Origin of the sequence: Paraburkholderia sp. JHI2823 (assembly GCF_038900695.1) — a bacterium.
Taxonomy (GTDB): Bacteria; Pseudomonadota; Gammaproteobacteria; order Burkholderiales; family Burkholderiaceae; genus Paraburkholderia; species Paraburkholderia mimosarum.
Map to the genome: position 1 here is coordinate 1 of NZ_JAYMRY010000027.1, position 57,671 is coordinate 57,671.

45 protein-coding genes and 2 pseudogenes (1 of these 47 running past the window's edge) are annotated in these 57,671 nt (G+C 65.6%); 20 read left to right on the forward strand and 27 right to left on the reverse strand.

The window, feature by feature from the left end; genetic code table 11:
* Both VSR34_RS25090 and VSR34_RS25095 read left to right on the forward strand, forming a co-directional pair.
* The coding region (locus tag VSR34_RS25090) for an ATP-binding protein (protein WP_342963858.1) at window positions 1–631 on the forward strand (631 nt) is incomplete at its 5' end.
* A 1-nt stretch (window position 632) separates the two neighbouring features.
* Window positions 633–848 carry a hypothetical protein gene (locus VSR34_RS25095; RefSeq protein WP_342963859.1) on the forward strand — a complete coding sequence of 72 codons (216 nt, stop codon included), beginning with the start codon at window positions 633–635 and terminating at the stop codon, window positions 846–848.
* 169 nt (window positions 849–1,017) lie between these two features.
* Here the strand turns inward: VSR34_RS25095 and zapE are convergent, their stop codons facing one another.
* From zapE to typA, 5 genes are all read right to left on the reverse strand, one after another.
* The gene (gene zapE, locus VSR34_RS25100; protein ID WP_028212174.1) at window positions 1,018–2,115 is read right to left on the reverse strand and encodes a cell division protein ZapE; all 1,098 of its coding nucleotides are present in this window, start codon (window positions 2,113–2,115) and stop codon (window positions 1,018–1,020) included.
* Between the two features lie 124 nt (window positions 2,116–2,239).
* Window positions 2,240–3,670 (reverse strand): dihydrolipoyl dehydrogenase, encoded by a 1,431-nt coding sequence (lpdA, locus tag VSR34_RS25105; RefSeq protein ID WP_028212173.1) that lies wholly within the window; start codon window positions 3,668–3,670, stop codon window positions 2,240–2,242.
* Between the two features lie 122 nt (window positions 3,671–3,792).
* A complete protein-coding gene (gene odhB, locus VSR34_RS25110) occupies window positions 3,793–5,061 on the reverse strand; it encodes a 2-oxoglutarate dehydrogenase complex dihydrolipoyllysine-residue succinyltransferase (RefSeq protein ID WP_028212172.1) in 1,269 nt (422 codons plus the stop codon).
* Between the two features lie 119 nt (window positions 5,062–5,180).
* On the reverse strand, window positions 5,181–8,045 hold the full coding sequence (locus VSR34_RS25115) for a 2-oxoglutarate dehydrogenase E1 component (RefSeq protein WP_028212171.1): 2,865 nt from the start codon (window positions 8,043–8,045) through the stop codon (window positions 5,181–5,183).
* A gap of 338 nt (window positions 8,046–8,383) precedes the next feature.
* Entirely contained in the window at window positions 8,384–10,210 is a 1,827-nt protein-coding gene (typA, locus tag VSR34_RS25120) for a translational GTPase TypA (RefSeq protein WP_028212170.1), read from the reverse strand.
* A 479-nt stretch (window positions 10,211–10,689) separates the two neighbouring features.
* On the opposite strand from typA, the gene VSR34_RS25125 reads away from it, so the two are divergent.
* The 4 genes from VSR34_RS25125 (at window position 10,690) to VSR34_RS25140 (ending at window position 15,913) form a co-directional block, all read left to right on the forward strand.
* On the forward strand, window positions 10,690–11,193 hold the full coding sequence (locus tag VSR34_RS25125) for a MarR family winged helix-turn-helix transcriptional regulator (protein ID WP_028230748.1): 504 nt from the start codon (window positions 10,690–10,692) through the stop codon (window positions 11,191–11,193).
* Between the two features lie 88 nt (window positions 11,194–11,281).
* Window positions 11,282–12,895, forward strand: a complete 1,614-nt coding sequence (locus tag VSR34_RS25130; RefSeq protein WP_342963860.1) for an efflux transporter outer membrane subunit — start codon at window positions 11,282–11,284, stop codon at window positions 12,893–12,895.
* Window positions 12,896–12,966: 71 nt separating this feature from the next.
* Entirely contained in the window at window positions 12,967–14,229 is a 1,263-nt protein-coding gene (locus tag VSR34_RS25135; protein ID WP_028212168.1) for an EmrA/EmrK family multidrug efflux transporter periplasmic adaptor subunit, read from the forward strand.
* A gap of 118 nt (window positions 14,230–14,347) precedes the next feature.
* Window positions 14,348–15,913 carry a DHA2 family efflux MFS transporter permease subunit gene (locus tag VSR34_RS25140; protein ID WP_028212167.1) on the forward strand — a complete coding sequence of 522 codons (1,566 nt, stop codon included), beginning with the start codon at window positions 14,348–14,350 and terminating at the stop codon, window positions 15,911–15,913.
* Between the two features lie 136 nt (window positions 15,914–16,049).
* On the opposite strand, the gene truB is transcribed toward VSR34_RS25140, so the two are convergent.
* The 5 genes from truB to rimP all read right to left on the reverse strand — a co-directional run bounded on the left by truB (window position 16,050) and on the right by rimP (window position 22,627).
* Window positions 16,050–16,973 carry a tRNA pseudouridine(55) synthase TruB gene (gene truB, locus VSR34_RS25145; protein ID WP_028212166.1) on the reverse strand — a complete coding sequence of 308 codons (924 nt, stop codon included), beginning with the start codon at window positions 16,971–16,973 and terminating at the stop codon, window positions 16,050–16,052.
* An 85-nt stretch (window positions 16,974–17,058) separates the two neighbouring features.
* The gene (gene rbfA, locus VSR34_RS25150) at window positions 17,059–17,424 is read right to left on the reverse strand and encodes a 30S ribosome-binding factor RbfA (RefSeq protein ID WP_028212165.1); all 366 of its coding nucleotides are present in this window, start codon (window positions 17,422–17,424) and stop codon (window positions 17,059–17,061) included.
* A 159-nt stretch (window positions 17,425–17,583) separates the two neighbouring features.
* Window positions 17,584–20,541 (reverse strand): translation initiation factor IF-2, encoded by a 2,958-nt coding sequence (gene infB, locus VSR34_RS25155; RefSeq protein ID WP_028212164.1) that lies wholly within the window; start codon window positions 20,539–20,541, stop codon window positions 17,584–17,586.
* Between the two features lie 155 nt (window positions 20,542–20,696).
* Window positions 20,697–22,172 (reverse strand): transcription termination factor NusA, encoded by a 1,476-nt coding sequence (gene nusA / locus VSR34_RS25160; RefSeq protein WP_028212163.1) that lies wholly within the window; start codon window positions 22,170–22,172, stop codon window positions 20,697–20,699.
* Complete coding sequence (rimP, locus tag VSR34_RS25165; RefSeq protein WP_028212162.1) at window positions 22,169–22,627, reverse strand: ribosome maturation factor RimP; 459 nt, start codon at window positions 22,625–22,627, stop codon at window positions 22,169–22,171. The genes nusA and rimP overlap by 4 nt, the downstream gene beginning before the upstream one ends.
* A 248-nt stretch (window positions 22,628–22,875) precedes the next feature.
* Between rimP and VSR34_RS25170 the strand changes: the two genes are divergently transcribed.
* On the forward strand, window positions 22,876–23,124 hold the full coding sequence (locus VSR34_RS25170; RefSeq protein WP_154671221.1) for a hypothetical protein: 249 nt from the start codon (window positions 22,876–22,878) through the stop codon (window positions 23,122–23,124).
* 65 nt (window positions 23,125–23,189) lie between these two features.
* Here the strand turns inward: VSR34_RS25170 and rluB are convergent, their stop codons facing one another.
* The 4 genes from rluB to VSR34_RS25190 all read right to left on the reverse strand — a co-directional run bounded on the left by rluB (window position 23,190) and on the right by VSR34_RS25190 (window position 28,565).
* On the reverse strand, window positions 23,190–24,968 hold the full coding sequence (rluB, locus tag VSR34_RS25175) for a 23S rRNA pseudouridine(2605) synthase RluB (protein ID WP_342963861.1): 1,779 nt from the start codon (window positions 24,966–24,968) through the stop codon (window positions 23,190–23,192).
* Between the two features lie 62 nt (window positions 24,969–25,030).
* Window positions 25,031–25,999 carry an SMC-Scp complex subunit ScpB gene (scpB, locus tag VSR34_RS25180; RefSeq protein WP_342963862.1) on the reverse strand — a complete coding sequence of 323 codons (969 nt, stop codon included), beginning with the start codon at window positions 25,997–25,999 and terminating at the stop codon, window positions 25,031–25,033.
* A gap of 366 nt (window positions 26,000–26,365) precedes the next feature.
* A complete protein-coding gene (locus tag VSR34_RS25185; RefSeq protein ID WP_342963863.1) occupies window positions 26,366–27,565 on the reverse strand; it encodes a pyridoxal phosphate-dependent aminotransferase in 1,200 nt (399 codons plus the stop codon).
* 97 nt (window positions 27,566–27,662) lie between these two features.
* Window positions 27,663–28,565: a LysR substrate-binding domain-containing protein gene (locus VSR34_RS25190; RefSeq protein ID WP_342963864.1), complete on the reverse strand. Its 903-nt coding sequence runs from the start codon at window positions 28,563–28,565 to the stop codon at window positions 27,663–27,665.
* 425 nt (window positions 28,566–28,990) lie between these two features.
* On the opposite strand from VSR34_RS25190, the pseudogene VSR34_RS25195 reads away from it, so the two are divergent.
* Window positions 28,991–29,377 (forward strand): annotated as a pseudogene (locus tag VSR34_RS25195) (transposase); the annotation flags it as partial.
* 358 nt (window positions 29,378–29,735) lie between these two features.
* Entirely contained in the window at window positions 29,736–30,023 is a 288-nt protein-coding gene (locus VSR34_RS25200) for a hypothetical protein (protein WP_155836858.1), read from the forward strand.
* A 277-nt stretch (window positions 30,024–30,300) separates the two neighbouring features.
* On the opposite strand, the gene VSR34_RS25205 is transcribed toward VSR34_RS25200, so the two are convergent.
* Window positions 30,301–30,615, reverse strand: a complete 315-nt coding sequence (locus VSR34_RS25205) for a hypothetical protein (protein ID WP_028212156.1) — start codon at window positions 30,613–30,615, stop codon at window positions 30,301–30,303.
* Between the two features lie 307 nt (window positions 30,616–30,922).
* On the opposite strand from VSR34_RS25205, the gene VSR34_RS25210 reads away from it, so the two are divergent.
* The 3 genes from VSR34_RS25210 (at window position 30,923) to VSR34_RS25220 (ending at window position 32,558) form a co-directional block, all read left to right on the forward strand.
* Complete coding sequence (locus tag VSR34_RS25210; RefSeq protein WP_042290807.1) at window positions 30,923–31,618, forward strand: YdcF family protein; 696 nt, start codon at window positions 30,923–30,925, stop codon at window positions 31,616–31,618.
* A 158-nt stretch (window positions 31,619–31,776) separates the two neighbouring features.
* The gene (locus VSR34_RS25215) at window positions 31,777–32,013 is read left to right on the forward strand and encodes a hypothetical protein (protein WP_342963865.1); all 237 of its coding nucleotides are present in this window, start codon (window positions 31,777–31,779) and stop codon (window positions 32,011–32,013) included.
* 284 nt (window positions 32,014–32,297) lie between these two features.
* Window positions 32,298–32,558 (forward strand): hypothetical protein, encoded by a 261-nt coding sequence (locus VSR34_RS25220; RefSeq protein ID WP_028212153.1) that lies wholly within the window; start codon window positions 32,298–32,300, stop codon window positions 32,556–32,558.
* A 401-nt stretch (window positions 32,559–32,959) separates the two neighbouring features.
* On the opposite strand, the gene arfB is transcribed toward VSR34_RS25220, so the two are convergent.
* Window positions 32,960–33,364: an alternative ribosome rescue aminoacyl-tRNA hydrolase ArfB gene (gene arfB / locus VSR34_RS25225; RefSeq protein WP_028230756.1), complete on the reverse strand. Its 405-nt coding sequence runs from the start codon at window positions 33,362–33,364 to the stop codon at window positions 32,960–32,962.
* A 199-nt stretch (window positions 33,365–33,563) separates the two neighbouring features.
* Here arfB and VSR34_RS25230 point away from each other — a divergent pair, with 199 nt between their 5' ends.
* Window positions 33,564–34,241 carry a VC0807 family protein gene (locus VSR34_RS25230; protein ID WP_042290803.1) on the forward strand — a complete coding sequence of 226 codons (678 nt, stop codon included), beginning with the start codon at window positions 33,564–33,566 and terminating at the stop codon, window positions 34,239–34,241.
* 176 nt (window positions 34,242–34,417) lie between these two features.
* Entirely contained in the window at window positions 34,418–36,979 is a 2,562-nt protein-coding gene (locus VSR34_RS25235; RefSeq protein WP_028212151.1) for an FUSC family membrane protein, read from the forward strand.
* A 37-nt stretch (window positions 36,980–37,016) separates the two neighbouring features.
* Here VSR34_RS25235 and VSR34_RS25240 read toward each other — a convergent pair whose 3' ends face one another.
* The 7 genes from VSR34_RS25240 to VSR34_RS25270 all read right to left on the reverse strand — a co-directional run bounded on the left by VSR34_RS25240 (window position 37,017) and on the right by VSR34_RS25270 (window position 42,875).
* On the reverse strand, window positions 37,017–37,214 hold the full coding sequence (locus tag VSR34_RS25240) for a hypothetical protein (protein ID WP_342963866.1): 198 nt from the start codon (window positions 37,212–37,214) through the stop codon (window positions 37,017–37,019).
* 87 nt (window positions 37,215–37,301) lie between these two features.
* Complete coding sequence (locus VSR34_RS25245; RefSeq protein ID WP_028212149.1) at window positions 37,302–37,763, reverse strand: Lrp/AsnC family transcriptional regulator; 462 nt, start codon at window positions 37,761–37,763, stop codon at window positions 37,302–37,304.
* Window positions 37,764–37,832: 69 nt separating this feature from the next.
* On the reverse strand, window positions 37,833–40,247 hold the full coding sequence (locus tag VSR34_RS25250; protein ID WP_342963867.1) for a mechanosensitive ion channel domain-containing protein: 2,415 nt from the start codon (window positions 40,245–40,247) through the stop codon (window positions 37,833–37,835).
* Window positions 40,248–40,473: 226 nt separating this feature from the next.
* Window positions 40,474–41,118, reverse strand: a complete 645-nt coding sequence (locus VSR34_RS25255) for an NAD(P)H-binding protein (protein WP_342963868.1) — start codon at window positions 41,116–41,118, stop codon at window positions 40,474–40,476.
* 143 nt (window positions 41,119–41,261) lie between these two features.
* The gene (locus VSR34_RS25260; RefSeq protein ID WP_342963869.1) at window positions 41,262–41,717 is read right to left on the reverse strand and encodes an Rrf2 family transcriptional regulator; all 456 of its coding nucleotides are present in this window, start codon (window positions 41,715–41,717) and stop codon (window positions 41,262–41,264) included.
* Window positions 41,718–41,865: 148 nt separating this feature from the next.
* A complete protein-coding gene (locus tag VSR34_RS25265; protein ID WP_051381393.1) occupies window positions 41,866–42,336 on the reverse strand; it encodes a hypothetical protein in 471 nt (156 codons plus the stop codon).
* Between the two features lie 2 nt (window positions 42,337–42,338).
* A complete protein-coding gene (locus VSR34_RS25270) occupies window positions 42,339–42,875 on the reverse strand; it encodes a GNAT family N-acetyltransferase (RefSeq protein ID WP_342963870.1) in 537 nt (178 codons plus the stop codon).
* A 59-nt stretch (window positions 42,876–42,934) separates the two neighbouring features.
* On the opposite strand from VSR34_RS25270, the gene VSR34_RS25275 reads away from it, so the two are divergent.
* Entirely contained in the window at window positions 42,935–43,516 is a 582-nt protein-coding gene (locus VSR34_RS25275; protein WP_028230760.1) for a DJ-1/PfpI family protein, read from the forward strand.
* 121 nt (window positions 43,517–43,637) lie between these two features.
* A complete protein-coding gene (locus VSR34_RS25280) occupies window positions 43,638–43,967 on the forward strand; it encodes a hypothetical protein (protein ID WP_028212144.1) in 330 nt (109 codons plus the stop codon).
* A gap of 97 nt (window positions 43,968–44,064) precedes the next feature.
* Here the strand turns inward: VSR34_RS25280 and VSR34_RS25285 are convergent, their stop codons facing one another.
* Complete coding sequence (locus tag VSR34_RS25285) at window positions 44,065–45,840, reverse strand: sensor histidine kinase (RefSeq protein WP_081716008.1); 1,776 nt, start codon at window positions 45,838–45,840, stop codon at window positions 44,065–44,067.
* Between the two features lie 477 nt (window positions 45,841–46,317).
* On the opposite strand from VSR34_RS25285, the gene VSR34_RS25290 reads away from it, so the two are divergent.
* Complete coding sequence (locus tag VSR34_RS25290) at window positions 46,318–47,520, forward strand: ammonium transporter (protein WP_028212143.1); 1,203 nt, start codon at window positions 46,318–46,320, stop codon at window positions 47,518–47,520.
* Window positions 47,521–47,577: 57 nt separating this feature from the next.
* On the opposite strand, the gene VSR34_RS25295 is transcribed toward VSR34_RS25290, so the two are convergent.
* The gene (locus VSR34_RS25295; protein WP_028212142.1) at window positions 47,578–48,327 is read right to left on the reverse strand and encodes an SDR family oxidoreductase; all 750 of its coding nucleotides are present in this window, start codon (window positions 48,325–48,327) and stop codon (window positions 47,578–47,580) included.
* 1,126 nt (window positions 48,328–49,453) lie between these two features.
* Here VSR34_RS25295 and VSR34_RS25300 point away from each other — a divergent pair.
* From VSR34_RS25300 to VSR34_RS25310, 3 genes and pseudogenes are all read left to right on the forward strand, one after another.
* Window positions 49,454–50,856 (forward strand): annotated as a pseudogene (locus tag VSR34_RS25300) (MdtA/MuxA family multidrug efflux RND transporter periplasmic adaptor subunit).
* A 6-nt stretch (window positions 50,857–50,862) separates the two neighbouring features.
* Entirely contained in the window at window positions 50,863–53,985 is a 3,123-nt protein-coding gene (locus VSR34_RS25305; protein ID WP_342963871.1) for an MdtB/MuxB family multidrug efflux RND transporter permease subunit, read from the forward strand.
* Between the two features lie 4 nt (window positions 53,986–53,989).
* Window positions 53,990–57,289 carry an efflux RND transporter permease subunit gene (locus tag VSR34_RS25310; RefSeq protein WP_342963872.1) on the forward strand — a complete coding sequence of 1,100 codons (3,300 nt, stop codon included), beginning with the start codon at window positions 53,990–53,992 and terminating at the stop codon, window positions 57,287–57,289.
* Between the two features lie 89 nt (window positions 57,290–57,378).
* Here VSR34_RS25310 and VSR34_RS25315 read toward each other — a convergent pair whose 3' ends face one another.
* The gene (locus tag VSR34_RS25315; protein WP_028212137.1) at window positions 57,379–57,636 is read right to left on the reverse strand and encodes a hypothetical protein; all 258 of its coding nucleotides are present in this window, start codon (window positions 57,634–57,636) and stop codon (window positions 57,379–57,381) included.
* 28 nt (window positions 57,637–57,664) lie between these two features.
* On the reverse strand, window positions 57,665–57,671 hold the 3' portion of the coding sequence (locus VSR34_RS25320; RefSeq protein ID WP_342963873.1) for a hypothetical protein. It continues 536 nt past the right edge of the window; the window shows 7 of its 543 coding nt (coding positions 537–543); its start codon lies off the right edge, out of view; the stop codon is at window positions 57,665–57,667.

A 57,671-nucleotide genomic window follows, 5' to 3' on the forward strand; every position in this document is an offset into this window, starting at 1 on the left:
GATGGTCGTTTCGATCAATCACCCGCAAAGCAGCCTCGCCGACTTCTATCGCGAGATGGGCGACATCTTCAATCTGGAGCTCAAGGCACACAACCGCTGGGGCGGCTTCCGGTCGCTGCGCGAGCGGTGGCTCTCGCACCTGCAGAGCACGCGCCGGCGGCCGATCCTCCTGATTGACGAGGCCCAGGAGATGAGCGCCGGCGTGCTCAACGAACTGCGGCTCATGGCCAGCGCCCGCTTCGATTCGCAGCCGCTGCTGTGCGTGGTGCTTGCCGGCGACACGCGCCTGACCGACAAGCTGCGGCGCGACGAACTGCTGCCGCTGGGCAGCCGCATCCGCTCGCGCCTGGCGACCGAGAAGGCCACGGTTGATGACCTGCTGGCCTGCCTCGATCATCTGCTCGCGAGCGCTGGCGCCCCGCAGCTGATGACGCCCCCGCTGCGCCACACGCTGTGCGAACACGCGCTGGGCAACTACCGCGTGCTCACCACGCTTGCCAACGATTTGCTCGCCACCGCCGCGCAGCGGGAATTGACCGAACTCGACGAGAAGCTGTACTTCGAGGTCTTTGCCCCGTCAACGCCGTCCTCGCGCCGAACGACCGTACGTCAACCCAATGGAGCCCGATGACATGTCCCGCAAAACATCACCTCACAACCCCGATGCAGCCCGACGCCTGCCGTTACCCGAGCTCTCCGACGAAGCCGCGTACATGATGCAGTTCTTCATCGAAGACTTCTATCTCTGGTTCAGCCGTGCCTACGGCACCCAGATCCGGCGCTACCGCGAGCCGTGGTATCGCGGTCCGACGCAACCGCCGGATCAGGTCGTCGACGAGCCGTTCTGAAACAACAACGGGGGCTTCATCACCCCCGTTTTACTTCGTGCCTTGAACATCATTTAGCTTGCTCATTGCCCCATCGATTTACGTGCTCACGCTCACCGCGACGCGATTTGGCGAGAGACGCTCCGTGCTGGATGCGCCCTGTCCTCACAAGGCGTTCAGCGCCGCATCGTCAGGTCAGTGCCGTATCGACAACGCGGCGCGGCGTTTCGAGATATTCCTTCGACTGCATTTCGACGATGCGCGAAACCGTGCGCGTGAACTCGTTGGCCATCGGGCCTTCCACGTAGAGCTCCTCCGGCGGCACGGCAGCCGACATCAAAAGCTTCACCTTGTGGTCATAGAACACGTCGATGAGCCAGGTGAAACGGCGCGCCTCGGACTGCATGCGCGGCGTCATCTGCGGCACGCTGGAGAGGATGACTGCGTGGAAGCGGCTCGCGAGTTCCAGATAGTCGTTCTGCGAGCGCGGGCCGCCGCACAGCGTCGCGAAGTCGAACCACACGACGCCGTCCGCCTTGCGCAAGGCCTTCAGCTCACGCTTTTCGATGTGCAGGATCGGGCTCTCGTCGGGTACTGCGGCGAGCTGCGCGAACGAGTGGCGCAATGCCTTGTCGGCGGCGGCGCCCAGCGGCGTGTGATAGACCTCGACCTGCGCAAGCGTGCGCTGCCGGTAGTCGATGCCCGCATCCACGTTCAGCACGTCGAGCTTGCTCTTGATGAGCTCGATGGCGGGCAGCATGCGGTCGCGATGCAGGCCGTCCGGATAGAGCAGGTCGGGATCGTAGTTGGACGTCATCACGAACTGCACGCCGTTTTTGAAGAGCCCGTCGAGCAGGCGATAGAGGATCATCGCGTCGGCAATGTCCGAGACGTGGAATTCGTCGAAGCAGATCAGGCGATAGCGCTTCGCAATGCGGCGCGCGAGTTCGTCGAGCGGATCGGCCGTGCCCTTGAGTTCTTCGAGCTCGCGATGCACTTCGCGCATGAATTCGTGAAAGTGCAGGCGCGTCTTGCGCTGCAGCGGCACGACCGCATAGAAGCTGTCCATCAGGAAGCTCTTGCCGCGCCCCACCCCGCCCCACATGTAGACGCCGCGCGGCAGGTCCGGGTGGATCAAAAACTTCTTGAACGCGTTGGAGCGTCGCGACTTGTATTCGGCCCACTCGTCGTAGCACCGCTGCAGCCGGTCGATCGCGGCGCGCTGCGCCGTATCGGGCTTGTATCCCCGTTTCTGCAGTTCGTTTTCGTAGTATTCGGTGACGTTCATTTTGTGGACCACAAACGAGGAAAGGCGGGAGGGCAAATGCCCACCCGCCTCTGTACGTGATGCGAGGTACTGCGAAGCGGGGCGCCATCTCTTCGAAGAAGGCTGGCCGCCCCGCCCTTGCGCATTACATGTTGAGCGCGCGCTTGTCGGTGGCGAGCGCCGCTTCGCGCATGACTTCGGACAGCGACGGGTGCGGATGGCAGATGCGGCCGATGTCTTCGGCGGCCGCCTTGAACTCCATCGCCACCACGGCTTCCGCGATCAGGTCCGATGCGTTCGCCGAGATGATGTGCACGCCGAGCAGCTCGTCGGTCTTCGCGTCGGCGATCATCTTCACGAAGCCGTCGGCCTTGTTGATGCCGAGCGCGCGGCCGTTCGCCATGAACGGGAACTGGCCCGTCTTGATGTCGCGGCCTTCGGCCTTGAGCTGCTGCTCCGTCTTGCCGACCCATGCGATTTCCGGCTCGGTGTAGATCACCCACGGAATGCAGTTGTAGTCGATGTGCGGCTTCTGGCCGTCGATGATCTCGGCCACCAGCACGCCTTCGTCCTCGGCCTTGTGCGCGAGCATCGGGCCGCGCACCACGTCGCCGATCGCGTAGACGTTCGGCACGCTCGTCGCGCAGTGGTCGTCGACGTCGATGAAGCCGCGCTCGTTGGCCTTCAGGCCGATCGCTTCGAGACCGAGGTTGTCGGTGTTCGGCACGCGGCCGACCGACACGATCAGGCGGTCGGCTTCGAGCACTTGCGCGTTGCCGTCCTTGTCGGTGTAGTTGATCGTGACGTTCTTCTCCGTCGCCTTCACTTCACCGACCTTCACGCCGACGTGAATGTCGAGACCCTGCTTCTTGAAGAGCTTGGCTGCTTCCTTCGCGAGCGCCTGGTCAGTCGCGCCGAGGAATTCCGGCAGCGCTTCGAGGATCGTGACGTCGGCGCCGAGGCGGCGCCATACCGAGCCGAGCTCCAGACCGATCACGCCTGCGCCGATCACGGCCAGCTTCTTCGGCACCGAGTCGAACGTGAGCGCGCCTTCGTTGTCGGAGATGATCTTGTTGTCGACCGGAATGCCAGGCAGGTGACGCGCCTTCGAGCCCGTCGCGATGATGACGTTCTTCGCCGTGACGACTTCAGTTTCACCTTCGCCGCTCACTTCGATCTGCACGCCGGCGTCGGTCTTGCCCGTGAACTTGCCATGGCCCTTGAGCCAGGTGATCTTGTTCTTGCGGAACAGGAACTCGATGCCCTTCGTCATCTTCTCGACGATGCCTTCCTTGCGGGCGATCATCTTCGCGACGTCGATCTTGACGTCACCCACGCTGATGCCGTGGTCGGCGAGGTGGTGCTGGGCGTTCTCGAACTCTTCCGACGAGGCGAGCAGCGCCTTCGACGGAATGCAGCCGACGTTCAGGCAGGTGCCGCCGAGCTTCAGCGCGCCGGCCGGGTTCTTCCATTTTTCGATACAGGCAACCGACTTGCCGAGCTGCGCGGCGCGGATCGCCGCGATATAGCCGCCGGGGCCGGCGCCGATCACGACGACGTCAAATTCTTTGGACATGGTCATCCTTTCGATACGTGAGCGCGGCGCGCGGACCCCGGTTTCCGGAATCCGCGCGCGCAGCGCTCAGTGTGGGACTGGTACTGGACTAACTGCGAGACTAACTGCGAGACGAACAGCGCTTACAGGTCGAGCAGCAGGCGAGCCGGATCTTCCAGCGCGTCCTTCATCGCGACGAGCGACAGCACGGCTTCGCGGCCGTCGATGATGCGGTGGTCGTACGACATCGCGAGGTAGTTCATCGGACGGATCACGATCTGGCCGTTCTCCACAACCGCACGCTCCTTCGTGGCGTGCACGCCGAGGATCGCCGACTGCGGCGGGTTGATGATCGGGGTCGAGAGCATCGAGCCGAACACGCCGCCGTTCGAGATCGAGAACGTACCGCCCGTCATTTCCTCGATCGAGAGCTTGCCGTCCTTGGCCTTCTGGCCGAATTCGGCGATCTTCTTCTCGATGTCGGCGAGGCTCATCTGGTCTGCATTGCGCAGGATGGGCACCACCAGACCGCGCGGCGAGCCGACCGCGATACCGATGTCGAAGTAGCCGTGGTAGACGATGTCGTTGCCGTCGATCGACGCGTTCACGAGCGGGAACTTCTTCAGCGCATGCACGGCCGCCTTCACGAAGAACGACATGAAGCCGAGCTTCACGCCATGTTCCTTCTCGAACTTGTCCTTGTACTTGTTGCGCAGGTCCATGACCGGCGCCATGTTCACTTCGTTGAACGTCGTGAGGATGGCGTTGGTTTGCTGCGACTCGAGCAGACGCTCGGCGATACGCGCACGCAGACGCGACATCGGCACGCGCTGTTCCGGACGGTCGTTGAGCCAGTTCGCAGCCGATGCCGGTGCGCTGACTTGCGGCAGCGACGGCTTGGCGGCAGCCGGCTTCGATGCCGGTGCTGCTGCCGGAGCGGCCTTCGGTGCGCCAGCGCCGAGGACGTCCTGCTTCGTGATGCGGCCGTCACGGCCCGTGCCGGCGACGTCGGCACCCGACAGGCCCTTCTCGGCCATCAGCTTGTTCGCTGCGGGCGAGGCGATGGTGCTGCTCGAAGCCGTAGCGGCGGCTGCAGCGGCCGGAGCGGCTGCAGGCGCGGCGGCAGCCGGAGCGGCAGCAGCTGCGGGAGCAGCAGCGGCGCCAGCCTTGGCTTCCGTGTCGATCTTCGCGATCACTTGCTCGCTCGTGACGGTCGAGCCGTCGCCGACCACGATCTCGCTCAGCACGCCGGCTGCGGGCGCGGGCACTTCGAGCACGACCTTATCGGTTTCGATCTCGATGACGACTTCGTCCTGGGCGACAGCTTCGCCCGGCTTCTTCTTCCACTGCAGCATCGTGCCTTCCGACACCGACTCCGAAAACTGAGGGACCTTGACTTCTACGATAGCCATGTGATTTTCCTGAATACTTTATCGGGGACATCCCCGTATGACGAACCGGGTCGCGCACGTGAGCGCGGGAAAGTGCGCGTTTGTTCACACACTTTCCCGGTTCGGTTTGCTCTTTGTGCTTACTTCGCGACCTGCGCGCCCTTCAGGCGGCCGAACGCACCTTCGATCAGCGCCTTCTGCTGCTCGTAGTGCTTCGCGTAGTAGCCGACGGCCGGCGAGGCGGAAGCCGGACGGCCGCTGTACGCGAGCTTCTGGCCTTCCTTCATGCCTTCGCGCAGATGGTGCTCGATGTAGAACCACGGGCCCTGATTCTGCGGCTCGTCCTGCACCCAGACCACTTCCGTCGCGTTGTCGTACTTCTTCAGTTCCGCTTCGAACTGCTTGTGCGCGAACGGATAGAGCTGTTCGATACGGATGATCGCGACGTCGTTCGCCTTCGCTTCGCGGCGATGCGCGACGAGGTCGAAGTACACGCGGCCCGAGCAGGCCACCACGCGCTTGACCTTCTTCGCGTCGATGGCTTCGTCCACTTCACCGATGACCGGCTGGAACGTGCCCTTCGCGAGTTCGGACAGATCCGACACGGCTTCCTTGTGACGCAGCAGCGACTTCGGCGTGAAGATGATGAGCGGCTTGCGGAACAGGCGGATCATCTGGCGGCGCAGCACGTGGAAGATCTGGGCCGGCGTGGTCGGCTGAACGACCTGCATGTTGTGCTCGGCGCACAGTTGCAGGAAACGCTCGATACGCGCCGACGAGTGCTCCGGACCCTGGCCTTCGTAGCCGTGCGGCAGCAGCATCGTGAGACCCGACACGCGGCCCCACTTCACTTCGCCCGACGAGATGAACTGGTCGATCACGACCTGCGCACCGTTGACGAAGTCGCCGAACTGGCCTTCCCACGCGACGAGCGTGTTCGGCTCGGCGGTCGAGTAGCCGTATTCGAAGCCCAGCACCGCCTCTTCCGAGAGCACCGAGTCGATCACCGTGAACTGCGCCTGGTTCTCGCCGATGTTCTGCAGCGGGATGTAGGTGCCGTCGTTCCAGCGTTCGCGGTTCTGGTCGTGCAGAACGGCGTGGCGGTGCGTGAACGTGCCGCGGCCCGAGTCCTGGCCCGTGAGGCGCACTGCGTAGCCCGAAGCGACCAGCGACGCGAACGCGAGGTGTTCGCCCATGCCCCAGTCGAGCTTCGCTTCGCCCTTGCCCATCGCGCGGCGGTCGTTGATGACGCGCTCGACCAGCGGGTGAACCTTGAAGTTCTCGGGAATCGTGGTGATGCGTTCAGCGAGGCGCTTGAGTTCGGCGAGCGGCACTGCGGTATCGGCGGCGTCGGTCCACTTGCGGTTCAGGAACGGCACCCAGTCCACCGCGTACTTGCTCTTGTAGTTCGAGAGCACGGGGTCGACCGTGTGGTGACCTTCGTCCATCGCGGCGCGGTAGGCCTTGACGTAGTTGTCGCCGTCTTCGGCCGTGATGACGCCCTGCTGCACGAGCTTCTCGGCGTACAGCGCACGGGTGCCCGGGTGCTGCGCGATCTTCTTGTACATGAGCGGCTGCGTGACAGCCGGCGTGTCCTGCTCGTTGTGGCCGAGCTTGCGGAAGCAGACGATGTCGACGACCACGTCCTTGTGGAACTGCATGCGGAATTCGACCGCGAGCTGGATCGCCAGCACGACCGCTTCCGGATCGTCGCCGTTCACGTGCAGCACCGGCGCCTCGATCATCTTGACCACGTCGGTGCAGTAGAGCGTCGAACGCGCGTCGCGCGGGTCCGAGGTCGTGAAGCCGATCTGGTTGTTGATGACGATGTGCAGCGTGCCGTGCGTGCCGTAACCGCGCGTTTGCGCGAGGTTCAGCGTTTCCATCACGACGCCCTGGCCCGCGAAGGCCGCGTCGCCGTGGATCTGCACCGGCAGCACCTGCAGGCCGTTTTCGTCGCCGCGGCGATCCATACGGGCCTTCGCCGAACCCTCGACCACCGGGTTGACGATTTCGAGGTGCGACGGGTTGAACGCGAGCGACAGGTGGACCGGTCCGCCTTCGGTCGTGACGTCCGACGAGAAGCCCTTGTGGTACTTCACGTCGCCTGCCGGCAGGTCGTCGACGTGCTTGCCTTCGAATTCGGCGAAGAGGTCGGCCGGCATCTTGCCGAGCGTGTTGACCAGCACGTTCAGGCGGCCACGGTGAGCCATGCCGATGACGATTTCCTGCACGCCCTTCGCGCCTGCGTGACGGACGGTTTCGTCCATCGCGGCGATGAAGGACTCGCCGCCTTCGAGCGAGAAGCGCTTCTGGCCGACGTACTTGGTGTGCAGGAAGCGCTCGAGGCCTTCGGCGGCCGTCAGGCGCTGCAGGATGTGCTTCTTCTTCTCGTTCGAGAAGTTCGGCGTCGAGCGGATCGACTCGAGGCGCTCCTTCCACCAGCGCTTCTGTTCAGGATCGCTGATGTACATGTATTCCGCGCCGATCGTACCGCAGTACGTGTCGCGCAGCGCCTTGACGATCTCGCGCAGCGACGCGCGCTCGAACCCGAAATACAGGTTCGTGGCGCTGAACGTCTCGTCCATGTCGGCTTCGGTGAAGTCGTAGAACGCGGGCTCGAGCTCGGGAATATTCGGACGTTCGCGACGCTTGAGCGGATCGAGGTTGGCCCATTGCGAGCCGAGGAATCGATACGCGCCGATCAAGGACTGAACGTAGACCTGCTTGCGCGCCGTGGCGAGATCTTCGCCGCCGCCGCGTGCAACGAATGCGTTGGCCTTCGCGCGTTGAGCGAAGGACTCGACGATCGGCCCGTGGGCGATGTCGTTGTCGGCAGTGCCACTCGACGACGGCACGTTTTGCAGTGCGTCGAAGTATTCGCGCCAGGTGTCCGGAACGGACGCAGGGTTGTCAAGATATGCTTCGTATAGCTCTTCGACATACGGAGCATTGCCGCCGAACAAATAGGAGTTCAGCTGGAATTGCTTCATCGTTTCCGACATTTACGCTCACCTTTCTTCGAGTTTCTCGAGAAATAGCGGGTTACTCAACCTTCCGCGCCACGGCCTGACCGTTTAGCGGATTGCGAATCAAGTCTGCTTGGAAGGACCTAAATCATGCATCGGCGCAAGTATAGCGCATAAGCGCATCTTTCCACATGATGCAATGCGACCGAACAACGCGCGGGAAGCCTTTGCATACGGGCTTTTGCGCCGTTCGCAATACTCCTTTCCTGCAGCGCAACACAATCTCCGCCACATGCAAAAAAGCCGCCCGTCAAGCGGCGGCTTTTCTGTGTTTCTGTTTGCATTGCAGTGCGGAAAAAAGCGGTGACTGCAAATTACTCGGCAGCGGCTTCGCGGCTCGCGCGGCGACGCTCGTGCTCTTTGAGATGGCGCTTGCGCAGGCGGATCGACTGCGGCGTGACTTCCACGAGTTCGTCGTCGTCGATGAATTCCACCGCGTATTCGAGCGACATCTGGATCGGCGGCACGAGGCGCACGGCTTCGTCGGTGCCCGAGGCGCGCACGTTCGTGAGCTGCTTGCCCTTGATCGGATTCACGACGAGGTCGTTGTCACGGCTGTGGATGCCGATGATCATGCCTTCGTACAGCGCGTCACCCGGCTTCACGAACATGCGGCCGCGATCCTGCAGCTTCCACAGCGCGTAGGCAACGGCAGCGCCGTCGTCCTGCGAGATCAGCACGCCGTTGCGGCGTTCGCCGAGCGTCCCTTCCTTGATCGGGCCGTATGCATCGAACACGTGGCTCATCAGGCCCGTGCCGCGCGTGAGCGTCATGAACTCGCCCTGGAAGCCGATCAGGCCACGTGCCGGAATACGGTACTCCAGACGCGTACGGCCACGGCTGTCCGACGCCATGTCGAGCATTTCGCCCTTGCGGCGGCCGAGTTCTTCCATCACGCCGCCCTGGTGGCTGTCTTCGACGTCCACGGTCAGCAATTCGTACGGCTCCTGCTTGACGCCGTCGACTTCGTGGAGCACCACGCGCGGACGCGACACGGCCAGCTCGTAGCCTTCGCGGCGCATGTTTTCGATCAGGATCGTGAGGTGCAGTTCCCCACGGCCCGACACTTCGAACGTGGTTTCATCGCCGGTGTCCTTCACGCGCAGCGCGACGTTGTGGTTCAGCTCCTTCGTGAGACGGTCGCGGATCTGGCGGCTCGTCACGAACTTGCCTTCCTTGCCCGCGAGCGGCGACGAGTTCACGAGGAAGTTCATCGTGAGCGTCGGCTCGTCGACCGTGATCATCGGCAGGGCTTCGGGGTTGTCGATCGCGCAGATCGTCGCGCCGATGCCGATGTCTTCGATGCCGTTGATCAGCACGATGTCGCCCGCTTCGGCCGATTCGACCTGCACGCGCTCGAGGCCGCTGAACGACAGCACCTGGTTGATCTTGCGGTTCATCACCTCGCCATCCGGGCCGAAGCGCAGCGCCACGGGTTGACCGGGCTTGATGCGGCCGCGCTTGATCCGGCCCACGCCGATGCGGCCGACGTAGGTCGAATAGTCGAGTGACGTGATCTGGAGCTGCAGCGGGCCTTCCGGATCGGCGTCGCGCACGGGCACGTGCTCGAGGATCGCTTCGAACAGCGGGCGCATATCGCCTTCGCGCGCATCCGGGGAGAGCGAGGCGTAGCCGTTCAGGCCCGAGGCGTACACCACCGGGAAGTCGAGCTGCTCTTCGGTCGCGCCGAGCTTGTCGAACAGATCGAACGTCTGGTTGATCACCCAGTCGATGCGGGCACCCGGGCGGTCGATCTTGTTGACGACGACGATCGGCTTCAGGCCGAGCGCGAGCGCCTTCTTCGTGACGAAGCGCGTTTGCGGCATCGGGCCTTCCACGGCGTCGACGAGCAGCAGCACCGAGTCGACCATCGAGAGCACGCGCTCCACTTCGCCGCCGAAGTCGGCGTGGCCCGGGGTGTCGACGATGTTGATGTGGGTGCCTTCGTACTCGACCGCGCAATTCTTCGCGAGAATCGTGATGCCGCGCTCTTTTTCGATGTCGTTCGAATCCATGACGCGTTCGGCGATCTGCTGGTTGTCGCGGAAGGTGCCGGACTGGCGCAGCAGTTGGTCGACGAGCGTGGTCTTGCCGTGGTCGACGTGGGCAATGATGGCGATGTTGCGAAGAGCGCGGGACATAGGAACCTGGGTACAGTTGAGTGCGCCGCGCATGCCCTGCTGGCAGGCCCGGCTCGGGCGCGCGGCCACCGCCTCGAGCCCACCGGCACATTACAGGCAACTTTACATTTGCCTGGTTTTGCCTAGTGCTGGCGGCTCGGTTCAGCAGCGCTGCAATGGCGCACTTTTGGGAACCTGAAATTATAGCATGCGCGGATGAAATGATCCTGCGCAAATAAGGGAGCACCCTGGATCGGCTGGTGCCGGCGTGGCTGCGGCGCAACGTGGGCAATGCGATTCCGCCAGGATGGGCAGACCGGCGCAACTCGAGAAATATCCTAACCGGCGCGCGGTTCTCTGCGAATTTTCTCACGTCCCGCGGGGCGGATTAAGCCCCTACGCTGCAAAGGTTTCTCGGCAAAGGCAGAATAAACCTTGCCGCGTCAACTAACCGCCCCTATAATTCCTGCCTGGTCAACCATTGCAGTCGCAGCAGAATCATGACAGTTTCGACTCCCCCGCCCCCGCCCGAAGTCCGCGACTACGACCTCGGAGAGAGCGTCGGCTACCTGATCTCGCGGGTGAAATCGACCATGTCGAACATGGTCACCCAGCGCGCCGTTGCTGAACTCGGCGTGACGAGTCAGCAGGCCAGCATTCTCTTCATGGTGGCGACCGGCAAATGTACGCTCGCAGCCGAGCTGGCACGCGAGTACGGCATCGACGCGAGCGCAGTCACGCGGCTTGTCGACCGGCTCGAGAAGCGCGGGCTCCTGCAGCGCGTGCGCAGCTCCGAGGACCGCCGCGCGGTGCACCTCGCGCTCACGCCGGAGGGCCTCGCGATCGCCGCGCGCATGCCGGCGATCTTCCGCAGCGTGACGCAGCATCTCTCCGCCGGCTTCACGCCGGAGGAAGTCGGCTTTCTGAAAAGCATGTTGCGGCGGATCCTCGCGAATAGCTGCGAAGCTGGCCAGAGCTCGAACCCGAACCCGCCGGCGAATTGATGACAAGGCAAGCAAATTTGAACTCGCCGCAAGAGAAAATAGCTGCATCGTCCAGTATCACTACACCCCTCACGCATCGAGACGAGCAATGAAATCCCAAACCGAGTTTGCGCCGGGCCCGGCCGTGCGGGCACTGTCCTGCCGGGCGGCGGTCGCCGCCACGGTGGCGGCGCTCGCCCTTTCGGGTTGCGCGAACTACATCGGCATCAAGAGCGACAAGACCATCGACGCGCCGCAGCAGTTCGAGACCTCGCAGAGCATTCCGGCACAGGGCGGCCAGTGGCCCACGCTCGACTGGGCGAACCAGTTCGGCGACCCGCAGTTGCCCCGGCTGATCGACGAGGCCCTCGATGGCAACCCGACCATCGCGCAGGCGCAGGCGCGCCTTGCAAAGGCTTCGTCGTACATCGAAACCTCCCGCTCGGCGCTTTTCCCGAAGGCTAACCTCAGCTATTCCTGGACGCGCCAGCTGTATTCGGCCAACGCCCTCTTCCCGCCGCCGTACGGCGGCACCTGGTACAGCGAGAACAACGTGCTCGCGAGCGCCTCGTGGGATCTGGACCTCTGGGGCAAGAACCGCCAGCGCCTCGCGCAGGCCGTCTCCTCCCAGCGTGCGGCCGAAGCCGACATGCAACAGGCGCGCATCACGCTCGCCTCATCGGTAGCCCGCACGTATAACCAGCTCGCCCAGCTCTACGAGCTGCGCGACATCGCCGTGCACGAGATCGACAACCGCAAGACCATCGGCACGATCACGAACGGCCGCGTGGTCGCGGGCCTCGACACCAACGTCGAGAAACAGACCGCGAACGGCAACATCGCGTCGAGCCAGGCGAACCTCTCGCAGATCGACGGCCAGATCGAGTCCGTGCGCTACCAGTTGGGCGCGCTGCTCGGCAAGGGCCCCGATCGTGGGCTGCAGATCGCGAAGCCGGTGCTCAACCCGGCGGCGAACGTCGCCCTGCCCGACAACCTGCCCGCCGACCTGCTCGCGCGCCGACCCGACATCGTCGCGGCGCGCTGGCAGGTGGAAGCCGCGATGCACGACGTGAAGGAAGCGAAAGCCGAGTTCTATCCCGACGTGAACCTCGCGGCGGGCTTCGGCTTCGATGCGTTCGGCTGGGGCAAATTCCTGAACTTCACGAGCCGCCAGGCGAACTTCGGGCCGGCCGTGCATCTGCCGCTCTTCGACGCGGGCGCACTGCGCGCGCAACTCAAGGGGCGCTACGCCGACTTCGAGCTCGATGTGGCGAATTACAACCAGACGCTGATCGGCGCGTTCCAGGACGTGGCCACCGGCGTGTCGGCGATTCGCTCGGCGGACAAGCAGCTCGTGGACGCCCAGCGCGCGCTCGATGCCTCGACGAGCGCCTGGCAGCTCGCCGTGATCCGCTACAAGGCAGGGCTCTCCGAGCAGCTCCAGGTGCTCAACGCCGACCAGAACCGCCTCGCCGCGGAGCAGACGGTGGCGAACCTGAAGGCGCAGCGCCGCGACCAGCAGATGGCGCTCATCAAGTCGCTCGGCGGCGGCTTCGATGCGCACGACGCGCAAATCGCGCCGCCGACGGAGGTCGGCAGCGAAGCGGCCAGCGACACTCGCGGCCAGAGCGACGTGAACGGCGCGCCCTGGCGCGGCACGCGGGCGGCAACGCCGGCGCAGAGCGCGACGGCATCGGCAGGCGCCGCGCCGGCAACGAACTGAGCGCGAGGCCTGGCAGCAAGCCGGACACAAACAACTGAACGAACAGCACGCAAGAACCCGGAGATCCTTCCATGAGCACCCCCCAGCAGCCGGCCGCCAACCCGCAGCCGAACGCGAACAGCGGCAAGCGCAAGCGCATGATGACGCTGCTTGTCCTCGTGATCGTGATTGCAGCCGTTGCCTACGGCCTCTATTACTTCCTCGTCGCGCGCTTCACCGAGAGCACGGACGACGCCTATGTGAACGGCAACGTCGTCCAGATCACGCCGCAAGTCACCGGCACGGTGATCGCACTGAAAGCGGATGACACGCAAACCGTCAACGTCGGTGACCCGCTCGTGCTGCTCGACCCGGCCGATGCGCGCGTCACGCTCGAGCAAACGGAAGCACAGCTCGCGCAGACGGTGCGCCAGGTGCGCGGCCTCTTCGCCGACGACAGCCAATACGAAGCGCAGGTCGCGCAGCGTCAGTCCGATCTCTCTCGCGCGCAGGACGACCTGCGCCGCCGCATGCAGGTCGCGCAAACAGGCGCCGTCTCGCAGGAAGAAATCTCGCATGCCCGCGACGCCGTGCGCAGCGCAGAAGCCGCGCTCGAAGCCGCTCAGCAGCAGCTCGCCGCGAACCGCGCGCTGACCGCGAACACGACCATCGCCAATCACCCGAACGTGGAGGCCGCCGCCGCGAAGGTGCGCGACGCCTATCTCGCGAACGCGCGCAACACGCTGCCCGCGCCGGTCACGGGCTACGTGGCGAAGCGTTCGGTGCAGGTGGGTCAGCGCGTGTCGCCGGGCAATCCGCTCATGTCGGTGGTGCCGCTGAACGCGCTGTGGGTCGACGCCAACTTCAAGGAAGTGCAACTGAAGCACATGCGCATCGGCCAGCCGGTCGAGATGACGGCCGACGTGTATGGCTCGTCGGTGGTCTATCACGGCAAGGTGGTGGGTTTCTCGGCCGGCACGGGCTCGGCCTTCTCGCTGCTGCCCGCGCAGAACGCCACGGGTAACTGGATCAAGGTGGTTCAGCGTCTGCCGGTGCGTATCTCGCTCGATCCGGAAGACCTGCAGAAGCACCCGCTGCGCATCGGCCTGTCGATGCAGGTGGACGTGAGCATCCGCAACGATTCCGGCACCCAGCTCGGCAACGCCCAGAACACGGTCTACGAGACCGACGTGTTCGCGAAGTACGGCGCGGAGGCCGATGCGGAGATCGCTCGCATCATCGCTGAAAACGCCGGCCCGAATGCGCACAAGGCGGTTAGCAATGCCGCCAGCAACGCGGGTAGCAAGGCGCAGGTTTCGTCCACGCACGCCGCGAAGTCCGGCGCCAAGGGCTAATTGAAGCCGCTGAATGAAGCGCTGACAAAAGCACTCGCAAACGCTGGCGCGGGCTGATCCTCAGCCCGCGCCAGCGTTGCTTCGCGTTGCCTCGAACCGGTCAACCAGAAAGGACTCCATGGCAGCACCACAAGCACCCGTCGCCCATGCGCCGCTGCAGGGCGCGCAACTCGTGATCGGCACCATCGCGGTGTCGCTCGCGGTGTTCATGAACGTGCTCGACACCTCGATCGCGAACGTGTCGATCCCGTCGATTTCGGGCGACCTCGGCGTGTCGTCGGACCAGGGCACATGGGTCATCACTTCGTTCGCGGTTGCCAACGCGATCTCGGTGCCGCTGACCGGCTGGCTCACCGATCGTATCGGTCAGGTGCGCCTGTTCATGGCGTCGATCATCCTGTTCGTGATCTCGTCGTGGCTGTGCGGCCTCGCCCCCACGCTGCCCTTCCTCCTCGCTTCGCGCGTTCTGCAGGGCGCCGTGGCCGGTCCGATGATCCCGCTCTCGCAAACGCTGCTGCTCGCCAGCTATCCGCGGGCGAAAGCGCCCATGGCGCTCTCGATGTGGTCGATGACCACGCTCATCGCGCCGGTGGCCGGCCCGATTCTCGGCGGCTGGATCTCCGACAACATCTCGTGGCCGTGGATCTTCTACGTGAACATTCCGGTCGGCATCGTCGCGGCGCTCGCCACATGGGCGATCTTCCGCAACCGCGATTCGGTCGTGAAGAAGGCGCCGATCGACGGCGTGGGGCTCGCGCTCCTCATCATCTGGGTCGGTTCGCTGCAGGTGATGCTCGACAAGGGCAAGGATCTGGACTGGTTCTCGTCCACCACGATCATTGTGCTCGCGCTCACCGCGGTAATCGCGTTCGCGTTCTTCGTGGTGTGGGAGCTGACCGCCGATCACCCCGTGGTCGACCTGTCGCTGTTCGCACGGCGCAATTTCACGGGGGGCACGGTCGCGCTCTCGGTGGGCTATGGCCTTTACTTCGGCAACCTCGTGCTGCTGCCGCTGTGGCTGCAGACCGATATCGGCTACACGGCCACCGATGCGGGCCTCGTGATGGCGCCCGTGGGCTTCTTCGCGATCCTGCTCTCGCCGGTCACCGGCAAGATTCTGCCGCGCACCGATCCGCGCTATATCGCGACAACGGCGTTCCTCGTCTTCGCGCTGTGCTTCTGGATGCGCTCGCGCTACACCACGGGCGTGGACACGTGGGCGCTCACGCTGCCGACGCTCATTCAGGGCATCGGCATGGCGGGCCTCTTCATTCCGCTCGTGTCGATCACGCTCTCGGGTCTGCCGGGTCATCGCATTCCCGCTGCATCGGGCCTGTCGAACTTCGTGCGGATCATGTGCGGCGGCATCGGCACCTCGATCTTCGAAACCGCGTGGGATCACCGCACGACGTTTCACCACGCACGCCTCACCGAAGTGGCGACGCCGACCAACCCGGTCTTCAATCAGTCGATGCAGCAGTTCCAGGGCGCGGGTCTCGATCCCTCGCAGGCGCATGGGCTGTTCGAGCGTATGCTTTCGCAGCAGGCCGCGCAGCTCGGGGTGAACGACCTCTTCTGGATCTCCTCGATGATCTTCATCGTGCTGATCGCGCTCATCTGGATCACGCGACCCGAGCGCGCAGGCGGCGCCGATGCGGGCGCGGCGGCATCGGCGGCGCATTGAGGTTCCGGCGCTTCTCAAGCGGGAGAACGCGCCGATGGCAAAACGGCACGTCCGGTTGTTCTCCGGCGTGCCGTTGCTGTTTGTGGGCCCCGCGCGCTTTGGGGGGGGGGCGCTTCGGGCGCGTTGTGGCTGGTGCTCAGCCCGCGCCGCACACGACCAGCCGCTCCGGCGCGAGCACCCCGTTCGCGGCCTTTGCGACGCCGAGCAAACGCCCATCTTCCGCATACACGCGGACCCGCTCCGCCGCCTCGCAGACCGCACGGTCGAGCACCAGCTCGTTGAGCGGCAAGCGCTGGCCGTGGGTGAAGCGGCGCGCAGCGTCCGCACCGAGCGTCACCGCGGGAAACGTCGAGAGCAACGCGTCCACGGGCCTCAGCCAGCTATCGCGCGCGGGCTCGTCGGCAGCGGTGAGCGCGTCGAGCGTGACCGCATGCTCGAGGGTGAGCGCGCCCACGCCGGTACGACGCAGCATCACCAGATGCGCGCCGCAGCCCAGCGCCTCGCCGATATCCTCGGCGAGCGTACGGACGTAGGTGCCCTTGCTGCAGGTCACGCGAAACGTCACCTCGGGCACTTCGGGCAGCGCGCACGCGATCATCTCCAGCGCAAGGATCTTCACCTGGCGCCCTTCGCGCTCGACCGTCTGACCCGCACGCGCATATTCGTAGAGCGGCTTGCCGTCGCGCTTGAGCGCCGAATACATCGGCGGCACCTGCACGATGTCACCGAGAAAACGCGTCATCGCTTCCCGCACCCGGGCTTCGCCGCACGCGACCTCGCGCGTCTCGATCGCCTCGCCTTCGGCGTCGCCGGTGGCCGTGCGAATGCCGAGACGCATCGTCGCCTCATAGGTCTTGTCGGCTTCGAGCAGATCCTGCGAAAACTTGGTCGCCTCGCCGAAGCACAGCGGCAGCAAGCCCGACGCGAGCGGATCGAGCGTGCCGGTATGGCCCGCCTTCTTCACGCGATAGAGACGCTTCGCGCGAATCAGCGCGTCGTTGCTGGAAAGGCCGACGGGCTTGTCGAGCAGCAGCACGCCGTCGAGCAGGCGTCGGGGCACCTTCGGTCGGGCCGCGTCAGGTCGAGCCGCGTCAGGTCGGGCCGCGTCCTGGTTCTGTTTCGATGATGCAGTCATGCTGGCCGCGTCAGTCGTCCTTCGCCCGTGTGGCGTTGGCCTCGTCGATCAGGCGCGACATCGCGACGCCCTTCTCGACCGACTCGTCGTAGTGGAAATGCAGCGTCGGCACCGTGTGAATGTGCAGACGTTTGAAGAGCTGGTTGTGCAGGTGGCCCGCGGCGTGATTGAGCGCTTCCTGCGTGGTCTTCGGGTCGCCCGTGAGGGTCGTGAAGTAGACCTTTGCGTGCGCGTAGTCGGGCGTGAGTTCCACGCTCTGGATGGTCACGAGACCCACGCGCGGATCTTTCACTTCGCGCATCAGCTCCGACAGATCGCGCTGGATCTGATCGGCGATCTGGACGTTGCGATTCGGAGTAGAACGTTTTTTCGGCATGATGATTCCACCTCTTGATCTGCGAGGCATTCAGGCGGCGTTGCGTCGTCGAGGCGCACACGGCCGCGCAAAAACAAAACGGGCGGGGCTGGCCAGCGCCTGCCCCGCCCGTTATCGGCAAGCGGGCGACCCCCAGGTCTGCCCGCGGGCGCCGCCGTGTTACAGCGTACGCGCGACTTCGGTGATCTCGAACACTTCGAACTGGTCGCCTTCGACGATGTCGTTGAAGTTCTTGACCGACATACCGCACTCGAAGCCTTGCTTGACTTCCTTGACGTCGTCCTTGAAGCGCTTGAGCGAATCGAGCTCGCCGGTGTGGATGACCACGTTGTTGCGCAGCACACGCACCGACGACGAACGCTTGACGATACCGTCCGTGACCATACAGCCCGCCACCGTGCCGACCTTCGGCACCTTGAAGACCTGGCGCACTTCGACCATGCCGGTAATGACTTCGCGCTTCTCCGGCGCCAGCATGCCCGACATCGCCGCCTTCACCTCATCCACAGCGTCGTAGATGATGTTGTAGTAGCGGATGTCCACGCCGTTGGTCTCGGCCAGCTTGCGCGCCAGAGCGTCGGCACGCGTGTTGAAGCCGATGATGACCGCCTTCGAAGCCGTGGCGAGGTTGACGTCGCTTTCGCTGATGCCACCCACTGCGGCGTGCACGATCTGCACGCGCACTTCGCTCGTCGAGAGCTTGAGGAGCGCATGAACCAGCGCTTCCTGCGAGCCCTGCACGTCGGCCTTGACGATGAGCGGGAGGTTTTGCACTTCGCCTTCGCCCATTTGCTCGAGCATGTTCTCGAGCTTCGCGGCCTGCTGCTTCGCGAGCTTGACGTCGCGGAACTTGCCCTGACGGAACATGGCGATTTCGCGCGCCTTGCGCTCGTCCGGCAGAACGATGACTTCTTCGCCTGCGCCCGGCACTTCCGACAGACCCTGAATTTCGACCGGAATCGACGGGCCCGCTTCCTTCGTGGGCTTGCCGGTTTCGTCGAGCATGGCGCGCACGCGGCCATAAGCCGTACCTGCGAGCACCACGTCGCCGCGGTTCAGCGTACCCGACTGCACGAGCACGGTGGCAACCGGACCCTTACCCTTGTCGAGCTTCGCTTCGATCACGAGACCCTTGGCAGGCGCTTCGACCGGTGCCGTGAGTTCCAGCACTTCGGCCTGCAGCAGCACGTTTTCGAGCAGGTCGTCGATGCCCGCGCCGGTCTTCGCCGACACCGGCACGAACGGCGAGTCGCCGCCGTACTCTTCCGGCACGACGCCTTCCGCGACGAGTTCCTGCTTCACGCGCTCGGGGTTCGCATCGGGCTTGTCGATCTTGTTGATCGCCACGACGAGCGGTACGCCCGCGGCCTTCGCGTGCGAGATCGCTTCCTTCGTCTGCGGCATCACGCCGTCGTCGGCCGCGACCACGAGAATCACGATGTCCGTTGCCTTCGCACCGCGGGCACGCATGGCCGTGAAGGCCTCGTGACCCGGCGTGTCGAGGAACGTGATGACGCCACGCGGCGTTTCGACGTGGTAGGCGCCGATGTGCTGCGTGATGCCGCCCGCTTCGCCCGCTGCGACCTTGGCGCGGCGGATGTAGTCGAGCAGCGAGGTCTTGCCGTGGTCGACGTGACCCATGACGGTCACGACCGGCGGACGCGGCAACTGCTCGGCGTCCGTGCCCGTGGCCTGGCCTTCGACCAGCAGCGCTTCCGGATCGTCGAGCTTCGCGGCAACCGCACGGTGGCCGAGTTCCTCGACGATGATCATCGCCGTTTCCTGGTCGAGCATCTGGTTGATGGTGACCATCTGGCCCATCTTCATCATCACCTTGATGACTTCCGACGCCTTCACGGACATCTTGTGCGCGAGGTCGGCCACGGTGATGGTTTCCGGCACGTGCACTTCACGCACGATCGGCTCGGTCGGTGCCTGGAACGTCGATGCGTCCTGGTGACGGCCACGGCCCTTCGGGCCGCCGCGCCAGCCGCGGTCCACGCCGCCCGACGAGTCGCCGCGCGTCTTGATGCCACGGCGCTTCGCTGCGTCGTCCTGCCAGCCGCCCTTGCCGGCGCCCGGCTTCTTGTTGCGGTCGCCAGCGCCCGCGCCCGGCGCGCTCGTCGAGGGCGCTGCCGTCGTGGCAGGCTTCTTCGCCGCGGCGCCTGCACCGGCGGCCGGCCGTGCCGCTGCGCCTTCCGGACGGGCCGGCTTGTGCAGCGTGCCCTTGGCTTCGGCGGGCTTCGGCACCTCGGCGGGCTTGGGCGCCTCGGGCGCCTTCACCTGCGCCTTGCGCGGCGTGTTCATCATTTCGCGAATCGCGCGCGCTTCGGCTTCGGCAGCCGCGCGGCGGCGAGCGATCTCGTCTTGTTCCTTCTGCGCCTTTTCAGCGGCTTCGCGTGCGGCGGCCTCGGCCTTCTGGGCCGCTTCGCGCTGCGCCGCGCGCTCGGCGGCGGCGCGCTGTTCTTCCTGCTGGTCCTGCGCCTGCTTCACTTCCTTCGCTTCCGCTTCGGCGTTGCGCTGCGCGGCTACGGCCTGGGCAGCGAGCTCGCGGGCGGCGGCATCGGCCGAGGCCTTCTTCTTTGCGACCTCTTCCTCGGCGCGGCGACGCTCGGCTTCGGCGGCCTCTTCGCGCGCACGGCGCTCGGACTCTTCACGCGCGAGCAGTTCCTGGCGCTCCTTGAGCTCCTGAGCCTGACGCTCGAGCAGTTCGGCCTCGCGGCGCGCTTCTTCCTCGCGGCGCTGCAGTTCCGCCTCTTCGGCGGCTGCGGCTGCGTCGGCTGCATGATTCGATGCCTCCGCCTCACCGGCGGACTCGTCGCGGCGGACGAACGTGCGCTTCTTGCGCACCTCGACCTGAATGGTGCGAGCCTTACCCGTCGAATCGGACTGCTTGATTTCCGACGTATGCCGTTTCGTCAGCGTGATCTTGCGCTTGTCCGCATCAGTCGAGCCGTGAGACTTGCGCAAGTGGTCGAGCAGACGCGCCTTGTCCGTTTCGGACAAGGAGTCAGCTTCGCTCGCTTTCGTGACGCCCGCCGCCTGCAGCTGCTCCAGCAGCACGCCTGCAGGCATTTTCAGTTCCGCGGCAAATTGGGCTACGTTGTTACTCGCCATTCATTCCTCTTAATGCAAGGACCGATTCCTTGCGGTTGACATCGGTTCATGCGGCCGTGGGTGCCCTGCATCCAGCAAGGCCCCGCCGCGATCAGATTAGTGGGTCATGGTCGCTTCCTGCTCGTCGCGCCCTGGTGTCGTTTCCCGTTGCCGGGTCACTCGAACCAGTGCTCACGCGCCTTCATGATCAACGCCTTGGCGGCGTCCTCTTCCATTCCCGTCATTTCGGTAAGCTCGTCCACGGCCAGCTCGGCGAGCTCGTCGCGGGTGTGAACTTCGTGCTCCGCGAGTTTCGCGAGCAGATCCGGGTCCATGCCGTCCAGGCTCTTCAGATCCAGGGCGGCGCTTTCCACCTTTTCCTCGTTCGCGATCGCTTGCGTGAGCAGCGCGTCGCGCGCGCGGTTGCGCAGCTCGTGCACGGTGTCCTCGTCGAACGCCTCGATTTCGAGCATTTCGTTGAGCGGCACGTAGGCGATTTCTTCGAGGCTCGTAAAGCCCTCGTCGATCAGGATGTCGGCGACTTCCTCGTCCACATCGAGACGCGCCATGAACAGGTCGCGCAATACCGTGCGCTCCTGGTTCTGCTTCTGCGCGGATTCGTCCGGCGTCATGATATTGATTTGCCAGCCGGTCAGTTCGCTGGCAAGACGCACGTTCTGGCCGCTACGGCCGATCGCGACCGCGAGTTCGCTCTCGTCGACCACCACGTCCATCGAATGCTTCTCTTCATCGACGACGATCGACTGCACGGCTGCCGGCGCGAGCGCGCCGATCACGAACTGGGCGGGATCTTCCGACCATAGCACGATGTCGACGTTTTCGCCACCGAGCTCATTGCGCACCGCCTGCACGCGCGAACCGCGAATGCCGACGCAGGTGCCGATCGGGTCGATGCGCTTGTCGTAAGCCACCACGCCGATCTTGGCGCGCACGCCAGGATCCCGCGCCGCCGCCTTGATCTCGAGCAGGCCTTGTTCGATTTCCGGCACTTCCATTTCGAACAGCTTCATCAGGAACTCGGGCGCCGTGCGCGAGAGCTCGATCTGCGGGCCGCGCGCGGTGCGGTCGACCTTGCCGATCCAGGCGCGCACGCGATCGCCCACGCGCAGGTTTTCCTTCGGAATCAGCTGATCGCGGCGCAGCAGCGCTTCGACACGGCCCGACTCGACGATGAAGTTACCCTTGTCCATGCGCTTGACCGTGCCGGTCATGATGCTTTCGCCGCGCTCGAGGAAGTCGTTCAGGATCTGCTCGCGCTCGGCATCGCGCACTTTCTGCAGGATGACCTGCTTGGCGGCCTGCGCGCCGATACGGCCGAACTCGACCGAAGGCACGGGCTGCTCGATGAAGCCGTCGATGTGCGCTTCGGGGTCTTGCTCGCGCGCTTCGAACAGCAGGATTTCCTGGTCCGGCTCCTGCAGGCCCGCCTCGTCCGGCACGACACGCCAGCGGCGAAACGTTTCGTGCTCGCCGCTTTCGCGGTCGATATGCACGCGGATATCCGCATCCTCGTCGAAGAGTTTCTTGGAGGCCGACGCAAGCGCCGCTTCAAGGGCGGCAAACACCACGTCCTTGTCGACATTCTTCTCGCGTGCCAGCGCATCCACCAGCATCAACACTTCGCGACTCATTGTTTGCGGCTCCTAAAGTCAACTTTTGGGACAAGGCGTGCTTTATCGATGTCCGCGAGCGTGAAATCGAGCATCGCAGGACCCGCCTTCCCTTCGAATTCCAGACCGATGGTTTCGCCTTCGGGAGCATGCACGATACCCCGGTACGATTTCCGTCCGTCCAATGGCTTTTTCAACGTGATTACCGCTTCGCAGCCTGCGAAGCGTTCGAAGTCCGCCAGCTTTTTCAGCGGACGGTCGAGCCCGGGCGACGAAACCTCGAGCCGCTCGTAGTCGATGTTCTCGACCGTCAAAACGTGCTGCAGCTGACGCGTGACCTTCTCGCAGTCCTCGATCGCGATCCCCGCGGGCTGATCGATGTAGATGGTCAGCATGCCGCGCCCGGTGCGCTCGAGGTCGACCAGCTCGTAACCGAGCCCGGTGACCGTGGTTTCAATCAGTTCCGTCAGTTGCACAATGCCCACTCCAGATGTTCGCGCGGGGGCCGGCAACTTCCTTCGCTCTCGTTCTTGCTTCGCTCGGGATTCGCGGGCCGCGCGCCAGGTGAGCGCGCGCTGCTCACCGACCTGCCCCCACGATGACGAACGACCTGGCTCGTTGATTCTCCGCCCCCAAATTGACAATGCCGAACGTGAAACGTCGGCATTTGTCGGCATCCCTGCCAGGATTGCGCAAGGATTGATTCGGGGCGAACCAAAAAAAAATGGGCGAAACGCCCATCTTCTCACTTAGCCAGGTGGTCGCACCTGGGACGCGTATTACAGCGCAGTCAAACAGCCGCACGCCCAGCGACTTCGTGATTCTAGCCTTTTTTCGCCATTTACGCAAACCGCCGGTCAAGCCCGAGCGCCATTCTGCCGTTATTTCCGGGCCTGGCAGCGCGATTTTCACGCATATCAGCCGTTTTTTCGGCGCCGGTGGAAGGACCGAGAGTGGAATCCAGCGCCGCTAGCCCACGCGCTGACGCGCAAGCGGACGCCCGCCGCATGGTGCGGCCTGGCGTCGTGCCTCGCCTCGTCAGTGACCACGCGTGCGGTTGCGCGGTGCCCCGCGCTGGCCGCCACGGCTATTGCCGCCGGCGCGGTTGCCGGTGGTGTTGGCGTTGCCGCCAGTGCCGGGACCGCTGCGGCGATTGCCATTGGCATTGCCGCCTGCGCGCTTGCCGGCGCCCGCGCTCGGGGCGCGGTTGCCGTCGACCTCGCGCCCGCCGGCACGGTTGCCGCCGCGACCGCCGAAGCCGGCGCCGCCGCCGAGATTGCCATGGCCGGCCCCAGCACCGCCGCCGAAGCCGCCGGCCGCGCCGCGCCGCCCCTGCTGGCGCGCCTGGTTCATCGCGCCGTGCGAACTGAGCACAGGCTCGCGGTTGATGAAACCCATGGACGTCTGCATCGGGTCAGGCTGACGACGGTCCTGCTCCTTGCCGCGGCCGCCGCCCTTCTCTTCGCTCGGCGCCTTCAGGCCGACTGCGGCCATCAGGCTGCGAACCTGGTTGTCTTCGAGTTCTTCCCAGCGGCCGCGCTTGAGGCCTTTGGGCAGCGCGATCGGGCCGTGGCGCGTGCGGATCAGACGGCTCACCATCAGGCCGACCGCTTCGAACATGCGGCGCACTTCGCGGTTGCGACCTTCGGCCAGCGCGACGTGATACCAGTGATTCGTGCCTTCGCCGCCGCCATCGCGAATGCGCAGGAAGCTGGCCGGACCGTCGTCGAGTTCGATGCCCTTGAGCAGCTTCTGGCGATTGCCTTCGGTCAGCTCACCCACCACGCGCACCGCGTATTCGCGCTCCACGCTGTAGCGCGGGTGCATGAAGCGGTTCGCCAGGTCGCCCGAAGTCGTGAGCATCAACAGACCTTCGGTGTTGAAGTCCAGACGCCCGACGGCCAGCCACTTCGCCGTCTTCATGGGCGGCAGGCGGTCGAACACCGAGGGGCGGCCTTCCGGATCGGCGTGGCTGACGATTTCGCCCGTCGGCTTGTGATAAATGAGCACGCGCGGCGGCTTGTTCGGCAGCTTGCGCTTGATCGGCTTGCCATTGATGCGCACCTGGTCGGTCGGCAGGATGCGCTGGCCGATGTGAGCGGGCTCGCCGTTCACCGAGACGCGCCCGGCGATGATCAGCTCTTCCATGTCGCGGCGCGAGCCCATGCCCGCATCCGCGAGCACCTTGTGCAGCTTCGGCGCGTCGTCGTCCGGGCTCAGCACGCGCTTGGGCTGCTGGGCACGGCCGCGGCGCAACATCGGGGCGCGCACGCCCGGGCCCGCGCCGTTGTCGGCGTCGAATGCCGGCGAAGTCACGTAGAGGAAGAGGTCGTCCTGGCTGGCGTCGGCTGCGGGCGCCTGCTGGCCTTCGCCGCGAGCCGCGCCTCCTTGAGCCTTGCCGCGTTTTCCCGCGCCCTGTTGACGTTCGCCTTGGCGTTCGCCTTGGCGTTCGCCGCCGGCTGCGCTCTGGCGACGGCCCTGCTTCTTTGCACCAGAGTCCTTGCGCGGCGCGCGGGCGGCCGCGTCGCCTTCCTGCGGCGCTTGCATTCCGGTAGCCGGCGCGGCCGATACTTCAGCGCTCTCGGCGCCGCCCTCGGCGGCCTTGGCCTTCGCGCCGGCACGGCGGCGCGCGATCAGGCTGCGCGGCCCGCGGCGCAAGCCGCGGCGCGGACGCTCTTCGCCCTCGCCGCGCTGTGCTTCGCCGCCAGGGGCGTCGCCTTCGGCCTGCGAGGCGCGCGTTTCGTCGTCGCGCGCGGAGGACGCGCGACGCGCGGATTCGGACGCGTCGGTCGAATCGGTGTCGTGGATATCAGTCAAAACAACCTCAAAATGTCAGGTTGCGCGCCCGCTTGCGGGGCGCGTCAAAAATGCGTGTTGCTTCAGATGCCGCGTCGGGCGGCTTCATCGTCCGTCGTCGAGACGGGGTCGTCCTGCGCCGCGTTGCTGCGGTCTTCGTGTTCTTCGCCCGCTAGTTCAGGCGCATGCGCCGGCACGTCCGCACACTCGTGCGCGGCGTCCTGCGCGTGAGCATCCGGAGTCGCCCGGTGCTCCGTGAGGCCAGCTTCGTGGTATGCGGCGTCGCCTGCTGAATCCGATGCGACTTCAACGTTTTCGCCCGCATCTTGTTGCATCTCGCTTGCGTGCTGCATGGGCGTTTCGACGCCCGGCGTTTCGACGCCCAACGTTGCGTCGCCTGCCGGCGCAGGCGCATCTTCCGCGCCCGCGACTTCAGCAAGCTCCGCCGTCCCGGGCTGACCTTGCGCGACCAACTGCGCCACTTCGCTATCGGGAAACTCGATGGCGTGCTGGGCGAGCAATTGTTCGCCCAGCTGGCTCGACGGGTCGTCGAGCGGCGGCAATTCGTCGAGCGACTTCAGGCCGAGGTCGTCGAGAAACTCACGCGTCGTCGCATAGAGCGCCGGGCGCCCCGGCACGTCGCGATGACCAATCACTTCGATCCAGTTGCGGTCTTCGAGTTGCTTGACAACCTGCGTGTTGACCGTGACGCCGCGAATTTCCTCGATGTCGCCACGCGTGACCGGCTGCCGGTACGCGATGATCGCGAGCGTTTCGAGAACCGCACGCGAATAGCGCGGCGGTTTTTCGGGGTGAAGCCGGTCAAGATAAGTCCGCATGGCCGGCTTGCTCTGAAAGCGCCAGCCCGACGCGAGCCCCACCAGCTCGACGCCACGCCCGGACCATTCATGCCGCAGGTCTTCGAGCAGGTTGCGAACCGTGTCGGCCGAAATGTCGTCGGCAAACAGTTTGCGCAGTTCGCCGATCTTCAGCGGCTCCTGCGTGCAGATCAATGCAGTCTCGAGGACGATTTTCGCCTCTTGGGTATTCATGCAGCCAGGTCAGACCCTAAGTAAGGTAAATCAGGTTCAAGGAACCGGATCAGACAGACGAAAGACGATATGGAACTGGAGACGCGCTCGCCCGATTCTGATCGGTCATATTGATGGGAGCACGCACCGGGGGGCCGTCATACACAAACATCGACAGGCAAAGAGCCAGGCCCAGCCGGAGGGAGCCGCGAAATTCCCGTAAGGAATCGCTAGACTGAGCGCCATATTACGCAAAAACGCCGGGTGCGTAAAGACGCCTGCCCGCATGCGCGGCTACGCGCCGTCTGTCGTCGCACGGCGCCCGCGGGCATAGCCCTTCCATCCATGCGCGGCGCATCGGCGAGTGCACGGTGCGCTTGCCACGGCTCAATGCGCGCCGACCACCTCCAGGTAACGCGCGAGCCGTGCGACGCCCGCATCGAGCCGCGCCGGATCGCACGCATAACACCAGCGCACGAACCCTTCTCCCTGCGGCCCGAACGCGCTGCCCGGCGCCAGCCCGAGCCCCGCGTCCCGTACCAGCGCCTTGCACAGCTCGAGGCTTTTCTGCGCGCCCGGTAGCCGGAAGAAGAGATACATCGCGCCGTCTGGCGCCTTCACATCGACGCCCGGCAGCTTCGCGAGCGCCGCGGCGAGATGGTCGCGGGAGGCTCGCAAGTCGGTCACTAGCGCACGCGTGTACGGCTCGCCGCACTCGATCGCGGCGACGCCGGCCTGCTGCACGAACGAAGGCGCGCAGGAGGTGTTGTACTCGACCAGCTTGCCGAGGTCGTCTGTCAAGGTGCGCGGCACGACCATCCAGCCGAGCCGCCAGCCCGTCATGATCCAGGCCTTCGAAAACGAATTGACGCAGATTAGCCGCTCTTCGCGCGTGGCGATGTCGAGGAACGAGGGCGCGGCGCGCTCGCCCGCGTCGCCGTAGTAAAGGCGCTCATAGACTTCGTCGGCGACGATCCAGATGCCGTGGCGCCTGCAGTGTTCGAGCACCGCGCGTTGCTCGTCGCGCGTCATGACCCAACCGGTCGGGTTGTTCGGCGAGTTGATCATGACCAGACGCGTGTCGGGCGTGAGCGCGGCCAGCAGCCGGTCGAGATCGAGGGTCCAGCCGCGCTCGCCATAGCTGAGCGAGACAGTCTCGACCGTCGCGCCCAGGATTTTCGGAATCTCCACGAGATTCGGCCACAACGGCGTCACCGCCACCACGCGATCTCCGGGGTCCACCACCAGTTGCGCCGCCAGCATCAGCGCATTGACGCCGGCGCTCGTCACCGCGACGTTGTCCATCGGCGTCGCGCCGTGCAGCTCGCTCACGTAGCGCGCGAGCGACTCGCGCAGCGGGGCGATGCCGAGGTTGTGCGTATAGAAGGTATCGCCGCGCCCGAGCGCCCCGGCGGCAGCGTCGCGGATGAACGGCGGCGTCACGCGGTCGGACTCGCCGAACCAGAACGGCAGCACGTCGGGCACGCCGAACCCTGCGTTCGCCACTTCGCGGATCTGCGACGAGCGCAACGCACGCACCGCTTCGCGCGGGAGGGGGACGAGGGACGACAGGTCGGGATCGCGCATCGGAGTTCCTGGGTAACGCACAATGTGAGAAGACGTGCAGTGTAGCGCGCGCGCCGCGCAGCGAGGGCAAGCCACGCAAATGGCGCCGCGAGGGTGTTCAGCGCCGCGCGGCGGCCGGATCGGAAAGCTGCCGGATCAGCGACCACACCGCCTCGGCGGCTGGCGAGAGGGAGCGGTCGCGCCGCCGCACCAGCTCGACGGTGCGCTCGGCACGCGGCACGAGCGGCCTTGCGAGCAGCGACGCACCCGCCGGCACCGGCAGCGCTAGCCAGGGCAGCACGCTGATTCCCACGCCCGCCTCGACGAGCCCGAATACGGTGGCCGGATGCCCCAGCTCCTGCACCACGCGTACGCGCACACCGTGCTCACTCATCACGGCGTCGATAAGCGGACGGCTGCCCGAGGCGTAGTCCAGCATCACCAGTCGCTCGCCGTCCAGCTCCTTCCACGAAACCTCCTGGCTCAGCGCCAGCGCGTGGTCGCCGCGCACCACCACGCAGAACGAGTCCGTGGTCAAGCGTTCCGTTTCGAGATCGTCGGCAGTAAAGGGGCCGATAACGACGCCGAAGTCCACCTCCCCTGAGCGGATTTTGCGCACGACATCGGTCTGCACGTCGTCTCGTAACCCGAGCGTAACGTACGGAAACTGCCGGCCGCAGGCAGCCACGACCTGCGGCATCAGACGGCAGGCGACCGTGGGGCTCGCCGCCACGACCACGCGGCCGCGACGCTGCTCGCCTATCTCGCGAATTTCGCGCAAGGCGTCGTCGAGGTCGCTGAGCAGGCGCGGAATGCTTGCGATGAGATTCGCGCCGACATCGGTCAGTTGCACCTCGCGCGTGGTCCGGTCGACGAGCTTCACGCCGATTTCGGCTTCGAGCTCGCGAACACAGCGGCTCACCGCCGACTGAGTGAGCCCGATTTCATCCCCTGCCCGGCTAAAACTTTGCAGCCGCGCGACCTCGATGAACACCCGCAACTGCCGGAGGGTCACATTCATCCATTGACCTCATGAATCGTCCATTTTTATGCAATCTTATCCGGGATGCACACGGTTACACCTGGCGCGGCAGCGAAGACGCTTGTTCGCCGCAGTGCAGCAATGCGGCGCAACGCACGCAGGACGGGCCTCTTTGCACAAGATTGGTGATTCCACCGATTTTCTCGATAAGTGTTTTCGAGTCTTATACGCCCCTGGCAATCTCCCGCGCGGGCTTGGCGCGACGCGGCTTCAAGACGACAACGTACGTGCTGGCACGGTTTTCGCATTAAGGCACGCACAGGTTCGATGGACGTACCGGAAACAAGCAGTTCCGGGGCGATCCAGCCGGGCCCGCCTGGTACTCCGGCATCCGGCCGCGAGTCCATGAAGAGTGCGCAGCGCGGGGCAGCGCACCGGAGATAGCTTCGCTGAGGTGAAACATGATGCTGTTCGACGATTTGAGAGACAACGAATGGGCGCTGGTCGAGGCGTTGTTCTGTGCTGAACCGGCACGGAGCGAACGGCGCGGACGGCCTCGCGTCGAAGCGCGTGCAGTGGTCAACGCGGTGCTCTGGGTGCTTTCGACGGGTGAAGGCTGGTCCAAGCTGCCGGGACGCTACCCCTCGCCGCCGACGTGCCGCCGCCGCTTCGACGAGTGGCAGGCAGACGGCACGCTTGCGGAGATCGTCAAGCGACTGAGCTCGAACGGGCGCGAAATTTCGCTGCGCGGCCGTATCGGCGCAACGGCGACCAAGCCGCCCGCACCGCCCAGCCGCGACCGCCTGCGCGGCGCGTTCTGGACCAACCCGGAATCCTGGCGCGCACCGGTCAAGATGGCCTGAGCCACGTTCCATTTGCTTCACGCCGGGCGCCTCTTGCGCCCGGCGCGTTTTTTGCCCGCCTCGTGGCTCTTTCTCGGGCTCATTCCGAGACCCTTCCTCGCCCACCACTGACGCCGCCTTTCGCCGCGCCCAGTGACCCACCGGGCTTTCCGGGATACCCGTCTGCACGCGCCGTATATCTGCGCCCATCGAGACCGGGCGCCCCGGCACCGCTGCACCCGTAACAAAAACGGTCGGCGCAGTGCGATACATCTCTTTACGAATATTTACAGCATGCTTTCGCCCGCGACGCTAGCGTGGAAGCTACTCTATCAACGTCAAGAAATTGGATTGACGGGAACCCACCATGAAATCCATGAAGCTGCACATTCGGCGCGTCATGGTTTCGCTATCCGCCCTTGGCCTCTTGGCGCCTGCGGCGTCGTTCGTGTCGTTGAGCGCCGCGGCCCAGCAGTCGCACGAACCCACCCCTGCATGGTCGATGTCTCGCACCGGCACCCGGGCGCTGCCGCCCGCTGCACCCGACTCGCATGCTGCCAACCCGGCAGTCCCGCGCGGGGACCTGCGCGGCGACATTGCCAGCAATGCCCGCCGCAGTGCGCCGCCGCGGCAGGAGCCGGCGCAGCATCGCTGAACAGGCTGAGCGAAGTCATCGGGGGATGGTGGAACCGGCACAGGATCGCGGGCAAAGATCGCGGATAGAAGATGGACGGTTCGCTGATGACCCGCGCGAGGCGCGCCATATTCAGCGGACCACTGAGCTGCGGCTCAGCATATACCCTGCCCTGGGGAACCACCGCGCCTCACGTGCGGTCTACTCTTACGCCATCAAGCACAGCGTGGCAGCAGTAATTCCGGTAAGCCCGTATCTTTCGATGCGGGCTTTTTTTTGCGATTGATAAACGGAGGAGTTACTGGCTGGCCTCGAGGCCGGATTGGGGCACGCGTTCCGCGACATAGTCGGCCACGCGATGCGCGCTCCATTGCATCGTGCGCTCGTCGCGCGCGAGCCGCGCGAACTCAGCGCGGCCCCGATCGGTCAGCACCGCGATGTCGACGGGCGCATGAAAGCCCGGCGCCGGCGCGACGGTGCGCTGCCGGACGATGTCCATCATGCCGAGATCGCGCAAATACTGGAACACTTCAGGACGACGCGCCCACGGAACCTGCCGATACTGCACGCGCCGTAGCGCTTCGAGTACTGCCTCGTTGGAATACGTGGTCATGTCACTTCTTTCTTAAAATGCAGTCCTGCGATCGTTGTGCCTCGCATGAGCCGGCATCGGCCCCATACCGACGTGAACGCCGAAGCCTGTCCCGGCAGCTCACGGGCCCATCCGCGCGCCGTGCGGCGGCAGGGACTGCAGGTTATCCGGGCCCCCGTGAAAGCGGATTCGCCGCCTCCTGCGCGGCCAACACCACGCCACGCTCGCAGCGCACAGGTCGGTCGGACGCACATTTTCCCGAAAACAATACGTTACCTCATCCAAATTGATTCTAATCGTTTTGTTTGCGCTATTCATTGCGCTGGCCGTGGCGTGGCGAAACGCGCGCTGGCGCGTCGCAGCCAGCGCCGCCCTCCTGTTCTGGCTGCTCGCGGCAGGCTGGTTGTCCGGGGTACTTCTCGATCTGGCCCAGCCCCGGATATATCGCACTCCGTACGATCAGGCGACAGTCGGCCCCGTGAGCTTCGGCCCGCGCACCGCCATCGTCATGCTGGGCGGGGGCACGCAAGTTCGAAACGGCCGACTGGTTCCCGAGCGCGACGTCTATGCACGCATCGCGCTCGCCGCCGACCTGCACGCGCGGTGCGTGAGAGCGGGTGGCGTGTGCCGCGTAATCGTGAGCGGCGGCAATCCTCAGCATCACGCGAGCGCCGAAGCGGACAACTACGCGCCCTACCTGCTGCGCTCGGGGGTGCCGAGCGCCGATCTCGTGCTCGAAAACCGGAGCCTCACGACCTTTCAGAATGCGCGCAATGTCGCTCCCATCGTCCGGGCCTGGAACGGGGAAACGCTCCTGCTCGTGACGTCGTCCTACCAGATGCGCCGCGCAATGCTCGATTTCCAGCACTTCGGCATGAACCCGCTGCCCGCGGTATCCGATGTGCGCAGCGTGGAGCGTGGCCTGCTCCCACGCCCGGCCAATCTCAAGAGCGCCGAAACCGCACTGCACGAATTGATCGGGATTGCCCAGTTTTATGTCTATCGGATGATTGGCTGGTTCTAGCTGACCGCTACGCGAGCTGACGTGTAACCAGATGTAACTCCCGCGTGAACGATTTGCACGATGTCATCTGGAGCGAGTATTTGGTCGTTAGAATGAGGTGTCCATCCTGCTTGGACAGGTACCGGCTGGGTCCATAAACCGCTCCTTCGGAGGTAGAGATGAAAAAAACGTCCCTCGCAGTCCTGATTTCGTTTTCCGCATTGGCTGGCGGCGCCTACGCCCAGTCGGACACCGGCGTCACGATGAGCACCGATCAGGCCAAGGCCGACGACGTCCTGCAACGCGCGCAAGCCCTGCAGCAGCAGCAGGCGGCCCAGCCCGCGCAACCGGCGGAGCCGACGATGCATCACAAGTCGGGGCATCCGCATCACAAGAAGCCCGCCCAATCCCAATAAGGAAGGTGTCGCGCCGCACAGCTGCGCTGTCCAGGCCGGGCCGCGCAGAGAAGGCGGCACCGCACCAGTGCGCCCTTCCGGCCATGAAGCCGATGCCGGCCGTGCCGCCATCGGCTTTTTGTTGTCCGTGCCCTGCTGGAGCCGGCCACGCGTCGCGGGCATCGCGAGGTCGCGCCGGCTGCGCTCCCGCGCGGTATGCTAAAGTCGCGCCCTCGAAAAAAACGCCCGGTCGATATACCCCCGGCGAGATCCCACCCCTTGTGCGCCACGCGCGGAGAACCACAATGAGCAACATCCAGCTCGACATCGAATGGACCGAAGCGGCCTCACGCAAAATCGAAAAGTTGATGCCGCGCGGCGGCAACCAGGACGCGTATCTGGCGCTGCCCCCCATCGAATGCCTGCCGATGGAGGGCGATGTGCTGTTCCTCGGCCCTGCCGGCAAGCAGCAACCGTTCATCGTCGCGGAACGTCAATACCATCACGAAGGCGATGCTGACTGGACCATCATCCTGATTCTCGACGTTCCCAATACGGCGCACTGAGCGGCGCACCGGGCGCGGACTGAGCGGCGCACCGAGCGCCAACTCCGCGCCAAGTCGGCGCACCAGGCCCGCCGCCACGCGGGGGCCTGCGAAGGATGAAGCCGGCGCCGCTTCGCCCCTTTGCGATTGTTCCAGACAAACTTCCAGACAAACGGCCCTCCGCAGCATTCCCGGCTATCGGTTCAACGGGGCTTCCCCCAGGCACGAGCCTTCTCGCCGCTCTCTAGTCAGTCCGCACGCTTTCCATCAGAACACGGGCCACGCGAGCGCCTGTCCCACGAGCCAGGCTAGCGCTGGGACGACCGGCGCGCCGCTTGCGAAGTTCTGCTGGCCACATTTCGGCCTGTCGGACCAGCCACCGTTGACGGCCGCACCTCGCCGGCCGCACGCTAGCGGCCTCCCTATTCCAGAACGCGCCGCCGCGCGACCTTCAGTTCGCCTTGACGCGCTTTCGCATCGAGCCGGCGCAGCTTCGAAGCTCGGCTGGGACGCGTCGCCACGCGCGCCTTGCGCGTCACGCTCACGCTGTCGATGAGTTCCTCCAGACGCGCGAGCGCCGCCACCCGGTTCTGGTCCTGGGTGCGGTATTCCTGTGACTTGATGACCACGACGCCGTCCCTCGAAATCCGCCGGTCCGACAGCGCGAGCAGGCGCATCTTGAGCACTTCGGGCAGCGACGAGGCGCGGATGTCGAAGCGCAGATGAATCGCGCTCGATACCTTGTTCACGTTCTGGCCGCCCGCTCCCTGTGCGCGAACGGCTACCAGTTCGATTTCCTGCAAGGGGATGGGGGCACGTGCAGTCATGGGCGAATAGTGAAAAACAAGCCGCTTCGGGTGAGGCCAGCCACGCGGCAGTGTCGCACAGGACGGCGCAAGCGGCGAACCGGATCACCGGGGGCAAGCATAATGCCCACGCCCGTTGTGGCAGCCGGTTTGCGGCTGCGCGGCGCTTGCACCATACTTACGGCATTGCCTTCGGTGAACCTTCAGGAACACGCGTCCCATGAAGCTGCGTCCAGCCTTCGTCGCCGAACTGGCGGTCAACCTGCTCCTTCCCTGGGTCGCCTACCGTCTCGCCGAGCCGCACTGGGGCGAAGTCGGCGGCCTCGTTGCCTCGGCCGTGCCGCCGCTTGCCTGGAGCATCGTCGAGCTGGTGCGCTTTCGGCGCGTCGATGCGCTCTCGTCCGTCATCCTGCTCGGCATCCTGCTCTCGCTCCTCGCCGTGGCGTTCGGCGGCAGCCCGCGCGTGCTGTTGATGCGCGAGTGCCTCGCCTCGGGGGCGATCGGCGTCGCGTTCCTGCTTTCGCTGCTGGCGAAGCGCCCACTCGTGTTTTATCTCACGCGCGCCACCGTCGCGCGGGAAACACGCGAGGGCGTCGCACGGCTCGAGCAGCTCTGGAACGACAACGCGAGCTTTGCCGCGGCGATGCGCCTGCTCACCTTCGTCTGGGGCATGGGGCTGTGTCTCGACTCGGCGCTGCGCACTTATCTGGCAGCCACCTGGCCGGTCGAGCGCTTTCTCGTCGTTTCGCCGATCATCGGCTATGGTGTGTTCGGCGGTCTCATGGCCTGGACCTTCTGGTATCGCACGCGCATGCGGCGCATCCAGGGCACGCATGGCCTGCTCGGCGATACGGCGGCCAACGCGAGCCCGAACGCAACCACGCTCAGTGTGGATTGAGGCGCCAGGCTCAACCCGCCTCTGAGCCGCTTGCGCGCCTTTGTGCCCGGTTCATTGCGCGAGATCCGGCGGCGCGCAACCCGGCAGGCACCGACGGTCAGATCGTGCCCGAAATCAGTTAGACTCAGCGGCACAGTCCGCGGCGTACCGTCCGCTTTCGAACTTCCCGGCAGTCGATGCGCTACTCCGTAGAAATCAGGAAATTCCTATATAGCCAGTACTTTTACGGCGGCCTGCGCATCGCGATCGGCATCTCGCTTCCCGCCGTGCTGTCCCTGTTCGTCTTTCATCAGAGCGAGCTCGGCTTCACCATCTCGACCGGCGCGCTCGGCGCCTGCGTGGTCGACATGCCGGGGCCGCTCAAGTACAAGCGCAACGAGATGCTCGCGTGCAGCGTAATCGGGTTTCTCTCCGCTTACGCCACGGGCCTCGCCACGTTCAGCCCGATCGCATTGTGGTCCACGGTCGTGCCGCTCACCTTCGTGCTTTCGCTGATCGTGGTTTACGGCAACCGCTGGCCGCAAATCAGCTTCGCCACCCTCTTCATGATGGTGATGACGCTCGAAGAGCACTTCACGCCGCACCTCGCGCTCGTCAATGCGTTGTGGATCCTGCTGGGCGGCCTCTGGTACACGGTGTGGTCCACCTTTATTAGCCACCTGATGCTGGATCGCATCGAGCAACAGGCGCTCGCCGAAAGCGTGTTCGCCTGTGCCGATTATCTGCTCGCGCGCGCCCAGTTCTTCGACCTCGACAATGACCTCGACGAGTGCTATCGCAACCTCGTCGCCAAACAGATCGCGGCCGTCGAGCGCCAGGACGCGGCGCGCGACATCGTGCTGCGCAATCTGCCCAGGCTCAGGGCCGGCAAGATCGATGCGCGGCGCGCGATGCACTTCAATCTCTTCATCAACACGGTCGATCTGCACGAGCTGTTCGTGGGCGCGCACACCGACTACCCGCTCGTGCGCAACACCTTCGGCGGATCGGACCTGCTCGTGTTCTATCGTGACCTGATCCGCAAGGCCGCCGCCGATCTCGAAGACATCGGACTCGCGGTGCTGCAGAACGAGCCGCCGCGCGCAAGCGTGAACGTAAAGGCGGAGCTGCGCGCCATCGAATACGAGCTCGACCTGTTGAAGAAGCGCGATCTGGCCGCCACCGACCCGGAAGCCTACGCGGCGATCTCGGCCTCGTTCCGCCGCATCTGGAGCGCGACGCGCCTGATCGACCGTATGCGCCGCAGCCTCGCGAGCGAAGTGCCGACGACCGAAACCGAACTGCGCATCGACGAGGCGCTCACACGCTTCGTGACGAACCGCCGCGTGTCCTGGCTGCAGATCTTCTCGAATCTCACGATGGCTTCGCCCAGCTTTCGCCACGCGCTTCGCGTGACGATCGCCGTGGCCGTCGGCTTTTGGCTCGGGCGGCTCCTGCCGCTCACCAACGCCTACTGGATCGTGATGACGAGCATCATCATCCTGAAGCCTGGCTACTCGCTCACGCGCCAGCGCAACGCGCAGCGTATCGTCGGCACGCTGATCGGGTGCATCGCGAGCATTGCGCTGATCCTGCTCGTGAAGCAGCCGCTCGTGCTGCTCGTCTCGATGTTCGCGGCCATGGTGATGAGCTACAGCCTGCTGCTTTTCAACTACACGGCGAGCGTAGTGTTCACGTCGGCCTACGTCCTCCTGATGTTCCACCTGCTCGCGCCGGGCAGCATGCGGATCATCGGCGAGCGCGCGATCGACACGATGGTGGGCTGCATGATCGCCATCGCCACGAGCCATCTGTTCCCGTACTGGGAATACCGGCTGATGGGCAAGCTCGTGCACGACATGATTGCCGCGACGCGCAGCTATCTCGAGGCGAGCTGGTGGTGGAGCGGTCGCACCGCCGCGCCCCAGCCGGCGTTTGCGGGAACCTACCCAGGGGATGCAACGGAGGCCGACGTCAGCGCCTTCGCAAGCGCGAACGCGTCGCCCGTGGCAGGCTCCGCAGCGAACGCGAGCGACATGGCGAACCGATTGGCGACCAGCGTGGAAAGCGCGATGGCGAGTGCCTCGGCAAGCGCCGCCAGCGTGATTGGCGAACCCATCGCCGTCGCGACTGCTACGCTCGATGGCTCGCCAACGGTGGGTGCCGCCGGCTCGCCGGTTGCCGCGGTGGGCACAAAAGTGGGCACGAAAGCCGCCGCACAGGCCGCTCAGTCAAACGCAGGCGCCGCAGCTGCCGCGCCGTCGCTCGCGCGCGATTTTCGCTATCGGCTCGCGCGAAAGAACGTGCACGTGGCGTTTGCGAATCTCGGCCAGGCGTTCCAGCGCATGATGCTCGAACCGAAGGCCGCGCAGAAGTTCGTGCCCGAGCTCAACGACCTGCTCGTGCGCAGCCACGTGCTCGCTTCCCAGATCACGGCCATTGCGCCGCCGCTTCGCAGCCTGTCGCGGCCCGACCAGCCGGAACTCAAGCTCGACGCGCTCGAGCGCGCCCTTTCCTGCGTGCGCGAGAACCTCGTCGCGGCGGAAGCGGGCATCGCATCACCCGCCGATCAAACGGAGATCACAAAGCAGCTCACGCGCGAACTCGATGCGATGGTGGTGGAAGCCGAGCGCACGCTCGGCGCCTCAGCGGATCTTCCGCAGGAACTCAAGCTGCTCGCACACCAGTGCAAGCAGATGATCGCCGCGTCGTGGCTCATCCGCAAAGACGCGAGCATCATCCGGCTACCTGAAGAATAAGGAATCCAGCGTGCGGCGCGAGCCCGGCGTCAGGGCATCACTGCGCCGAGCCGCCCTGCGAGGCGGCCGTGCTCGCGATCGCCTTGGCACTGGCCGCGCCCGCGCCGCTGGTCTCATCGTATTCGCGCTTGCTCTTCAGCGCGTTGAACAGCACGGCGCCGATCACGAACAGCACCACCGCCACGATGAAAACGGCAACGCCAACGGTCGGGTTCTTCTTGCGCGGTGGGTTCATCGGTCGTGCCCAGCCTCGAAGCGGGTGTGAGGAACGGGCATTCTACTTCGCCATCCTTTACAGGCGGCCTGCACCGCGAGCGTTGCGCTATGCGCCGCTGCGCACCGGCAGCGCGGTCGAATACTTGATCTGCTCCATCGCGAAGCTGGAACTCACATCGAACAACGGCACCGCGCGAATGAGCTGCTTGTAGACCCGGTCGAAATCGTCGATGTCGGACACCACGACACGCAAGAGGTAATCGGTCTCCCCGCTCATGCGGTAGGCCTCGACGATCTCGGGAATGTCCTGCACCGCGCGCGTGAAGGTCTGCGCCCACGCCTCGGTGTGCTGGTTCGTGCGCACGGCGACGAACACCGTCGTTCCCACACCCAGTTTGCGCGGATCGCACAGCGCGACCTGCGCGCGGATCACACCGGTTTCCTTCAGGCGCTGCACGCGCTTCCAGCAAGGCGTTTGCGAGAGATTGACCCGCTGCGCCAATTCGGCGACCGGCATGGTGGCGTCCTGCTGCAACAGCTCCACCAGCTTTCTATCGATGAGATCCATTTATGCGCTCCCCGAAGCATAGAAATTTATTCTACACGACCGGGAGACCGCAGAAGGAAGACCGGGCATTCAGCCGCGGCTGTGCGCCGTGGGAATCTGCGGCGGCGCGCCTTCCGGGCCGGCGGTGGGGGGCGGCGCGGGCCGCGGCTCATGCGACGCATCGCGCACGTCGGCGCCGCCCACCCGTTCGTGCGGCGTATGCGCATGGCCATGCATCGCGCGCCCGTCCGCGTCGTGCGCGTGCCCGGCTTCGCCGCCGCGCGACGACATGTGGAGCTGCATCTGCGGCACGGGCATGTCGATGCCGGCTTCGTCCATGTGGCGCTTGAGCCGCGCATTGAAGGCGCGCGCCACGCTCCACTGCTGCAGCGGGCGCGTCTTGATCTGTCCTTTGACCACCATCCAGTTCGGATCGAAACGGTCGAGTCCCCAGACTTCCACGGGCCCGAGTATTTCGCGGCGATAGCGGAAATCAGCCACCAGCTCGGCCCCCGTTTCACGAATGATGCGGGTGACCGTATCGAGATCGACCGAGAACGGCACGCGCACCTCGAACACGGCAAAAGCGAAATCGCGTGAGAGGTTCTTCACGATCTTGATCTGCGAGAACGGAATGGCGTGGATCGCGCCCTGCCCGTCGCGCAGCCGCACGGTGCGGATCGACAGATGCTCGACCGTGCCCGCGTGACCGTTGTCGATATCGATCCAGTCACCGACCGAGATCGTCTCCTCGATGATGATGAAAAGGCCCGTGATGAGGTCGGCGACGAGCGACTGCGCGCCAAAGCCGATGGCGAGGCCGATCACGCCGGCGCCCGCCAGCAGCGGCGTGACGTTGATGCCGAGATTCGCGGCGGTGGCAATGCCGGTGATCGTGAGGATCGATACGAGCACGGCATTGCGCACCAGCGGCAGCATGGTGCGCGCGCGCGTGCTCGGCGCGCGGCCCTTCGCACGCGGGCCGCTCGGATTGAGCGCCTCGAGTATCGCGGTGTCCAGCAGGATCCAGACGAGCCACGCGAGGAACACGGTCGTCACGATCGCGAAAAGGGCGTGCGCGATGCCGCGGGCGGCGACGCTCGCTTCGATGATCGCCGCGAGCGAAATATCCCAGAGTCGCGCGCACGATTCGAAATACGCAAGCCAGATGAACACCACGAGCAGCGTGCCGGCGAAGCGCAGCAGCCGCCGCAGATACGGCGAGCGCCGGCGCACGCGAGCCGGAGCCGGACGCGTGATGCGGAAAACGACCGCCGAGAGGAAGAACGCGAGCACGAGCAGCAGCGCCGTCACCACAGAAATCTGCAGCACGTCGTCGCGAGCGCCGATGCCGCCGAACGTGGCGACGATCGAGGCGGCGGCGAGCAGCAGCATGGGCAGTTGCCAGAGCGAGGCGAGCACGTCGAGCACTTCGGTCCACGCCTTGTGGCCGTGTCTGAGCGTGTAGCTGCGGTTGCGGATCAGATGCGCGACCGGCCGCCGGAAGCCAATGGCGAATGCGGCTGTGAGCACGGCAGCCACCATGTTCGCCGCGGTGCTCACCAGGGCGGCCAGGTTCACGCCCAGCTGTTGCGCGACTTCGAAATTGGTCGCGGCGTCGCCGAGCGCGGCGAGCACGCCGATCGCGAAGAGGAGCCGGCGCGAGCGCGCGATCAGCACGCGCACGGCCGCGCGACGGTGCCCCGCGCCGAACAGCGAAAACATGATGAGGCAGATCGACGAGAACACCGCGCCCGCGACGATCGCATAGGCGATCACGAGGGCGAGCGTGCGCCCGAGCGCCTCGGGCATTGCGCGTTCGACCACCAGCGCGCCCACGAACGCCACGATCCATGGCGCCGCGCGATGCACGACAAAGATTATGAGATCGATGGTGCGCGGGTCGGGCCGCAGACCCGTTTCGACATCGAAGCGCCTGAGCAGACGCCGCTCGAGCCAGCGCAGCACCGCCGCGCACGCGCCCCAGCCGGCGAGCATCGCGAACAGATCGAAAACGATGCGGCCGGGGCTTTCCCCCTCCCTGCCGGCGGCGATGAGATAGAGCTCGTTGCCGGCCGCCCTGAAGCGCCCGGCCCAGTAGTGAAGCGGGCTGCGGCCGCGGCGCGCGTCGGCCTCGACCGAAGCGAGGCCCGAGGCAATCGCGCCAAGCAGCCCCGAGTTCCCTGCCACGCCCGAAGCGGGTGCGGGCGCCGCTTTGTCCGACGCGCTGCGCAGTTTTTTGAGTTGATTCACGAGTGCCGTACGCTGGCGCTCGTTGTCGAGCGTGGAGATGACGCTGTCGAGCGAACGCGTGAACTCGGCCTGGCTGGCCGGCGACGGCGCCGAAGCCGCCTCGGCCGCCGAGGCGCCCGAGGCGGTGGCCGGCGCGCCGGTAATAATGCTTTTGAGCACCGGCAGCACGGGCGCGGGCGCGCCTTGTGCGGCCGCCGGTAGCGGCGCGGCAAGATAAATGGCAAGCGAGGCCAGGAGTATCAGTGCGCGCATCAGCAGGCGCGCCTGCGCGGCGCGGGAAAGTGGTGCACGATCCGCCGCACCGAAGCGCATGCGCGACGGCCCGGCGCCCGCGCCATCGCGTCCGATGCAGCAATTCATGGCGGAGGGGCAAAAAAAGGACGTTCCAGTTTAGCCGCACTCCGCCTGCGCGCGCCTCGCGCGTGCGTAACAGTTTGTCAGCGAGTTTGTCAGTGGAATTGCCGCCGCCCCCTCCCGCTCAATAAGCGACCGTTGCGATCTGACGAATGAAGCGCCCCTGCTCGAGCTCGTCGACGAAGGCAATCGCGTAATCCTCGGCTGAAATGCGGCTCTCGCCCTTCGCATCGGCGATCAGCGCGCCGGCGCCGGTGCGGAATGCGCCCTTGCGTTCACCGGGTGCAATGATCGCTGCCGGCGCAAAGAACGTCCAGTCGATGTCGGTGACGGTGCGGTAGTAGCCGAGCGCCTCGCGGTGCGCGAGCGCGATCGCCTTGTAGGCGTCGGGGAAGCCGTCGGCATCGACGAGCTGCTTGCCAGGCGCGACTTCCAGCGAGCCCGCGCCACCCACCACCACGAGGCGCTTGAGCCCCGCCGCGCGCACGCCTTCCACGAGTGCGCGGCTCGCGGCCAGCAGATCGCCGAGGTTCGCCCCGGGCGGAGCGTAGGCGCTCGCAACCACGTCATGGCCGCGCACTGCGGCGCCGACGCTCGCCGCGTCGAGCACATCGGCCTTCGCGGCGTGGATGTTCGGTTCCGCTGCGACGCGCTCCGGCTGGCGCACCAGCGCGCTCACCTGGTGCCCGCGGCGTGCCGCTTCGGCGGCAATGCGCGAACCGACCATGCCGGTTGCGCCAAAGAGTGCGATTTTCAGTGACTTGCTCATGAATTGACTCCTGTTGTCCGTGTTGAGGCCATCAAATTGTAACCATAATAGTTACATTTTAGGGTCGAAAAAACGGGGCTCTGCCCCGGGGATGCATGTTGCATACGTCGTCCGCAACACGTCTTTTTTGGCGCGCTTGCGGCTCACGCACGCCGCGCTCGCGTTCGTTCAAGCCTGCGCTCGCTGCGCACCATGTCGTCGACCACGTCCGCGAGCGTGCGCGTGGCAAGCGACGCCTCCATCGCGCGCTGCGCGTCGTCGATCACGCCGCGCAGCGTCTGCTGGATATGCCGCCCGACCATGCAGTCCGGATTCGGCTCCTCGCGGTGCATGGCGAACAACTGCGCATCGTCTACCGCGCGGTAGACGTCGAGCAGCGTGATCGCCTGCGGCTCGCGCGCCAGCAGCGCGCCGCCGCCCGCCCCCAGTTGCGACGCCGTGAGACCCGCGCTGGCGAGCATCGACAACAACCGGCGGATCAGCGCGGGATTCGTGTTCACACTGCCCGCAATGATCTCCGACGACAGCGGCACACCCTCCTGCTGCGAGAGCAACGCGAGCACGTGAACGGCGAACGCAAAACGGCTACTCGTATTCACGGCGAACCTGCCACGTCTGAACGGCGCGAATGTCCCAAAGCCAGCGCGCCAAAAAGTGTAATCATCTTAATTACATTAATTCGCGACGTCAACCCGCGGGGACTGGCAAGCCCACCTGGGACATCCGCCAGCGCGCCTCGGCTTCGCGTCACTGAGATGCATCCGATGCCGGCTGTGGCGCCGATGCGGCCGCTGTGGCGTTGCTCGCCCACCGCTGCAGCGAATGCCCCGCGCTCGTCAAGCCCGTGCCGGTGGCCGCGGCGGCTTGCCCGAGCAACGCATGCGCCGCGCTCGCCGCGCCACGCAACTGCGCTTGCGCCGACGAAGCCAGCTCGGCCGTGGACGCGCTCGCCGCCACGCCTTGCGAGGCCACCGAATCGAGTTTCTGTTGCGCCGCGCCGAGCTGCTGGTTCACATAGCTCGCCGCCTTGTCGAGCGATTGCGCGGCCTGCTGCGCGGCCTGTTTGGCGGCATCCTGCGTGGCCTGCTTCATGGCGTCGGCAGACTGCTTGCTCAAGTCGGGCGCGGACGCATCGTGCTTGTTGCAGCCCGCCGCGAGCGCCGCGCAGACGATCAAGGGTGCAAGCGCGAGCCGTTGTGGGGAAACCTTCGAAACCATGGTCATCCTGAGAAGTTCGCCGCGTGAAGCGGCTTGCATAGATGAAAACGCGGCAATGATACGCCGTCGCGCCATACCCGTTCTGACGAAATCAGCGAAAAGCCCGCGCGTTCGAAAACGGGCCGCGACAGCGCGCTCGCGTCGGCGCTCAGCACGCTCGAGCGCGCCGCGCGCGCAAGCGCTTCGAGCCGCGCGAGCAACGCCGTCGCGAGGCCGCGGCGCGACCACGCCGGCGCCACGTAGAGCATCTCGACGTGATCGAGCGGAAAGAGCTGCCCGAACGCGACAGCCTCGGCACCGCATTGCGCGACGATCGTCGCGCCGCGGGCGAGCCGCGCGTCGAAATCCGCGAGATCCTCGGCGGCCGCGGCCCAGGCCGCGCGCTGCGCCGTATCGTAGTGCGAGGCAGCGAGCAGGGTCACGGACGCGCGAAACAGGGCGGCCAGCGCAGCCGCGTCGCGGCCCGGCGCGTAGCGCCGCAAGTCGATGGATGCCCGCGCGTCGCCCGCACAGGCATGCTTTGCAAAATCGTCAAACATGTTGGAGTAGACTGCGTTGACGCACGATCCGTTCCACCGTCCACTCCCGGAGACACCCGATGGCCGTCAAGAAGATCCTGTTCCTCACCGGCGATTTCGCCGAAGACTATGAAACGATGGTGCCCTTCCAGGCGCTGCAGGCCGTCGGCCATCGCGTCGACGCCGTGTGCCCCGGCAAGAAGGCCGGCGAGCGCGTGAAAACTGCGATCCACGACTTCGAAGGCGATCAGACCTATACCGAAAAGCCCGGCCACCAGTTCGCACTCAACGCGACCTTCGACGAAATCGACGTTGCCAGCTACGACGCGCTCGCCATCGCCGGAGGCCGCGCCCCCGAATACCTGCGCCTCAATCCCAAGGTCATCGATCTGGTGCGTCACTTCGCAGAGGCGAACAAGCCCATTGCGGCCATTTGCCATGCCGCGCAACTGCTTGCTGCGGCCGAGGTGATACGTGGCAAGCGCATCTCCGCCTATCCGGCCTGCGCGCCCGAGGTGCGGCTTGCGGGCGGCGAATACGCCGACATCGCGATCGACAGCGCCGTGACCGATGCGCCGTTCGTCACGGCGCCCGCGTGGCCCGCCCATCCCGAGTGGCTGCGGCAATTCCTCGCGCTGCTCGGTACGCGCATCGAACCGTGAGCGAACGCGTGCGCCTGTCTTGCACGAGGCACCGCGCGCGGAGTTGTCGATTCGGAATGGTCTGATTTCAATGCACTCCGCCGCTGGCCAGAATAACGGCCAGTTATGCGGAGTGCGTGTCGTGAATCTAACTGACTGGCTAGTGATACTCGCGATCGCCTTGGCGGCGATCCTCTTTTTCTGCTCGCGCGGCAGGCGCAAAGGCAGTTTGACCGACCGCACGCGCCATGCACACGGCACGCGCCTTCTCCTCCAGGCAGCGTTTGCGTTGTGGGCCGCGCTGGTCATGCTCGATCGCAGCTTCGTCACGCCGCTCGGCGTGGCGTTCGGTCACGCCGTCAGCGCTCACACGATGCTGGCCACCGCGCTGGCGCTCGCGGCCATGGGCGGCATCTGGTCGTTTCGCGCAAGCCGCCTGCTCAAGCCACGGCGCATTTTCGGCGCTTGCTGAACGCGAATCACGCGCGCCTTGCGACGCTTGTTCACCGGGGGGCTTGCCACGCTGCGGCGGTCGCGATCCGCAGCAAACGCGCGAGGACGCTCATCGATCAAGCGCCGGTGGGTGGTCTCAAGGGCGTCGCAGGCAGCGTCCGCCGATCGTTTCGAACACTGCCTTTCCCTCCGCCCGCTCCTTCGCTCGAGCCAGATCCAGCCAACCCGCCCGTCGCCCCTTGCGGGCGCTCCGCGCGCTCCAGCGCGCTGATGATCTGTTCCGCGTCGCCGGGCAACGGCGGCGCGGACGCAAGCGCGTCGGGCAGCGATAGATAGAACGTCGTGCCCTCGCCTTCCGTCGATTCCACCCATACGCGTCCGCCGTGCCGCTCCACCACACGGCGCACGAGCGCGAGCCCGATGCCCTCGCCCGGCGCCACGTTGCCGTGCATGCGCTGGAACGCCTGAAAGAGCCGCGGCAAGCCCACCTCGGGAATGCCGAGCCCGTTATCGCGCACATAGAAGATCTGTAGCGACTCGACGCCGGGCGGCGCGCTCGCCGTGCCGATCTCGACGCGGCCGTCGCGCGCCGGGTCGAGATAGTTGAGCGCGTTGCCGATCAGGTTCGCAAACACCTGCTCGAGCGCAGTCGGGTCACCCCATACGTCGGGCAGCGGATGCACGTTCACCTGCGCGCCGCGCGCGCGGATCGAGCCGTGCATGGCGTCGACCACACGCTGCACCAGTTCCTGCACGCTCACGCGCTGGCGCTGGTACTCCACGCGCCCCACGCGTGCGAGCCGCAAAAGCGCGTCGATGATGTGCGATGCGCGCAACACCGCCGTCTGCAGATAGCGCAGCGCTTCGCCGATGTCCTCGTCGATGGTCCGCTCGATACGGTCGCGCGCCTCGGGGCCGAGCGAAGAACTCGCGAGGCGCTCGCGCAGGTCGTCGCAAGCGTGTTCGAGCTCGCGCGAAAAGCCCTGGAGGTTCACGAGCGGCGCGCGCAAATCGTGCGATACGCCGTGGATGAACATCTCGTTTTCCTGGGTCTGCTGACGCAGCGTTTCGTTGATGCGCGCGAGCTGGTCGGCACGCCGCGCGAGGTCGGCCTGAAACCCGAGGCGCAGCCTCTCCGCTTCGATCAGGCGCTGACTGATCTGGTGCAGCGTCAGATCGAGTTCGGCGATCTCGTCGTTGCCCGCCGTGAGCGGCGCGAGCGGCTCGTTCGCGGCAAGCCGGTTCGCATTGTCGGAAAGCGTATCGAGCCGCCCGCGCACACCGCGCGTGAACACCCAGACGGACAGCGCGACCAGCAAGATCGAGCCGATCACGGCGGTCATCGCGAGGGTTTGCTGCTGGGCGCGCGCGGCTTCGGCCGCTGAAACACGCATCACGTCGAGGCGGCGTTCTTCGGTCTGGAACGAAACGATCTGCGCGCGCACGCGGTCCAGGACGTCCGCGGCCATGAGCGCGCGAAAGCGATCGGCGAGATCGGCGCGGCGGCCCGATCGCAGCAGATCCTGCACACGGTCGGACCACTGGCGATAATTCTGCACGGCGTGGCGCATCTGCCCAGCGCGCTCGACCTGCGAGGGGTTGTCGGAAACGAGATCGACGAGGCTGTCGATGCGCCGATCGACGTCCATCCACAGGGAAACGGGCGTGGCGTAGGTGGTGTCGTTGGCGGCCACGGCGCCGCGCAGCTTGACGGACTCCACCAGCACCGGCTCCAGCACGCGCGAAGCCTGGGCGAGCACGGCCTGGCTGTGCTGGCCCCAGCGCTCGGCGTCGGCGGCGTCAGCCTGTGCCTTCACAATGGCCGACAGCAAGCTCAATTCGAAGACGGCGGGAATCGCGATCAGCAGAAGGCCTTTGGTCGTGAGGCGCATTGCGTGGCGGGTACGGGGCGACCGGACGCGCGTAAGGTGAGGGTCCGGCCATTATGTCGGCGTTTGCGCCCCATGTGCGTCCGCTTCGCGAAACCCGGCGCCATGCGTGGAATTCGCGCCACGTCGCTGGACGAAAACACGCGCGGACTTTGTCCGGCAATACGCCGCGCAAATATTTCGATCACCCAACAACTCGCTGATTCAGAAAGCAAAATCGAATTTATCGCCCTGTCCTGGAGCGCGGTTTCACCATAGTTGCGCGCAACGCACGCAGGGCGCCACGCTGTGGTGCACGGGATTTGGAACGCCGACATGCCGTTCACCGGCTCAGTGCTTCAGAGTGTCCGCCCGTTTCCCGCTTCGGTGCAAGGCCGCACCGGTTTAACCGTCGTACCGCACTGTGTTCACCAATTTGGCGCCGAAGCTGGCCCATATCTTGCTGACAATGCGCCCATTTTGGGCAAATTGGGCAAGCAGATGGACACTCTCAAAACCGGCACCGATACGCTGTTTCTGCTGCTAGGCGCCGCCATGGTGCTCGCGATGCATGCGGGGTTCGCGTTTCTCGAACTCGGCACCGTGCGCAAGAAGAACCAGGTCAACGCACTCGTGAAGATCCTCGTCGACTTCTCCATTTCGACGATCGCCTACTTCTTCATCGGCTATACGCTCGCCTACGGCGTGCAGTTCTTCTCGCATGCCGACGTGCTCGCCGAGCACAACGGCTATCAACTCGTGCGCTTCTTCTTCCTGCTCACCTTCGCGGCGGCGATTCCGGCCATCGTGTCGGGGGGCATTGCGGAGCGCTCGAAGTTCAATCCGCAACTCTTCGCGACCTTCGTGATCGTCGGTTTCATCTATCCGTTTTTCGAGGGCATGGTGTGGAACAACCGCCTCGGTTTCGAAGACGCCATGACGCACGTCTTCGGCGTGCCGTTCCATGACTTCGCGGGCTCCGTGGTCGTGCACGCGTTCGGCGGCTGGATCGCGCTGCCCGCGGTGCTGCTGCTCGGGCCGCGCCACGGCCGCTACACGCGCGACGGGCGCATCGCCGCGCATCCGCCTTCGAACATTCCATTTCTCGCGCTCGGCGCGTGGGTGCTCGCGGTGGGCTGGTTCGGCTTCAACGTGATGAGCGCCCAGACCATCGACAAGATTAGCGGCCTCGTTGCCGTCAATTCGCTGATGGCGATGGTGGGCGGCACGCTCGCCGCCTGGTTCGCGGGCCGCAACGATCCTGGCTTCACGTACAACGGGCCGCTCGCGGGCCTCGTGGCCGTGTGCGCGGGCTCGGACATCATGCATCCGCTCGGCGCGCTCGTGACGGGCGCCGTGGCCGGCGCGCTGTTCGTCTACATGTTCACCTGCGTGCAGAACCGCTGGCGCATCGACGACGTGCTCGGCGTGTGGCCGCTGCACGGCCTGTGCGGCGCGTGGGGCGGCATTGCCGCTGGCATCTTCGGCGCGCGCTGGCTCGGCGGCATCGGCGGCGTTTCGCTCGGCGCGCAGATCGTCGGCACGATTGCGGGCATCGTGATCGCCTTCCTGGGAGGACTCGTGGTCTACGGCGTCCTGCGCAAGTTCGTTGGACTGCGCGTGGATCGCGAGCAGGAATTCAACGGCACCGACCTCTCGATCCACAAGATCACGGCCACGCCGGAACGCGAAACGGTTGCCTGACCCCGCGCGCAGCGCTGGGGCCGCCCGGCACCCGCGCTGCGACGCATCGACGGCTCGTCAAAGCTGCCCCATTCCGCCAGCGACGATCACCTCGGTACCGATCATGAAAGCCGACTCGGCCGCGCTCAGATGCAGCACGGTCGAGGCAATTTCCTCGGGCGTCGCGAAGCGCTTGAGCGGCACCAGCGCGCGGATCGACTCCTCGGCTGCCGCGAGCGCGGCGGCGTCCATGCCGAACTTGTTGTAGAGCGGCGTCTTCACGGGCCCCGGGCTCACCACGTTCACGCGGATGCCGCGCGGCAGCAGCTCGGCGGAGAGCGTCTTCGCCAACGAGATCAGCGCGGCCTTGCTCGCTGCATAGACCGACGAAGTGGGCATGCCGATATGCGCGTTGATCGAGCCGTTGAGCACGATGGCCGCACCGTCGTTGAGCACCGGCAGCAGCGACTGGATCTGGAAATACGCGCCCTTGACGTTGGTGTCGAACGTGACATCCCAGAGCGCTTCGTCCACCTGCTCGAACGGCGCGAGCTTCGCCACGCCCGCATTGATGAAGACGGCGTCGAGCCGCAGACCCGCGTCGCGCACGGCGGCGGCGAGTTCGCGCGCGCCGCTGACCGAGGACGCGTCGTTGCGCCAGGCGTGCGCATCGGGCCCGAGTGCGCGCCTGGCGGCTTCGAGCCCAGCCTCATCGCGGCCGGTGACGATCACGCGCGCCCCTTCGGCTGCGTAGGCTTGCGCGGCGGCGAGGCCGATCCCGCTGGAGCCGCCGGTGACGAGGGCAGTCTTGTTTGCGAAGCGCTTCATGACATTCTCCTTGAAGGGGGATCGTCTCGATCGGTGACGGTGATGCCATCTTGCCTGCCGGCACGCGGACTGCCGCACGACTCGCCTGCCGCGAACCTTCGAGCGCTTCGAACGTTTGGGCTGTGCTGAATGCCCCGCCTCGGTCACGGCAACGCTATCGCTGGGGCAATCACGAGATGGTACGGCAGAAACGGGGTGGGAGTCGGGACACGTGACACGGCTTGCCTCACGCGGGGGATTGCTGGATGCGCCGCTCCCCGATCGGCCCGTTGCGGGCACAAAAAAAAGCGCCACGTTTGCACGTGGCGCCTTAAAAGTTCTAGCCATTCCGAGGGCCGTGCTAGAACCTGAGAGCCGGTATTCGGGCTGCTCGGCGCGCCTTCGGAAAAAATTACGCAGCGTATGCGCAAAACTTTGCGCAATCTATGCGTATTGCATACCCGAGAGCGCATTAAAACCCGCAAATTGCGGGTTGAGATCACAGCGCCGAAAGTGGCTCCCATTTTTTACCTACGTGCTGACTAAGTCAAGCAAAATCTCGCCAAAATACGCGAATCATCAAGCATCTGACATCCGCTGCAGGTATCAATCTGCTCAAGTGCCCGGTGGTTTTTTCGGGCAACATCGTCCTCCGCAGCCGCGCGCGACCGTTCCTCACACGGCTTGCAAAGCACCGCGCAGTCGCCGGCGAAACCGGCGGCGCTTTGCGCCTGCAGCGCGCCTGACAGCGCTCCTTACGAAAATCCCGAAACGGCGGTTACACCCGTAACGTCTCGAAAGAATCGGCACTGGACTCTGATGAACGGGGCAACGTAGCATCATGCTTTTCGGCGGCAGGGCCTTGCGCGCCGCGCCGGCCTTGCCGGCTGGCCACGGGCTGCGGGTCCACGAACCGCCACGCCGGCCAACGTCCGCACCGCCAGCCAGCCGCCACTGTAGCCACCCATGGGCGCGGCATTCGGGGCTGCCCCGCTGCGGCACCTGACAATCTCGCCTGAGTGCGACATACGTCGTGGCATCGGCGCACGCGCCACGCGCCCGCTGCGCCGCCTCCGTGCGCCTCGCTGCCTGCAACACGTAGTCGGCTCCCCCGGGAGCCTTCGAGAACCCGTTACCGAACTGACCGATGGATCAACACAAGCGCCCCGATTCCCCCCGTCGAGAAACGCCGCCGCAATCTTCCGCTCAGTCTTCCGCTCCGTCCCCTGCCTCCGACAGCCCATCCGCTCCCGTCGCCGCAAGGCGAGGCAAGGGCAAATTCATCGCGCTCGGCGTGGTCATCGTGATCGCCGGTCTCGTGCTCGCACGCTGGCAACCGTGGAACAAGGCGCTCTCGGGCGGCAACGCCGCGCCCGCGAGGGCGCGCGCGCGCATCGCGGAGGTCCGGGCGCGATGGCCAACTTGCCGCAGCCGGTCAGCGTGGCCACGGCCAGGGCCGGCGACATGCCCATCGTCATCACCGCGCTCGGCACGGTCACACCGCTCGCCAGCGTCACGGTGCGCACGCAACTATCGGGCACGCTGCAGAGCGTCTACTTCGAAGAAGGCCAGATGGTGAAAAAGGGCGACGTGCTCGCGCAGATCGACCCGCGCCCCTACCAGATCTCGCTCGCCAACGCCGAAGGCCAGCTCGCGCGTGACCAGGCGCTGCTCGCCACGGCACGCCTCGACCTCAAGCGCTACCAGACGCTGCTCTCGCAGGACTCCATCGCGAGCCAGCAGGTCGACACGCAGGCGTCGCTCGTCAGGCAGTACGAGGGCACCGTCAAGTCGGACCAGGCCAACGTCGACACCTACAAGCTCGACCTCACCTATGCGCGCATCACGGCGCCGGTGTCGGGCCGCGTGGGCCTGCGACAGGTCGATCCGGGCAACTACGTCACGCCGAGCGACACGAACGGCATCGTCGTGCTCACGCAGATCGAGCCGATCAGCGTGGTCTTCACGACGTCGGAGGACAACCTGCCCTCCATCACGAAGCAGTTGCGCGCAGGCAATAAGATGCCGGTCACGGCCTACGACCGCAGCAACACCACGATGCTGGAACGCGGCTCGCTCGATACCCTCGACAACCAGATCGACACGACGACCGGCACGGTCAAGCTGCGCGCGAGCTTCGTGAACCACGAGCAAGCGCTCTTCCCGAACCAGTTCGTCAATGCGCGTCTGCTAGTCGATACGATCCACGATGCTGTGATCGTGCCCACGTCGGCCGTGCTCAATGGCTCGCAGGGGCAGTACGTCTATGTCGCGAAGCCCGATAACACGGTGAGCGTGCGGCTCGTGAAGGTCGGGCTGGTCGACGCCGAACGCACCAGCATCGCGTCGGGCCTCGGCGTAGGCGAGCGCGTGGTCACCGACGGCTCCGACCGTCTGCGCGAAGGCGCGAAGATCTCGATTCCCGCCGAGCACCCGCAGCACGCCACGGGAGCATCGGGTGCATCGGCGGCGAAAGGCGCGTCGTGGGCCGGCGCGGCCTCGGGCGCGCGCCATGGTCACCGTCACGCTGCGCAGACGCAAGCCCAGTAAGCCAGCATGAATCCCTCCCGCGCCTTTATCCTGCGGCCCGTCGGCACGGCGCTGCTCATGGCGGCGATCATGCTGGTCGGCCTCGTCTCGCTGCGCTTTCTGCCGCTTTCCGCCCTGCCCGAAGTCGATTACCCGACCATCCAGGTGCAGACTTTCTATCCGGGCGCGAGCCCGGACGTGATGACGTCTTCCGTGACGGCGCCCCTCGAGCGCCAGTTCGGGCAGATGCCGTCGCTCAACCAGATGTCGTCGCAAAGCTCGGCGGGCTCTTCGGTCATCACGCTGCAGTTCAGCCTCGACCTGCCGCTCGACGTGGCCGAACAGGAAGTGCAGGCCGCCATCAACGCGGCCGGCAACCTGCTGCCCTCGGACCTGCCCGCGCCGCCGATCTACGCCAAGGTCAACCCCGCCGACGCGCCGATCCTCACGCTCGCGATCACCTCGAAAACGCTGCCGCTCACGCAGATCCAGGATCTCGCCGATACCCGCCTCGCGCAGAAGATCTCGCAGGTGGCGGGCGTGGGTCTCGTGAGCCTCTCGGGCGGCCAGCGCCCCGCCGTGCGCATTCAGGCGAACCCGCGCGCGCTCGCGGCCTACGGCCTGAACCTCGACGACTTGCGCACGAGCATCTCGAACCTGAACGTCAACACGCCGAAGGGCAATTTCGACGGCCCCACGCGCGCTTACACGATCAACGCGAACGACCAGCTGACCGACGCCGACGCGTACAAGAGCGCCGTCATCGCTTACCGCAACGGCCGCCCCGTCATGCTCACTGATGTCGCGAACATCGTGCAGGGCGCGGAGAACACCAGGCTCGGCGCGTGGGCGAACGGCACGCCCGCGATCATCCTGAACGTGCAGCGCCAGCCGGGGGCGAACGTCATCCAGGTGGTGGACAGCATCAAGGCGCTGCTGCCGCGATTGCAGGAAGCGCTGCCCTCCTCGCTCGACGTGCAGATCGTCACCGACCGCACCACGACGATCCGCGCCTCCGTGCGCGACGTGCAGTTCGAGCTCTTGATGTCGGTGGTGCTCGTCGTGCTGGTGATGTACCTGTTCCTCGCAAACATCTACGCCACGATCATTCCGAGCCTTTCGGTGCCGCTCTCGCTCATCGGCACGCTCGCCGTCATGTACCTGTGCGGTTTCTCGCTCGACAATCTCTCGCTCATGGCGCTCACCATCGCGACCGGCTTCGTCGTGGACGACGCCATCGTCATGATCGAGAACATCGCGCGCTACGTGGAGGACGGCGACACGCCGCTCGAAGCCGCGCTCAAGGGTTCGAAGCAGATCGGCTTCACGATCATCTCGCTCACGGTGTCGCTCATCGCCGTGCTGATCCCGCTGCTCTTCATGGGCGACGTGGTGGGCCGCCTCTTCCATGAATTCGCCATCACGCTCGCGGTGACGATCGTGATCTCGGCCATCGTCTCGCTCACGCTCGTGCCGATGATGTGCGCGAAGATGCTGCGCCACACGCCGCCGCCCGAAAGTCATCGCTTCGAGGCGCGCGTGCACGCGTTCTTCGACTACGTGATCGGCCGTTACGGCGTGGCGCTCGAATGGGTGCTCGCGCGCCAGCGCCTCACGATGATCGTGTTCCTCGTCACGCTCGTGCTCACCGGCATGCTCTACGTGATCGTGCCCAAGGGCTTCTTCCCCGTGCAGGACACGGGCGTGATCCAGGCCATCACGCAGATGCCGCAGTCGGTCTCGTATGCGTCGATGGCGCAACGCCAGCAGGCGCTCGCCGCCGGGATCCTGAAGAACGAGAACGTCGAGAGCCTCACCTCGTTCATCGGCGTGGACGGCACCAACATCACGCTCAATAGCGGGCGCATGCTCATCAACCTGAAACCGCGCGACGACCGCAGCGAGACGGCGAGCGAGATCATCCGCGAGCTGCAAAAGAGCGTGGCCCATGTGCCCGGCGCGACGCTATACATGCAGCCCGTGCAGGATCTGACGATCGACTCGACGGTGAGCCCCACGCAGTACCAGTTCATGCTCACCACCCCCAACATCCAGGACTTCACGATCTGGGTGCCGAAGCTCGTGCAACGCCTGCAGCAACTGCCCGAACTCGCCGATGTCGCGACCGACCTGCAGGACCAGGGCAGCTCCGTGTACGTCGAGATCGACCGCGCGAGCGCGGCGCGCTATGGCATCACGCCCGCGACCGTCGACAACGCGCTTTACGACGCCTACGGCCAGCGCATCATCTCGACGATCTTCACGCAGTCGAACCAGTACCGCGTGATTCTCGAAGCGGACCCGGTCATGCAGCACTACACCGACGCACTGAATTCGATCTATCTGCCCTCTGCCACCTCGACCACGGGCCAGGTGCCGCTCTCCGCCATCGCGAAGTTCCACGAGCGCCCGGCACCGCTGCTCGTCTCGCACCTCTCGCAGTTCCCGGCCACGACGGTCTCGTTCAATCTCGCGCCGGGCTCGTCGCTCGGTGCGGCGGTCAAGGCGATCCAGCAGGCGGAAAAGGACATCGGCCTGCCGGCCTCGTTCCAGACGCGCTTCCAGGGCGCGGCGCTCGCGTTCCAGGCGTCGCTCGCCAACGAGCTGTTCCTGATCCTCGCGGCCATCGTCACGATGTATATCGTGCTCGGCGTGCTCTACGAGAGCTTCGTGCATCCCGTCACGATTCTCTCGACCCTGCCCTCGGCCGGAATCGGCGCGCTGCTCGCGCTCCTCATGACCGGGCACGATCTCGACATCATCGGCATCATCGGCATCGTGCTGCTCATCGGCATCGTGAAGAAGAACGCGATCATGATGATCGACTTCGCGCTCGAAGCCGAGCGTCAGGAAGGCAAGCCGCCGCGCGAGGCGATCTACCAGGCGTGCCTGCTGCGCTTCCGGCCGATCATGATGACGACGATGGCGGCCCTGCTGGGCGCGATGCCGCTGATTCTCGGCTACGGCGCGGGCAGCGAGCTGCGGCGTCCGCTCGGCATCGCGATCGCGGGCGGCCTGATCGTGAGCCAGGCGCTCACGCTCTTCACGACGCCCGTGATCTACCTCGTGTTCGATCGCCTCGCGCAGCGTCTGCGCGAGCGCTTCGGCGGCAGCTCGCACCGCGCGCCGAACTCGTCCACGCAGAGCTGACGCGATGAACCTCTCGCGCCCGTTCATCTCGCGCCCCGTCGCGACCACGCTGCTCGCGATCGGCATTGCGCTGGCCGGTCTCTTCGCGTTCACGAAGCTGCCGGTCGCGCCCTTGCCGCAAGTGGACTTCCCGACCATCTCTGTGCAGGCCACGCTGCCAGGCGCGAGTCCCGAAACCGTGGCGACCAGCGTGGCGAGCCCGCTGGAGCGCCACCTGGGCTCGATCGCCGACGTCACGGAAATGACCTCGCAAAGCTCGGTGGGCAGCACGCGCATCACGCTGCAGTTCGGCCTGAACCGCGATATCGACGGCGCCGCGCGCGACGTGCAGGCGGCGATCAACGCGGCGCGCGCCGACCTGCCCACGAGCCTGCGGCAGAACCCGACCTATCACAAGGTCAATCCCGCCGACGCGCCCATCCTGATTCTCGCGCTCACCTCGCCCACGCTGAGCGCGGGCCAGCTCTACGACTCGGCGGCCACGGTGCTGCAGCAGTCGCTCTCGCAGGTGGACGGCGTTGGCGAAGTCGACGTGAGCGGCTCGGCGAATCCGGCCGTGCGCGTGGAACTGGAGCCGCACGCGCTCTTTCACTACGGCATCGGCCTCGAAGACGTGCGCGCGGCGCTCGCCTCCGCGAACGCCAACAGCCCGAAGGGCGACATCGAGTTCGGCCCGCAGCGCTTCCAGCTCTACACCAACGACCAGGCGAGCAACGCGAGCCAGTACAAGGACCTCGTGATCGCCTACCGCAACGGCGCGGGCGTGAAGCTCTCGGACGTGAGCGAAGTCGTCGATTCGGTGGAAGATCTGCGCAACATCGGCCTCGCCAATGGCAAGCGCTCGGTGCTCGTGATCCTCTACCGGCAGCCGGGCGCGAACATCATCGAGACCGTGGACCGCGTGATCGCGATGCTGCCGCAACTGAAGGCCTCGCTGCCCGCCAACGTCGAGGTGACGCCCACCTCCGACCGCTCGGTCACGATCCGCTCGTCGCTCAAGGACACCGAGCACACGCTCATCATCGCCGTGGCGCTCGTCGTGATGGTGGTGTTCCTGTTCCTGCGCAACTGGCGCGCGACGCTCATTCCGAGCGTGGCCGTGCCCATCTCGATCATCGGCACCTTCGCGGCCATGTACCTGATGGGCTTCTCGCTCGACAATCTCTCGCTGATGGCGCTCACCATCGCGACGGGCTTCGTCGTCGACGACGCCATCGTCGTGCTCGAGAACATCTCGCGCCACATCGAAAACGGCGTGCCGCGCATGAAGGCCGCGCTGCTCGGCGCGCGCGAGGTGGGCTTCACCGTGCTCTCGATCAGCGTGTCGCTCGTCGCGGTGTTCCTGCCCATCCTGCTGATGGGCGGCATCGTCGGGCGCCTGTTCCGCGAGTTCGCGCTCACGCTGTCGCTCGCCATTGCGGTGTCGCTGGCCGTCTCGCTCACGCTCACGCCGATGATGTGCTCGCGCCTGCTCCAGGAGGCGCATGAAAAGAAGGAAGAAGGCCGCTTCGCGCAGTGGCTCGAACGCGGCTTCCTGCGCCTGCAGCACGGCTACGAGCGCACGCTCGGCTGGGCGCTCGCGCATCCGTTCATCATCCTGCTCACGCTCATCGCGACCATTGCGCTGAACGTCGCGCTCTACGTGATCGTGCCCAAGGGATTCTTCCCGCAGCAGGACACGGGGCGGCTGATCGGCGGCATTCAGGCCGACCAGTCGACCTCGTTCCAGGCGATGAAGGTGAAGTTCGCGGAGATGATGCGCATCGTGCAGGCCAACCCGGCCGTCGACTCGGTGGCGGGTTTCTCGGGCGGGCGCGCAACCAACTCGGGCTTCATGTTCATCTCGCTCAAGCCCAAGGGCGAGCGCAAGATGTCCGCCGACGAGGTGATCGCGCAACTGCGTGGGCCGCTCTCGAACGTGGCGGGCGCCCGCACCTTCCTGCAGGCCGTGCAGGACATCCGCGTGGGCGGCCGCCAATCGAATGCTCAGTACCAGTTCACGCTGCTTGCGGACAACACCGCGGACCTCTACAAGTGGGGGCCGAAGCTCACCGAGGCGCTGCAGGCCCGCCCCGAACTCGCCGACGTGAACTCGGACCAGCAGCAAGGCGGCCTCGAATCGATGATCGACATCGACCGCGCGAGCGCCGCGCGGCTGAAGATCACGCCCTCGCAGATCGACAACACGCTTTACGACGCGTTCGGCCAGCGCCAGGTGTCGACGATCTACAACCCGCTCAACCAGTACCACGTGGTGATGGAAGTCGCGCCGAAGTACTGGCAGAGCCCGACCATGCTCGACGACGTGTGGATCAGCACCTCGGGCGGCACGGCAAGCGGCGCGCAGAGCACCAACGCGACGGCGGGCACTGTGACGGGCCCCGCCACGGCTTCGACGGGCGGCACGGCTGCCACGACTGCATCGAGCGCCGCGACCCTGGCCGCGGACTCCGCGCGCAATCTGGCGACCAACTCGCTCGCCGCCAGCGGCAAGTCGGGCGCGTCGTCGGGCGCGGCCGTCTCAACGTCGAAGGAGACCATGGTGCCGCTCTCGGCGATTGCCAGGTTCGGGCCGGGTACCACGCCGCTTTCGGTGAATCACCAGAGCCAGTTCGTCGCCTCGACGATCTCGTTCAACCTGCCGCCCGGCAAGTCGCTCTCCGACGCCACCAAGGCTATATACGACACGATGGCGCGCATCGGCATGCCCGCGACGATCCACGGCAGCTTCCAGGGCACCGCGCAGGCGTTCCAGCAGTCGCTCGCCAACCAGCCGCTCCTGATCCTCGCGGCGCTGGCAGCGGTGTATATCGTGCTGGGCATTCTTTATGAGAGCTATATCCACCCGCTCACGATCCTCTCGACGCTGCCCTCCGCGGGCGTGGGCGCCCTGCTCGCGTTGCTGATCTTCAAGACGGAGTTCAGCATCATCGCGCTGATCGGCGTGATTCTGCTGATCGGGATCGTGAAGAAGAACGCGATCATGATGGTCGATTTCGCGATCGATGCCTCGCGCCAGGGCCTGAGTTCGCGCGATGCGATTTATCAGGCGTGCCTCCTGCGCTTCCGCCCGATCATGATGACGACCTGCGCGGCGCTGCTGGGCGCGCTGCCGCTCGCGTTCGGTCGCGGCGAAGGCGCCGAGCTGCGCGCGCCGCTCGGCATCTCGATCGTGGGTGGCCTGATCGTGAGCCAGATGCTCACGCTCTATACGACGCCGGTCGTCTACCTGTACATGGACAGGCTGCGTGTGTGGTGGGATGCGAAGCGCGGACGCAGCACGCCAGCGGCGGCGGCTGAATAAGCGGTTGAACGAGCGGTCGAACAAGCGGCGGCGTTGTTGCACCGGAAAGCGGCTAAAGCGTGGCTTTAGCCGCTTTCCTCATGCTTGCCTCATGCCCTGGCGCGGCGCGCTCCGCGCAAATGCGCCGGCAGGCAGCGCACGATCACATGCAGCGCGAGCGGCACGATGATGCCGTCGTCCACGACACCGGCGAGCGGCATCGCGATATTGAACGGATCGAGCGCGTAAAGCGCGAGCAGCGCCGTGGCGGGCAGCAGCCATACCGGGCGCTCCGGCTGGCGCAGCGCGTGCCATAGCACACGCGCATCGCCCTTCACCACGCTCCATAGCAACGCCATGCGTTTCATCTGCGTCCTCCTTGCGGCTCGCGCCGCCTCAATGC

Coding starts and splice junctions, on each gene's coding strand:
- VSR34_RS25245 (WP_028212149.1), bottom strand. CDS start 37,763: ATGGATCTCATCGATAGAAAGCTGGTGGAGCTGTTGCAGCAGGACGCC.
- lpdA (WP_028212173.1), bottom strand. CDS start 3,670: ATGTCCAAAGAATTTGACGTCGTCGTGATCGGCGCCGGCCCCGGCGGC.
- VSR34_RS25170 (WP_154671221.1), top strand. CDS start 22,876: ATGGGCGAAACGCCCATCTTCTCACTTAGCCAGGTGGTCGCACCTGGG.
- VSR34_RS25185 (WP_342963863.1), bottom strand. CDS start 27,565: ATGCGCGATCCCGACCTGTCGTCCCTCGTCCCCCTCCCGCGCGAAGCG.
- VSR34_RS25235 (WP_028212151.1), top strand. CDS start 34,418: ATGCGCTACTCCGTAGAAATCAGGAAATTCCTATATAGCCAGTACTTT.
- nusA (WP_028212163.1), bottom strand. CDS start 22,172: ATGAGTCGCGAAGTGTTGATGCTGGTGGATGCGCTGGCACGCGAGAAG.
- VSR34_RS25190 (WP_342963864.1), bottom strand. CDS start 28,565: ATGAATGTGACCCTCCGGCAGTTGCGGGTGTTCATCGAGGTCGCGCGG.
- VSR34_RS25270 (WP_342963870.1), bottom strand. CDS start 42,875: ATGTTTGACGATTTTGCAAAGCATGCCTGTGCGGGCGACGCGCGGGCA.
- VSR34_RS25255 (WP_342963868.1), bottom strand. CDS start 41,118: ATGAGCAAGTCACTGAAAATCGCACTCTTTGGCGCAACCGGCATGGTC.
- VSR34_RS25305 (WP_342963871.1), top strand. CDS start 50,863: ATGAATCCCTCCCGCGCCTTTATCCTGCGGCCCGTCGGCACGGCGCTG.
- VSR34_RS25135 (WP_028212168.1), top strand. CDS start 12,967: ATGAGCACCCCCCAGCAGCCGGCCGCCAACCCGCAGCCGAACGCGAAC.
- VSR34_RS25315 (WP_028212137.1), bottom strand. CDS start 57,636: ATGAAACGCATGGCGTTGCTATGGAGCGTGGTGAAGGGCGATGCGCGT.
- VSR34_RS25220 (WP_028212153.1), top strand. CDS start 32,298: ATGAGCAACATCCAGCTCGACATCGAATGGACCGAAGCGGCCTCACGC.
- VSR34_RS25130 (WP_342963860.1), top strand. CDS start 11,282: ATGAAATCCCAAACCGAGTTTGCGCCGGGCCCGGCCGTGCGGGCACTG.
- VSR34_RS25140 (WP_028212167.1), top strand. CDS start 14,348: ATGGCAGCACCACAAGCACCCGTCGCCCATGCGCCGCTGCAGGGCGCG.
- VSR34_RS25215 (WP_342963865.1), top strand. CDS start 31,777: ATGAAAAAAACGTCCCTCGCAGTCCTGATTTCGTTTTCCGCATTGGCT.
- VSR34_RS25115 (WP_028212171.1), bottom strand. CDS start 8,045: ATGTCGGAAACGATGAAGCAATTCCAGCTGAACTCCTATTTGTTCGGC.
- odhB (WP_028212172.1), bottom strand. CDS start 5,061: ATGGCTATCGTAGAAGTCAAGGTCCCTCAGTTTTCGGAGTCGGTGTCG.
- VSR34_RS25295 (WP_028212142.1), bottom strand. CDS start 48,327: ATGAAGCGCTTCGCAAACAAGACTGCCCTCGTCACCGGCGGCTCCAGC.
- arfB (WP_028230756.1), bottom strand. CDS start 33,364: ATGACTGCACGTGCCCCCATCCCCTTGCAGGAAATCGAACTGGTAGCC.
- VSR34_RS25285 (WP_081716008.1), bottom strand. CDS start 45,840: ATGCGCCTCACGACCAAAGGCCTTCTGCTGATCGCGATTCCCGCCGTC.
- VSR34_RS25240 (WP_342963866.1), bottom strand. CDS start 37,214: ATGAACCCACCGCGCAAGAAGAACCCGACCGTTGGCGTTGCCGTTTTC.
- VSR34_RS25230 (WP_042290803.1), top strand. CDS start 33,564: ATGAAGCTGCGTCCAGCCTTCGTCGCCGAACTGGCGGTCAACCTGCTC.
- VSR34_RS25125 (WP_028230748.1), top strand. CDS start 10,690: ATGACAGTTTCGACTCCCCCGCCCCCGCCCGAAGTCCGCGACTACGAC.
- scpB (WP_342963862.1), bottom strand. CDS start 25,999: ATGAATACCCAAGAGGCGAAAATCGTCCTCGAGACTGCATTGATCTGC.
- VSR34_RS25095 (WP_342963859.1), top strand. CDS start 633: ATGTCCCGCAAAACATCACCTCACAACCCCGATGCAGCCCGACGCCTG.
- typA (WP_028212170.1), bottom strand. CDS start 10,210: ATGTCCCGCGCTCTTCGCAACATCGCCATCATTGCCCACGTCGACCAC.
- VSR34_RS25275 (WP_028230760.1), top strand. CDS start 42,935: ATGGCCGTCAAGAAGATCCTGTTCCTCACCGGCGATTTCGCCGAAGAC.
- zapE (WP_028212174.1), bottom strand. CDS start 2,115: ATGAACGTCACCGAATACTACGAAAACGAACTGCAGAAACGGGGATAC.
- VSR34_RS25200 (WP_155836858.1), top strand. CDS start 29,736: ATGAAATCCATGAAGCTGCACATTCGGCGCGTCATGGTTTCGCTATCC.
- infB (WP_028212164.1), bottom strand. CDS start 20,541: ATGGCGAGTAACAACGTAGCCCAATTTGCCGCGGAACTGAAAATGCCT.
- VSR34_RS25250 (WP_342963867.1), bottom strand. CDS start 40,247: ATGCGCGCACTGATACTCCTGGCCTCGCTTGCCATTTATCTTGCCGCG.
- rbfA (WP_028212165.1), bottom strand. CDS start 17,424: ATGCCGAAAAAACGTTCTACTCCGAATCGCAACGTCCAGATCGCCGAT.
- VSR34_RS25310 (WP_342963872.1), top strand. CDS start 53,990: ATGAACCTCTCGCGCCCGTTCATCTCGCGCCCCGTCGCGACCACGCTG.
- VSR34_RS25290 (WP_028212143.1), top strand. CDS start 46,318: ATGGACACTCTCAAAACCGGCACCGATACGCTGTTTCTGCTGCTAGGC.
- VSR34_RS25205 (WP_028212156.1), bottom strand. CDS start 30,615: ATGACCACGTATTCCAACGAGGCAGTACTCGAAGCGCTACGGCGCGTG.
- VSR34_RS25265 (WP_051381393.1), bottom strand. CDS start 42,336: ATGGTTTCGAAGGTTTCCCCACAACGGCTCGCGCTTGCACCCTTGATC.